This window comes from Devosia sp. J2-20 (genome assembly GCF_055808475.1).
In genome coordinates, this window is record NZ_CM147870.1 from 3450046 (window position 1) to 3505127 (window position 55082).

Annotated in this window: 57 protein-coding genes, 2 tRNA genes and 3 pseudogenes (1 of these 62 running past the window's edge); 29 read left to right on the forward strand and 33 right to left on the reverse strand. The window is 61.3% G+C overall.

The annotated features are described in order from the left end of the window. Positions 1-44 precede the first annotated feature (44 nt). Positions 45-3251, reverse strand: coding sequence for an alpha-mannosidase (locus AC0L37_RS17080; RefSeq protein WP_282222527.1), 3207 nt, complete (start codon positions 3249-3251; stop codon positions 45-47). A gap of 174 nt (positions 3252-3425) precedes the next feature. Between AC0L37_RS17080 and AC0L37_RS17085 the strand changes: the two genes are divergently transcribed. From AC0L37_RS17085 to AC0L37_RS17095, 3 genes are all read left to right on the forward strand, one after another. Beyond that, complete coding sequence (locus tag AC0L37_RS17085; protein WP_282222526.1) at positions 3426-4460, forward strand: LacI family transcriptional regulator; 1035 nt, start codon at positions 3426-3428, stop codon at positions 4458-4460. Between the two features lie 193 nt (positions 4461-4653). Beyond that, positions 4654-5001, forward strand: coding sequence for a YciI family protein (locus AC0L37_RS17090; RefSeq protein ID WP_212659293.1), 348 nt, complete (start codon positions 4654-4656; stop codon positions 4999-5001). Continuing rightward, on the forward strand, positions 4998-6242 hold the full coding sequence (locus AC0L37_RS17095) for an RNA polymerase sigma factor (RefSeq protein WP_282222525.1): 1245 nt from the start codon (positions 4998-5000) through the stop codon (positions 6240-6242). Before AC0L37_RS17090 ends, AC0L37_RS17095 begins: the two co-directional genes overlap by 4 nt. Here the strand turns inward: AC0L37_RS17095 and AC0L37_RS17100 are convergent. From AC0L37_RS17100 to AC0L37_RS17110, 3 genes are read right to left on the reverse strand one after another with little or no spacing between them, the layout of a single operon-like run. After that, a complete protein-coding gene (locus AC0L37_RS17100; RefSeq protein ID WP_212659291.1) occupies positions 6239-7540 on the reverse strand; it encodes a TRAP transporter large permease in 1302 nt (433 codons plus the stop codon). The two genes, AC0L37_RS17095 and AC0L37_RS17100, sit on opposite strands and share 4 nt — an antisense overlap. 13 nt (positions 7541-7553) lie before the next feature. Continuing rightward, positions 7554-8057 (reverse strand): TRAP transporter small permease, encoded by a 504-nt coding sequence (locus AC0L37_RS17105; protein WP_212659290.1) that lies wholly within the window; start codon positions 8055-8057, stop codon positions 7554-7556. An 8-nt stretch (positions 8058-8065) separates the two neighbouring features. Next, positions 8066-9070 (reverse strand): sialic acid TRAP transporter substrate-binding protein SiaP, encoded by a 1005-nt coding sequence (locus tag AC0L37_RS17110; protein ID WP_269371981.1) that lies wholly within the window; start codon positions 9068-9070, stop codon positions 8066-8068. A gap of 193 nt (positions 9071-9263) precedes the next feature. On the opposite strand from AC0L37_RS17110, the gene AC0L37_RS17115 reads away from it, so the two are divergent. Genes AC0L37_RS17115 through AC0L37_RS17130 form a run of 4 tightly spaced genes read left to right on the forward strand, consistent with a single transcriptional unit; the run spans position 9264 to position 16044 of the window. Beyond that, positions 9264-10178, forward strand: coding sequence for a dihydrodipicolinate synthase family protein (locus AC0L37_RS17115; RefSeq protein WP_282222524.1), 915 nt, complete (start codon positions 9264-9266; stop codon positions 10176-10178). A gap of 38 nt (positions 10179-10216) precedes the next feature. After that, complete coding sequence (locus AC0L37_RS17120) at positions 10217-10900, forward strand: GntR family transcriptional regulator (RefSeq protein WP_212659287.1); 684 nt, start codon at positions 10217-10219, stop codon at positions 10898-10900. A gap of 6 nt (positions 10901-10906) precedes the next feature. Continuing rightward, positions 10907-13639, forward strand: coding sequence for an alpha-L-rhamnosidase (locus AC0L37_RS17125; protein ID WP_282222523.1), 2733 nt, complete (start codon positions 10907-10909; stop codon positions 13637-13639). After that, positions 13636-16044: a glycoside hydrolase family 38 N-terminal domain-containing protein gene (locus tag AC0L37_RS17130; protein ID WP_282222522.1), complete on the forward strand. Its 2409-nt coding sequence runs from the start codon at positions 13636-13638 to the stop codon at positions 16042-16044. The genes AC0L37_RS17125 and AC0L37_RS17130 overlap by 4 nt, the downstream gene beginning before the upstream one ends. 75 nt (positions 16045-16119) lie before the next feature. Here AC0L37_RS17130 and AC0L37_RS17135 read toward each other — a convergent pair. Continuing rightward, positions 16120-16209: transfer RNA gene (locus AC0L37_RS17135), tRNA-Ser, on the reverse strand. A gap of 244 nt (positions 16210-16453) precedes the next feature. On the opposite strand from AC0L37_RS17135, the gene AC0L37_RS17140 reads away from it, so the two are divergent. The 3 genes from AC0L37_RS17140 to AC0L37_RS17150 all read left to right on the forward strand — a co-directional run bounded on the left by AC0L37_RS17140 (position 16454) and on the right by AC0L37_RS17150 (position 17967). Beyond that, on the forward strand, positions 16454-16777 hold the full coding sequence (locus AC0L37_RS17140; protein ID WP_282222521.1) for a hypothetical protein: 324 nt from the start codon (positions 16454-16456) through the stop codon (positions 16775-16777). A 53-nt stretch (positions 16778-16830) separates the two neighbouring features. Next, the gene (gene msrA, locus AC0L37_RS17145; RefSeq protein ID WP_282222520.1) at positions 16831-17487 is read left to right on the forward strand and encodes a peptide-methionine (S)-S-oxide reductase MsrA; all 657 of its coding nucleotides are present in this window, start codon (positions 16831-16833) and stop codon (positions 17485-17487) included. A 69-nt stretch (positions 17488-17556) separates the two neighbouring features. Beyond that, entirely contained in the window at positions 17557-17967 is a 411-nt protein-coding gene (locus AC0L37_RS17150; RefSeq protein ID WP_282222519.1) for an MmcQ/YjbR family DNA-binding protein, read from the forward strand. On the opposite strand, the gene AC0L37_RS17155 is transcribed toward AC0L37_RS17150, so the two are convergent. Next, positions 17939-19726, reverse strand: a complete 1788-nt coding sequence (locus AC0L37_RS17155) for a hypothetical protein (protein ID WP_282222518.1) — start codon at positions 19724-19726, stop codon at positions 17939-17941. The genes AC0L37_RS17150 and AC0L37_RS17155 overlap by 29 nt on opposite strands. A 143-nt stretch (positions 19727-19869) precedes the next feature. Between AC0L37_RS17155 and AC0L37_RS17160 the strand changes: the two genes are divergently transcribed. Next, positions 19870-21297 (forward strand): MFS transporter, encoded by a 1428-nt coding sequence (locus AC0L37_RS17160; protein ID WP_282222517.1) that lies wholly within the window; start codon positions 19870-19872, stop codon positions 21295-21297. Positions 21298-21574: 277 nt separating this feature from the next. Then, complete coding sequence (locus AC0L37_RS17165; protein ID WP_212659280.1) at positions 21575-22066, forward strand: chemotaxis protein CheW; 492 nt, start codon at positions 21575-21577, stop codon at positions 22064-22066. Positions 22067-22114: 48 nt separating this feature from the next. Here the strand turns inward: AC0L37_RS17165 and AC0L37_RS17170 are convergent, their stop codons facing one another. The 13 genes and pseudogenes from AC0L37_RS17170 to AC0L37_RS17230 form a co-directional block, all read right to left on the reverse strand. After that, positions 22115-22237: a hypothetical protein gene (locus AC0L37_RS17170; protein ID WP_473313509.1), complete on the reverse strand. Its 123-nt coding sequence runs from the start codon at positions 22235-22237 to the stop codon at positions 22115-22117. Positions 22238-22287: 50 nt separating this feature from the next. Then, on the reverse strand, positions 22288-22602 hold the full coding sequence (locus AC0L37_RS17175; RefSeq protein WP_282222515.1) for a hypothetical protein: 315 nt from the start codon (positions 22600-22602) through the stop codon (positions 22288-22290). A gap of 99 nt (positions 22603-22701) precedes the next feature. Then, positions 22702-23850 (reverse strand): GGDEF domain-containing protein, encoded by a 1149-nt coding sequence (locus tag AC0L37_RS17180; RefSeq protein WP_212659278.1) that lies wholly within the window; start codon positions 23848-23850, stop codon positions 22702-22704. Positions 23851-24009: 159 nt separating this feature from the next. After that, positions 24010-24645, reverse strand: coding sequence for a peroxiredoxin (locus AC0L37_RS17185; protein ID WP_212659277.1), 636 nt, complete (start codon positions 24643-24645; stop codon positions 24010-24012). Between the two features lie 172 nt (positions 24646-24817). Then, positions 24818-25324: a CreA family protein gene (locus AC0L37_RS17190; protein ID WP_212659276.1), complete on the reverse strand. Its 507-nt coding sequence runs from the start codon at positions 25322-25324 to the stop codon at positions 24818-24820. Positions 25325-25382: 58 nt separating this feature from the next. After that, the gene (locus tag AC0L37_RS17195) at positions 25383-26183 is read right to left on the reverse strand and encodes an amino acid ABC transporter permease (protein WP_282222963.1); all 801 of its coding nucleotides are present in this window, start codon (positions 26181-26183) and stop codon (positions 25383-25385) included. A 166-nt stretch (positions 26184-26349) separates the two neighbouring features. Continuing rightward, positions 26350-27150: a transporter substrate-binding domain-containing protein gene (locus AC0L37_RS17200; protein WP_212659274.1), complete on the reverse strand. Its 801-nt coding sequence runs from the start codon at positions 27148-27150 to the stop codon at positions 26350-26352. A 70-nt stretch (positions 27151-27220) separates the two neighbouring features. Beyond that, positions 27221-27421, reverse strand: coding sequence for a YegP family protein (locus tag AC0L37_RS17205; RefSeq protein WP_249327886.1), 201 nt, complete (start codon positions 27419-27421; stop codon positions 27221-27223). A 60-nt stretch (positions 27422-27481) separates the two neighbouring features. Then, positions 27482-27589: pseudogene (locus AC0L37_RS17210) on the reverse strand (YegP family protein); the annotation flags it as partial. Between the two features lie 55 nt (positions 27590-27644). Beyond that, the gene (locus AC0L37_RS17215; protein WP_282222514.1) at positions 27645-27992 is read right to left on the reverse strand and encodes an Rdx family protein; all 348 of its coding nucleotides are present in this window, start codon (positions 27990-27992) and stop codon (positions 27645-27647) included. Between the two features lie 27 nt (positions 27993-28019). Further along, entirely contained in the window at positions 28020-28499 is a 480-nt protein-coding gene (locus tag AC0L37_RS17220; protein ID WP_212659271.1) for a glutathione peroxidase, read from the reverse strand. Positions 28500-28569: 70 nt separating this feature from the next. After that, on the reverse strand, positions 28570-28779 hold the full coding sequence (locus AC0L37_RS17225) for a hypothetical protein (RefSeq protein ID WP_212659270.1): 210 nt from the start codon (positions 28777-28779) through the stop codon (positions 28570-28572). Between the two features lie 62 nt (positions 28780-28841). After that, positions 28842-29051 carry a cold-shock protein gene (locus AC0L37_RS17230; protein ID WP_212659269.1) on the reverse strand — a complete coding sequence of 70 codons (210 nt, stop codon included), beginning with the start codon at positions 29049-29051 and terminating at the stop codon, positions 28842-28844. Between the two features lie 388 nt (positions 29052-29439). Here AC0L37_RS17230 and AC0L37_RS17235 point away from each other — a divergent pair, with 388 nt between their 5' ends. Next, a complete protein-coding gene (locus tag AC0L37_RS17235; protein WP_282222513.1) occupies positions 29440-30381 on the forward strand; it encodes a FecR domain-containing protein in 942 nt (313 codons plus the stop codon). Positions 30382-30962: 581 nt separating this feature from the next. Here AC0L37_RS17235 and lepA read toward each other — a convergent pair. Further along, complete coding sequence (lepA, locus tag AC0L37_RS17240) at positions 30963-32768, reverse strand: translation elongation factor 4 (RefSeq protein ID WP_212659267.1); 1806 nt, start codon at positions 32766-32768, stop codon at positions 30963-30965. Positions 32769-32870: 102 nt separating this feature from the next. On the opposite strand from lepA, the gene AC0L37_RS17245 reads away from it, so the two are divergent. Beyond that, positions 32871-33755, forward strand: a complete 885-nt coding sequence (locus AC0L37_RS17245) for an extensin-like domain-containing protein (protein ID WP_282222512.1) — start codon at positions 32871-32873, stop codon at positions 33753-33755. 2 nt (positions 33756-33757) lie between these two features. Here the strand turns inward: AC0L37_RS17245 and AC0L37_RS17250 are convergent, their stop codons facing one another. The 3 genes from AC0L37_RS17250 to AC0L37_RS17260 form a co-directional block, all read right to left on the reverse strand. Then, on the reverse strand, positions 33758-34195 hold the full coding sequence (locus AC0L37_RS17250; RefSeq protein WP_282222511.1) for a GFA family protein: 438 nt from the start codon (positions 34193-34195) through the stop codon (positions 33758-33760). A gap of 87 nt (positions 34196-34282) precedes the next feature. After that, positions 34283-34741, reverse strand: a complete 459-nt coding sequence (locus AC0L37_RS17255; protein WP_212659264.1) for a hypothetical protein — start codon at positions 34739-34741, stop codon at positions 34283-34285. Positions 34742-34792: 51 nt separating this feature from the next. Further along, positions 34793-34939, reverse strand: a complete 147-nt coding sequence (locus tag AC0L37_RS17260) for a hypothetical protein (RefSeq protein WP_282222510.1) — start codon at positions 34937-34939, stop codon at positions 34793-34795. Between the two features lie 104 nt (positions 34940-35043). Between AC0L37_RS17260 and AC0L37_RS17265 the strand changes: the two genes are divergently transcribed. Together AC0L37_RS17265 and AC0L37_RS17270 are read left to right on the forward strand one after the other, a co-directional pair. Then, a complete protein-coding gene (locus AC0L37_RS17265) occupies positions 35044-35964 on the forward strand; it encodes a LysR substrate-binding domain-containing protein (RefSeq protein ID WP_212659262.1) in 921 nt (306 codons plus the stop codon). Then, positions 35954-36244 carry a hypothetical protein gene (locus AC0L37_RS17270; protein ID WP_212659261.1) on the forward strand — a complete coding sequence of 97 codons (291 nt, stop codon included), beginning with the start codon at positions 35954-35956 and terminating at the stop codon, positions 36242-36244. The genes AC0L37_RS17265 and AC0L37_RS17270 overlap by 11 nt, the downstream gene beginning before the upstream one ends. A 172-nt stretch (positions 36245-36416) precedes the next feature. Here the strand turns inward: AC0L37_RS17270 and AC0L37_RS17275 are convergent, their stop codons facing one another. The 4 genes and pseudogenes from AC0L37_RS17275 to AC0L37_RS17290 form a co-directional block, all read right to left on the reverse strand. Next, entirely contained in the window at positions 36417-37250 is an 834-nt protein-coding gene (locus AC0L37_RS17275; RefSeq protein ID WP_282222509.1) for a restriction endonuclease, read from the reverse strand. A gap of 834 nt (positions 37251-38084) precedes the next feature. Next, a complete protein-coding gene (locus AC0L37_RS17280; RefSeq protein ID WP_282222508.1) occupies positions 38085-38450 on the reverse strand; it encodes a YciI family protein in 366 nt (121 codons plus the stop codon). 306 nt (positions 38451-38756) lie between these two features. Continuing rightward, entirely contained in the window at positions 38757-39638 is an 882-nt protein-coding gene (locus AC0L37_RS17285; RefSeq protein WP_282222507.1) for an alpha/beta hydrolase family protein, read from the reverse strand. A 5-nt stretch (positions 39639-39643) separates the two neighbouring features. Then, a pseudogene (locus AC0L37_RS17290) lies at positions 39644-40680 on the reverse strand (aldo/keto reductase). An 82-nt stretch (positions 40681-40762) separates the two neighbouring features. On the opposite strand from AC0L37_RS17290, the gene trhO reads away from it, so the two are divergent. From trhO to AC0L37_RS17315, 5 genes are all read left to right on the forward strand, one after another. Then, a complete protein-coding gene (gene trhO, locus AC0L37_RS17295; protein ID WP_282222506.1) occupies positions 40763-41803 on the forward strand; it encodes an oxygen-dependent tRNA uridine(34) hydroxylase TrhO in 1041 nt (346 codons plus the stop codon). Further along, positions 41800-42414 carry a tRNA (adenosine(37)-N6)-threonylcarbamoyltransferase complex dimerization subunit type 1 TsaB gene (tsaB, locus tag AC0L37_RS17300; protein ID WP_269371933.1) on the forward strand — a complete coding sequence of 205 codons (615 nt, stop codon included), beginning with the start codon at positions 41800-41802 and terminating at the stop codon, positions 42412-42414. Before trhO ends, tsaB begins: the two co-directional genes overlap by 4 nt. Continuing rightward, a complete protein-coding gene (rimI, locus tag AC0L37_RS17305; protein ID WP_282222505.1) occupies positions 42411-42890 on the forward strand; it encodes a ribosomal protein S18-alanine N-acetyltransferase in 480 nt (159 codons plus the stop codon). The genes tsaB and rimI overlap by 4 nt, the downstream gene beginning before the upstream one ends. 90 nt (positions 42891-42980) lie before the next feature. After that, complete coding sequence (locus AC0L37_RS17310) at positions 42981-43370, forward strand: Fur family transcriptional regulator (protein ID WP_427857112.1); 390 nt, start codon at positions 42981-42983, stop codon at positions 43368-43370. A 132-nt stretch (positions 43371-43502) separates the two neighbouring features. Next, a complete protein-coding gene (locus AC0L37_RS17315; protein WP_282222503.1) occupies positions 43503-43754 on the forward strand; it encodes a hypothetical protein in 252 nt (83 codons plus the stop codon). Here the strand turns inward: AC0L37_RS17315 and AC0L37_RS17320 are convergent. Together AC0L37_RS17320 and pncB are read right to left on the reverse strand one after the other, a co-directional pair. Next, positions 43751-44005 carry a hypothetical protein gene (locus AC0L37_RS17320; RefSeq protein ID WP_212659251.1) on the reverse strand — a complete coding sequence of 85 codons (255 nt, stop codon included), beginning with the start codon at positions 44003-44005 and terminating at the stop codon, positions 43751-43753. The genes AC0L37_RS17315 and AC0L37_RS17320 overlap by 4 nt on opposite strands. Before the next feature lie 117 nt (positions 44006-44122). Further along, the gene (pncB, locus tag AC0L37_RS17325) at positions 44123-45433 is read right to left on the reverse strand and encodes a nicotinate phosphoribosyltransferase (protein ID WP_282222502.1); all 1311 of its coding nucleotides are present in this window, start codon (positions 45431-45433) and stop codon (positions 44123-44125) included. A 203-nt stretch (positions 45434-45636) separates the two neighbouring features. Here pncB and AC0L37_RS17330 point away from each other — a divergent pair, with 203 nt between their 5' ends. Both AC0L37_RS17330 and AC0L37_RS17335 read left to right on the forward strand, forming a co-directional pair. Continuing rightward, positions 45637-46170, forward strand: coding sequence for a hypothetical protein (locus AC0L37_RS17330; protein WP_282222501.1), 534 nt, complete (start codon positions 45637-45639; stop codon positions 46168-46170). A gap of 1 nt (position 46171) precedes the next feature. After that, positions 46172-46501: a hypothetical protein gene (locus AC0L37_RS17335; protein ID WP_212659248.1), complete on the forward strand. Its 330-nt coding sequence runs from the start codon at positions 46172-46174 to the stop codon at positions 46499-46501. 6 nt (positions 46502-46507) lie between these two features. Here AC0L37_RS17335 and AC0L37_RS17340 read toward each other — a convergent pair. The 4 genes and pseudogenes from AC0L37_RS17340 to AC0L37_RS17355 all read right to left on the reverse strand — a co-directional run bounded on the left by AC0L37_RS17340 (position 46508) and on the right by AC0L37_RS17355 (position 49173). Next, positions 46508-47661 (reverse strand): annotated as a pseudogene (locus AC0L37_RS17340) (winged helix-turn-helix domain-containing protein). A 119-nt stretch (positions 47662-47780) separates the two neighbouring features. Further along, positions 47781-48377, reverse strand: coding sequence for a nitroreductase family protein (locus AC0L37_RS17345; protein WP_212659246.1), 597 nt, complete (start codon positions 48375-48377; stop codon positions 47781-47783). 181 nt (positions 48378-48558) lie between these two features. Then, a tRNA-Ala gene (locus AC0L37_RS17350) sits at positions 48559-48634 on the reverse strand. 140 nt (positions 48635-48774) lie between these two features. Next, positions 48775-49173: a TIGR02300 family protein gene (locus AC0L37_RS17355; RefSeq protein WP_473313528.1), complete on the reverse strand. Its 399-nt coding sequence runs from the start codon at positions 49171-49173 to the stop codon at positions 48775-48777. Between the two features lie 167 nt (positions 49174-49340). On the opposite strand from AC0L37_RS17355, the gene AC0L37_RS17360 reads away from it, so the two are divergent. The 6 genes from AC0L37_RS17360 to AC0L37_RS17385 form a co-directional block, all read left to right on the forward strand. Continuing rightward, positions 49341-50690: a 3-phosphoshikimate 1-carboxyvinyltransferase gene (locus AC0L37_RS17360; protein WP_282222500.1), complete on the forward strand. Its 1350-nt coding sequence runs from the start codon at positions 49341-49343 to the stop codon at positions 50688-50690. Positions 50691-50693: 3 nt separating this feature from the next. Beyond that, a complete protein-coding gene (locus tag AC0L37_RS17365; protein ID WP_269371915.1) occupies positions 50694-51332 on the forward strand; it encodes a (d)CMP kinase in 639 nt (212 codons plus the stop codon). Positions 51333-51561: 229 nt separating this feature from the next. Then, complete coding sequence (gene rpsA, locus AC0L37_RS17370) at positions 51562-53220, forward strand: 30S ribosomal protein S1 (RefSeq protein ID WP_473313531.1); 1659 nt, start codon at positions 51562-51564, stop codon at positions 53218-53220. Between the two features lie 49 nt (positions 53221-53269). After that, positions 53270-53800 (forward strand): GNAT family N-acetyltransferase, encoded by a 531-nt coding sequence (locus AC0L37_RS17375; protein WP_282222499.1) that lies wholly within the window; start codon positions 53270-53272, stop codon positions 53798-53800. Positions 53801-53879: 79 nt separating this feature from the next. Further along, positions 53880-54836 carry a signal peptide peptidase SppA gene (gene sppA, locus AC0L37_RS17380; protein WP_212659240.1) on the forward strand — a complete coding sequence of 319 codons (957 nt, stop codon included), beginning with the start codon at positions 53880-53882 and terminating at the stop codon, positions 54834-54836. 36 nt (positions 54837-54872) lie between these two features. Then, a protein-coding gene (locus AC0L37_RS17385) for an integration host factor subunit beta (protein WP_146291309.1) crosses the window boundary here: on the forward strand, positions 54873-55082 show its 5' portion. Its footprint extends 72 nt past the window's final position; only the first 210 of its 282 coding nucleotides appear in the window; its start codon is at positions 54873-54875; its stop codon lies beyond the right edge, outside the window.

Sequence of the window (55082 nt, forward strand, 5' to 3'; positions counted from 1 at the left end):
AGGTCATGCAGCATTGGCGCCAGCCCCTGGTGAGTTGAGGTGATTTAGCTCTCCTGCGGCTCAATCAACAGGGTCGCAATCTCAAATGGGCGCAACTTGAGCGTGACGCTATTGGCGGTCAGCGGCAGCGGCTCGCTTGCCCCCTCCTCCATCAGATTGACTGTGCGAACAGACTTGACCGGCAGACCAAAGCTGATGGTGGCGTCAGCGCGGATATTGGCGTGTTCAAACAGACGCAGAACCAGATCGTTGGAGTGCTCGGCCTTCTTGAGAGTTTCCAGAGTGACATTGGCGCAGTCGACACTGGCAAAGCTGAAGCTGGCGAATTCGGCTGCCGGTTCTGCGGCGCAGCTACGCGAGCCGATGACAGCAATCGGGTTGTTGAAGCGTTCGGCGGCGCGGTGAACCTGTTCGAGATCACTGACCCCGTCATGAACCATCATGGCGTAGCGCAAGCGATGCTCGCCCAGATCTGCGTGGGGGTCGGGGTAGACCGAGCCCCGCACCAGCGTCAGCCGGATCGACTGCTCGAGGCAGTCATAGCCATATTTGCAGTCATTGATCAGCGCGACGCCGAAATCGGTTTCGCTGAGGTCGACCCAACGATGCATCGATGCCTCGTAGCGCGCCTTGTCCCAGCTGGTATTGCGATGGGTAGGCCGTTTGACGTGGCCGAACTGGATCTCGGAGCGAATTTCGGAGGTATTCAGATCAAAGGGGAACTGCGCCTTGATCACGGTCTGGCGTTCCTGCCAGTTGATGAAGGTGTCAAACTCGACCTGCCGCGCACCCGACGCCAGTGAGATGACCTGCACGATGTCCGATTTTTGATAGCGGCGCGCAATGCGGATAGCAGCGCGATGCGGGCCGGTCTCAACGACAGATATGTCTGCGTCAGCATCGGCCAAGGGCCAGCATTGCTCTTCAAAATATGCGTCGATGTCCCAGGCGTCGTAGTTCATCGGCTTGTCTTCATAGGCGATAAGCCGGTTGGCGCGTTCGCCCGCGGTCAGGGTCTCGCGTTGCCGCGACTTGTCGAAGATGGAGGTAATTTCGCCCAAAGCATCGATGGTGATCCGAAGCTGGTCGTTTTCGAGATGGGTGGTCGACACCGAGAGCGACGAGTGCTCAGCCGTTGTGCCGGGAACGATCTGGCCACCGGTCCAGCCGAGCGCGCCGATATTGCCCAGATTAGTACCGAAAGCGGCGCTGCCGTCAGCACGGACAATCTTTTGTAGCGGACGCACACCTTCTGCAGTCGCCAGCGCCTGACCTTCCAGTTCGGCCCCGCCGCCGATTTGGACAAATTCAGCACGGGTCTGGCTGGTGAAATTGAGCAGCCGTAACTGATCTGCACCCGGCTTGGCGAATGCCTGTGCAGCGGCGTGCCAAGGACCGTTCTGCGCGGCCAGGTTGGAAAAGATGCGGTCATATTCCGCATCACTATCGACATAGACTTCGGCGATGGAGGTCCCCGGCAGGATGTCGTGGAACTGGTTGATCAGCACAAGCTCCCAAAATTCGGCCAGCGCCTGAGCCGGATAGTCCGCACCAGCCTGCGTCAGCGCCATGGCCCCGAGGAACTCAAGCTCGCGCAGCATGCGCTCGGCATTGCGATTGTTGGCCTTGTTCTTGGCCACCGAGGTCAGCGTGCCGCGGTGATATTGCAGGTAGAGTTCGCCATTCCAGGTGGGGAATTTTGCAGCGGGCGCATCCATTGCGGCGCCGAGCCGGTCAAGGAATGGCACAATACCTTCAAGCTTGACCTTGGGCGCGCCGGGAATGCCGCGTTCAAGGCGAATACCGCGCTCGATCATGGCACGGGTCGGCCCACCGCCACCATCGCCATAACCATAGCTCATCACCACCTGGTCGTGGGCTGCCTTGGGCTCGTAGCGCTTCCAGGCCCCCATGGTTTCAGACACCGACAGGTCGCCGTTATAGGTGGTGAAAATCTCTTCGCTCTCATAGCGCTGGGCCGTGATCAGCTGGGCCTTGGTGACGGTGCCGTCGATGCCGCGCCAATGAAAACTGTCATAGGGGAAACGATCAGTGTCGTTCCAGCTCAACTTGGAGGTGACAAAGTACTTCAGGCCCGACTTGTCCATGATCTGCGGCAGGTTGGCCGAATAGCCAAATGTGTCCGGCAGCCAGACAGTCTGGGGATCAACGCCAAAATTCTCGCGGTGAAAGCGCCGCCCGCGCATGATCTGGCGAACCAAAGACTCCCCGGAGATGATGTTGACGTCAGGCTCCACCCACATGGCCCCTTCGATCTCGAACTGGCCCGCCTTGACGCGCTCCAATAGCCGCGTCCAAAGCTCGGGATAATCCTGTCTGAGGAAATCGAACAGCACCGACTGGTTATACATGAAGGTGAACTCGGGATACTCCTCCATCAGGTTGAGAACCGTGGCGAAGGAACGCGCCGTCTTGTCGCGCGTGTGCGCGACGCGCCAGAGCCAGCCGACGTCAAGATGGGTGGAACCGACTGCAGTAATTTGCGGCTGGTTCTCGGTATCAACGAGATCATGGACTTCGGCCGCGATCCTTTCAGCCTCATCCAGCGAGGCGACGAAGGCATCGGTGTGACCATCACGGCGATCCAGAGCGAACAGGGCGCGTTCGACAATGTCCAGAATGGCATGCCGGCGTGCGTCCTGCTGGTGCAGGCGGATGGCGACCTCAAAGGGAGTCTGCAGGTCGAAATAGAGCTTTTCGGCGCGCGTATTGCGCACGAAGAAATCCACCTTGAAACCGACCAGTGGCCGATCGAAAAAGGTGAAGGCGTTGACCAGCAGCGTGTGCGTCTGCCCGCGCTGGGCATTGCGTGCAATCACCAGTTCGGTGTGGTTGCCATCAAGTGCCTGTGCAATCCTGCCATCAATATAGGCCAGACATTGCGGATCTGTCGTACCGGGACGGTCCTGCCACTGGCTGGTAAATTTGAGCACGAGTGTCTCGCCGACCGCGGCTTCGGGCACTTCCACCTCGGCAGCAAACCAAGTGTGTCCCTGCTTTTTGGCCCATACTGAATGGCTGCCAAACTGCTCCCAATTGCGCCAGTCATCAGCCAGTGCGGCGTCGGCGCTGACATCATCCCGCTGCACATGCCACTGGAACCGGGCATCAGCTATCGGGGTCAGTATCTTGCTGGCGAGGTCAGCACACAGCCGCTCCAGCTTACCTTCGCGCTTGATATCATCATCGCGCAGGGCGAGTTTTGACGCGAGAGGATTTGAATAGGGCATTTCGGCTCCGGATGTCGGCTTCAGGTGTTGCACAAGGGTCGATTTTCGCACAGGTATGCACAGTATTTGCAACGTTGCAAATGTCATTGAGGCCTGCCGTTGGGCGGGCGCTGTTGGCAAGGGGCTCCGGGCATGCAAAACAGGGAAATCTGGAGTAGCGGGGCGCAGGCACAGGTGAGTTCGCAGAAACCATTAGCAGGCGGTCGCGTCACCTTGCGCACCATTGCGGAACTGACCGGGCTGAGCCTGTCGACAGTTTCGCTCTCGCTGCGCGGTGGCACCACGCTCAAACCCGAGACGCGTGCCAAGGTCGCCGCTGCTGCAGAGCAATTGGGCTATGTTCCTGATCGCGCCGGGGTGCGCCTGCGAACCGGCAAGACCAATGTGATTGCGCTGGTGCTGGATGGTGCCGAGGATTCCATCGACTTCGCGCGTCAAATGATTCAGGGCATTGGTCAGGCCATCAAGGGTACGCGCTACCATCTCACTGTCATTCCCGAGTTTGAACGTGGCGACGCTGTCGACACTGTCAGCTATGTGCTGGAGAACCGCACCGCGGATGGCGTGATCATCACCCACACCAGGCCTCGTGACCCGCGTGTGCAATTGATGATCGATGCCGGTTTCCCTTTCGTCACGCATGGACGCACCGGTTTTGATACGCCGCATCCGTTTCATGACTTTCATGCAGAGGCTTTTGTCGCCACTGCTGTTGAGCGTTTGGCGCGCAAGGGCTGCCATCACGTCATGCTGGTGGTCGGCGATGACAGCACCACCAACCACCACAACCTGACGGGGGCCTTTGAGCGCGCCACCGCCAGTGCCGGGATTGGCGCGCGGGTGATGAAGGGGACGCAGGGGATGCCGCTCGCAGAAATGCGCCGCATGGCGTTTGAGCTGGCGCAGGAAGCCGGCCGTCCAGACGGTATCCTGTGCGACAGCGAAATGCGCACCATCGCCTTGGCAAGTGGCTTGCAGGAAGCCGGATTGCAACTCGGCAAGGACATTGAGCTGATCTACAAACAGACCTCGGGCATCCTGCCGACACTGTTTCCAGCGCTGGACAGCATTCGTGAAGATGTCTTTGCTGCGGGTGGGGAGCTAACCCGCCTCCTGTTGCAGCGCATCGAGGGCGCCGATGCGTCGCACCTACAAACACTGGGCGAACCGCAGCCGCAGTGGCGAAGCGAGCGCAAACCGGTGAGCTGACATCGTCGGCCGAGCGGAGTGGCAGTCTATTTGAGTGCGTTAAGCTGTGCCTGCCGGCCATCATGTGCGAGGCTGGATGCACACCCAAATTCTGGCGCGAAAAGAAATCTGCACCATGGGTCCAAAAATGGCGCGCCGAGGCGTCATTGCTGTGTTGGCACCAAGTCGACGCCGTCAACGGAAGGACAAAATAATGGCTCAACAGAACTTTCTCTTCATCCGTCGCAGCGAGCCCGGTCAGGCCGCGCAGGGCCCCAAACCATCGCCAGCCCAGATGGAAGAGATGTACGCCAAGTTCAACGCCTGGAAAGACAAGTTCAGCGACAGCATCGTGGATATGGGCGCGCCACTGGGCGGCGGCAGGGTGGTGACCCCACAAGGCCATAGCGACGGCCCGTTCATTGAGGCCAAGGAAGTCATCGGCGGCTACATGGTGCTCTCAGCGGACAGCCTGGAAGCGGCTGAGGCGATGGTGCGTGAAATGCCCGGCGTTGTAGCGCCCGGTGCCAGCGTCGAGATTCGGGAAATCAAGACGCCTTGAGTCAAACGTCCGGGCTGGTTGAGCATTTCTTCCGGCATGAATACGGGCGTGTGGTGGCCGTCCTCGTCCGCCGTTTTGGCACCCAGCATATCGAGACGATCGAGGATGCGGTCCAATTGGCGCTGAGCAAAGCGCTCACTAGCTGGATGGCCGGTGGATTGCCCGACAATCCATCGGCCTGGCTGTTCAGCGTCGCGCGCAATCAATTGCTCAGCGAGTTTCGCCAGAAAGCCGGCAGAGGGCGCCTGCTGGCCGCTTTCCCACATGAATTCGACGTTCCGGAGGCCGAGAGACCGGATGTCTTGATGGCCAACGAGGTGCAGGACGACCTGCTGAGGATGCTGTTTGCCTGCTGCGACGACGCCATCGCAACCGAGGCGCAATTGGTGCTGGCGCTGAAGGTGCTGTGCGGGTTCGACATTGGCGAAATCGCAGCGCGCCTCTTCATCACTGAAGCCAGTGCCTACAAGCGGCTGACACGCGCCCGTGCGCGACTAAAGCAAGCCGGGTTCAGCAGTGCCAGCGTAGCGGCAAACGACTACGAAGCGCGATTACCGGCCGTGCACGCGATCATCTATCTGATATTTACCGAGGGCTATCTGTCGTCGCACGCTGAACGCGCTATCCGCAAAGAGTTGTGCGCCGAGGCTATTCGGCTCGCGAGCCTGCTCGTCGCGCACCCGGCGGGTCAGCAGCCTGAAACCTTTGCTTTGCTGGCGCTGATGCACCTGCATGCTGCGCGCATGATCGCGCGTGAGGATGCAGCAGGCGGCTTGCTGCTGCTTGAGGAGCAGGATCGCGCGCTTTGGGATCAGCACCAGATCGGCATTGGTCTGGATTGGCTCGCCAAGGCCGCTCAGGGCTCGCACTTCTCCCGCTACCATGCCGAGGCTGGCGTTGCGGCAGCGCATTGCCTGGCGCCTTCATTTGCCGAAACGCGTTGGGAGCGGGTGGCAGAGTGCTATGGCTTGCTCGAACAGATGGCGCCTTCGGCACTGCACCGACTGAACCGGGCCGTGGCGGTCGCCGAGTGGCGCGGACCGGCCGAAGGTCTCGGGGTGCTGAAAGGGTTTGAGCCGCCGGCCTGGCTGGTCGGCAGCTATATGTGGGCCGCCGTGCTGGCGGACCTGCACGCTCGCTGCAGGCATGTCGATCAGGCCACGCATTACCGCGCGCAGGCGCTGGAATTTGCGCCGAGCGACGCGGTCAGAGCGACGTTGGCGCGACGGCTGGGCGGTTAGCCCAGCAGCCCGGCAAAACGCGGCAGCCAGAGGGAGAGATCGGGGAAGTAGGTGATCACCATCAACAGAGCGATCAGCACTCCAACGAACAGCCAGATCTCGCGGATCATCTCACCCAGTGGAATGCCGTTGAGCGCCTTGATGATGAACAGCAATATCCCATAGGGCGGGGTGATCAGCCCGATCATCATGTTGAACACCACGACAATACCAAAATGGTGCAAGTCGATCCCGAGCGCCGCCGCTGTTGGGATGAACAGCGGGGTGATGACCAGCATGATGGTCGACACATCCAGAAAGCACCCCAACACCAGATAGAGGATGTTGATCATCAGGAAGAACATCGCCGCATTCAGCTCGAACTGATCGAAGAAGGCGAAGACGCCCATTGGAATGCGTTCAACGGTAACGACGTAGTTGAAGATAAAGGCGCCACACAGAACCAGCGTGACGACAGCAGTGGTTCTGACCGTGGACACCACGACGTCCCAGAACTCTTTCAGCCCCAGACTGCGATAGGCAAACACCGCCAGCAGCAATGCATAGAACGCTGATACGGCAGCGGCTTCGGTTGGTGTGAAGGCACCGGTGTAAATACCACCGAGCAGGATAACGGGCATCATCAGGGGCGGGATGGCACTCAGGATGATGGCTGGGAAGGCGCGGAAGGGGATGGCTTCTTCGACCGGAAAACCACGCAGCTTGGCCAGAACGCCGACGACAATCGCCAGTACCACCACAATCATCAGTGCGGGCACGACGCCGCCAAGGAACAGTGCACCCACCGAGGTCGACGATATCAGCGCATAGAATACCATGGGGATCGAAGGCGGAAAGATCGGGCCCACCACCGAGGAGGTGGCGGTGATCGCACCGGCGAAACCACGCGGATAGCGGTTGTCCTTGATCATCATATTGGTCAGCACCTTGCCGACCCCGGCCACATCGGACACGGCGCTGCCGCTCATGCCCGAAAAGATCAGACTGGTCAGGATATTGACCTGGGCCAGACCGCCGGGGAGGCGCCCGACCATTGCCAGCGCAAATTTGAGCAGGCGATCGGATATCTGACCGGCGTTCATGACGTTGGCGGCAAAGATGAACAGGGGCACGGCCAGAGCGACAAAATTGCCAAAGACGCCGTTGAGTACCTGCTCAGCTGCCAGCCCCACATCACGACCTGCCATCAGCAGATAGAAGATGGATGAGACGATCATGGCGATGCCCATGGGCATGCCGGCCACGGTGGCGGCAATGAGCAAAACCAGCATGATCGGCAGAGCGAGACCAACTAGCATGAAGAACTCCCAGTCAGATTTGGTCGCGCCAATTTGGTCGCAGCAGATTGTAGATACGGAAGGCGCCCTGGGTGGCAAAGGCGACAATGAACAGCAGGTAGCAGCCGTAGATCCAGGTCTTGGGGATGCGCAGAACGTCTGACTTCTTGCGCATCAGAAACTGCAGATAGTCCAGCGTGTACGGCACGAGAATAAGAAAGGCGACGACCACCAGCGCCATGGTGCAGATGGAGAAAAAGCGCCGGACATGCTCTGGCGCGATGTCATAGACGACGTCGAACGTGACGTGTTCGCGCACCGGCACCATGAAGGCAGCTGCCCAGAATACGGTCCAGATAAAGGCAATCATCGTCGCCTCTTCCGTCCATGCCAGCGGCTGGTTAAGCACATAGCGGAAGAATATCTGGACGATGAAGCCCGTGAATGCGGTGAGAAACAGCAGGACGCCGACGGTGTCGGCGCCCCGCTTGAGCCATAACAGTCCAGTGCGGACCCTATGATCAGTCTTGGTGGACATTGGTGCCCTTAGTCTGCCAGTGCGTTGATGCGATCAACCCAGCCTTCAGGCCAAAGCTTGGCGCGCTCGGAGCTGAGATAGAATTCCTGCACGTGGCTGCGGAATGCGTCAACGTCAGGCGTGGTCACCTTGAGGCCTTCGGATTCAAAGAAAGCGACGAGGCGATCTTCTTCGGCATAACGCTTTTCGTTGTTCCAGTCGCAGGCGGCCATGGCGGCATCAACCATGTGACCCTTTTGAGCATCATTGAGCTGCTCCCAGGTCTGGTTGTTGACAGCGATTGGCAGACCGTCAACCAGGTGATCTGTCAGCACGATCTGCTCGGTGACTTCGTAGAACTTTGCCGCGTCCACGGTTGGCAGCGGGTTGTCCTGGGCGTCGACGGTACCGGTCTGCAGGCCGAGATAGACTTCGGAGAATGGCAGCGGGGTCGGGTTGGCACCAAGTGCTTCACCCAGGAACAGCCAGGCATCCGAACCAGGCATGCGCAGCTTGACGCCTTCAAGGTCGGCTGGCGTCTGAACGTCGCGATAGCGACGCAGGTTCAGCTCGCGGGTGCCGAGATAGCAGACGTCGAGCAGCTGGATGCCCATTTCGTCCGACACGGTCTGCTTGAACTCGCCACCGAGATCGGAATTCATCACCGAACGATAGTGGTCTGCGTTCTGAAACAGATAGCCTGCCGTAAACAGACCGAACTGGGGGATGGCATCGGCGATCAGCTGGAACGACACATAGGCCATTTCGGCATTGCCGCGCTGCAGGGCGTCCAGATCACCGCTCTGGGAAAACAGGGAACCTGAATCATAGAGCTGAATGTCGAACAGACCCGGCTCAGACTCATTGAGCGTATCGGCGAAAACCTTCATCGCCTGGGTATGCAGATCGGTTGGCACGGAGACCGTGGTGAATTTCAGCTCAATGGGATCCTGAGCCTGAACGGCGCCAATCGCCATGGCAGCAAAGGACACCGCTGAAAGTGCGATAAGTGCACTGCGCTTAAGAGTTTTCATATTCCTCCCTCTCAGAGCTTGTTCGGCTGCCCCTCGGTTTCCAATTGCAGCGTTGCACTGCGACTGGCCCTGACAGCTCAATTTGACAAACAGACTTTGCAACAACCGGCGACTGATGTAAACACTGATATGACACCTGATCGCATAACTGATTGTATCAGTTTTGTAAGTTACTGATTTATTGGAGGAATACGTGTCGAATTCAGATCTGAGCGGGATTATTTCGGCCGTAACCACCCCGGTTACAGAGACCTTTGACATTGATGGTGGCCGCCTGGCTCAGCATTGCGAGCGCCTGCTCAATAGCGGATGCAGCTTCGTGTCGACCTTCGGTACTACCGGCGAGGGTGCGTCGCTTTCGAGCGCCCAGAAGATTCCGGCGATGCGCGCGCTCAGGGCTGCGGGCGCCGACATGTCCAGGCATATTCCATCGGTGATGACGCCAACGGCCGACGAGGCCGGGGCGATGATTGCAGCGGCAGCCGAGCTGGGTTGCCGCGGCGTGCTGGTGCTGCCGCCGTTCTACTATGACTTTGCGAGCAACGATGGCATTGTGGCCTTTATCGATGAGGCAATGCGCCGGGCGGGTCGCCCTGACATCGACATCCTGCTCTACAATATCCCGCGATTCAGCCGCTTTACCTATACTCCTGAGCTGATCGACATGCTGGTGGCCAAGTTTGGCAGCGCCATTGTCGGGCTCAAGGACTCCACCGGTGTGGCCGAGAACGGCAAGATGCTGGCGCAGCGCTATCCGGACCTGTCGATCTTTACCGGCGATGACCGGGTAATGCCCTCGCTGGTGCAGGCCGGTGGCGCCGGCATGATCGGCGGCATGCCCAATGTATTCTCGGCCGATTTGCGCAAGATCTATGAAGCACCCGGCGCCGCCGAGACCGAAGATCTGCGCAAGCGCGCCGGGCAGCGGATTGTAACGGTGGATGGCAATGGCAGCATGCTTGCGCTCAAGGCAACGCTTGCCGCAGTCTATGACGACCCATCCTGGGCCCGCGCCGTACCACCACTGCTCGGGTTGAACGCGGCACAGACCGCGACCGTCCTCTCGGAATTCGCCGAAACAGGGTTTGTGCCGACCAAAGCTGCCTAGGCAGTCCGCAGAGCAACGCGGCAAAGGAGGAGTTGCCCATGGCGTATGCCCGCGCTCGAGAAACAGACGCCCGTCGTTCGCTCCCTTCAGTCAAGAAGGCGGCATACGACACGTTTCAGCAGGCGCTGTTGCAGGGCAAGCTGCGCCCCGGGCAGGTTCTGTCACAGAAGGACCTGGTAGTCCTTCTGGATCTGTCGATCGGTGCCCTGCGCGAATTGCTGCCGCGGCTGGAAGCCGAAGGGCTGCTGCACGTCATGCCCCAGCGCGGCATCCAGATCACGGTAATTGATCTGCCGATGATCAGGGACGCGTTTCAGGTGCGTCTGGCGTTCGAACGCGAAGCGGTGCTGGCGGCGGTCAAGAACATGCCAGAAGCTCCGCTACGCGAGCAGCGCGACCTTCATGCGGGCATTGTCGAACGTCTCAAGGCTGGACCGAGCGCGGCCCTGCTTGATGAGGGGCAGGATGTGGACACCCACTTCCATGACCTGCTGATCTCGGCGACGGAAAACGAACTGCTGATCCAAGCCTATCACGTCAATTCCATCCGAATCCGGCTGATCAAGCTTGATCGCATCCGATTGAGCGAGACGACCCTGCCCGCAGCCTTTGGTGACCATCTGGCTGTGATCGATGCCATGCTGGAGCGAGACCGTCAGAAGGCCGCCGACGCCATGGAAGCCCATATTCGCAACGCCCGTGAGCGGGCAATCGCCCTTTAGGCCGTTATGACCAATCTCAAGCCAATCGATCTGCGCTGCGAACTGCTCGCCGCGCCCAAAGGACTGAACACGCCTTACCCCCGTTTTGGCTGGGGACTGAGCGCTGAAGGCAATGGTGCACGACAGAGCGCTTATGAAATCTGCGTTGGCGATGAAGAGGCAGACGTTGCCAGGGGGATCGGCAATTATTGGCAGAGTGGTCAGACCGCTTCGAGCGAAACGCTGTTCATTACCTATGCCGGCAACCCGCTGCAGTCTGATCTGACACTCTACTGGTCGGTGCGCGTCTGGGATGAAACCAGCGAACCTTCAGCCTGGAGTGCGCCCCTTAGTTTGATGACCGGACTGATGGCCCGCAGCGACTGGGACGCAGAATGGATCGCGCGCTATTTCGTGCTGCCAGCCGGCCGCGAGGCACCTGCAGACGATCTCTATGACAATCCCTGGCAAGCACGGCCCGCGGACTATTTGCGGCGCGAGTTTGACGCCCGGGGACCGGTGGTGCGGGCCACGGCCTATGTCACGGCACTCGGACTCTATGAGCTCTATCTCAATGGTACGCGCGTGGGCGACGAGGTGATGGCACCGGGCTGGACCGATTACCATCAACGCGTCATTTACCAGGCCCATGACGTTACCGATCTAATCGGAGCGGGCCAGAATGCCATTGGCGCCATAATCGGTGAGGGCTGGTATTCAGGCCGGGTCGGGCACAATCAGCGCCGCGCCGGCAATCACTATGGCGGCCGGCCAGCGCTCCTGTGTCAATTGCACCTGACCTATGCCGATGGCAGCGTAGAGCGCGTCGTTACCGATCCATCCTGGCGGACCAGCCGCGGGCCCGTCTGCTATTCCGATTTCCTGATGGGCGAACATTATGACGCCCGACTGGACATGCCCGGCTGGGCCATTGCCGGATTTGACGACACGCGCTGGCAGCCGGTCGAAGCCTTTTCCCCCGAGCCCCGCGAGCCCGCACTGAGCGCCGCCAAGAGCCAGCCCGTCAGGGAAGTGGCGCGTCTGGACGGGCGCTATTTGCACCGCGCCAAGTCTGGCGCTGCAATCTTTGATTTTGGGCAGAATTTTGCCGGCTATGTCGAACTCACGGCTCAGGCCCGACGCAACGATCGCTTCACGCTGCGCCATGCGGAAATCCTTGATGGCGACGGCGAACTCTACATGGCCAATCTGCGCCATGCCGTGTGCGTTGATCACTTTACGGCAGCAGGCACGGGCAGTGAGCGTTTCAAGCCGCGCTTCACCTTTCACGGCTTCCGCTACCTCGAATTGACACTGCCCGAGGGGGTGGTGCTGGACGACTTCACTGTGACGGGTATCGCCATTCAATCCGACACGCCTCAAAGCGGCCAGCTGGAAACGGGCAACGCACTGGTCAATCAGTTAATCTCCAATATCGAATGGAGCCAACGCGGCAATTTCCTTTCGGTGCCAACCGACTGTCCCCAGCGTGATGAGCGGCTGGGCTGGAGCGCCGATGCGCAGGTATTCTGGCGTACGGCCGGCTACAACATGGACGTGGCGGGTTTTTTGGCCAAGTGGTTCGACGACATCACCGACGCGCAATTGCCCGATGGTGCCTTTACCGACATTGCGCCATCGCGCCCGCTCAACCCCTATAAGCAATCGGCACAACCGGGTGCGCCCGGCTGGGGCGACGGGCCGATCATAATGGCGTGGCAGCACTATCTGCGCTATGGCGACGCCGGATTGCTGAGCGCGGTCTATCCGGCGCTGCAACGCTGGATGACTCATATTGGCGGGGCCAATCCCGACTTCATCCGCACCCAGAATGTGTACAATAATTACGGCGACTGGCTGAGTGTCGGCCCGGCTTCAGACCGAACCATGGTGGCCACCGCCTATTGGGTTCTGGTTGCCGATCTGATGGCCAAGATCGCAACGGTGCTGGGCAAAGACAGCGATCACGCAGACTATTCGGGTCTGGCGCAGGATGTGCGGCGCGCCTTTCGTACGGCCTTCGTGGCCGAGGATGGCCGCATCAGCGGCGACACGCAAACAGCCTACCTGCTGGCGCTTGATTTCGATCTGCTGCCGGCAACGCAACGCGCAAGCGCTGCGGCACGCCTGATCGACAAGCTCGACGCAGCCAATGGACATCTGCAAACCGGGTTCCTGGGGGTCAAACATCTGTGCCCGGTTCTGACCAATATCGGGCGGGCTGATTACGCCTATCGACTGCTTTTGAACGAGAGCTACCCCAGTTGGGGCTTCTCGATCCAGCAGGGCGCCACCACGATCTGGGAACGCTGGGATGGCTGGACGCCAGAGCGCGGTTTCCAGAGCGCCAATATGAATTCATTCAATCACTACGCCTATGGCGCAGTGGGCGAATGGCTCTATGCCCGCATGGCCGGTATCGACTGGGAAGCATCGGCGCCCGGTTTCCGTACCATCCGCATGCGCCCGCTATTTGAGCGCGAGATCGGCTGGGTCAAAGCCGCCTACCGTGCCGCTACGGGCGTGGTGGAGAGCGCCTGGCGTTATGATGGCGATACGATCATCTGGAGCATTGCCGTGCCGCCCAATTGCCGGGCCGAAATCGAGCTTGCCGATGGGCCCGACAACATCGCCATCGATGGTTTGCCGCTGGCCATCAGCACTTCCGAACACCTTTTCGACCAGCAGACCACACGTTTTGCCCTCGATAGCGGGCGCTTCACTATTTCCATTTCCCTACCGCAAGGTATCGCAGCATGACCTCTTCCGCCGATGGCAATCAGCCTCTTCTCCACCTGATCGGCAATGCCCATCTGGATCCGGTCTGGTTGTGGCGATGGCAGGAAGGGTGCGCCGAAGCTATCGGCACCTGCTGGGCGGCCATCGACAGGCTGGAAGAGGGTGACGGCTTTGTCTTCACCAAGGGCGAAGCGCATATCTACGCCTGGATCGAGGAACTTGACCCTGCGCTGTTCGCGCGCATTCAGCACTTTGTCGCCGAAAAGCGCTGGGTGGTGGTCAATGGCTGGTGGATCCAGCCGGACTGCAACATCCCATCGGGTGAATCGGTGATCCGACAGGCTCTGTACGGCAAGCGGTATTTTGCCGAGAAATTTGGTGTCACCGTTCCCACTGGCTACAATGTCGACAGCTTCGGACACCCCAGCACCTTCCCCATGCTGCTCCAACATACCGGCTCGACCAGCTACAGCTTCATGCGCCCGGGCCCCCATGAAATGGACCTGCCTGCCGAGCTGTTCACCTGGGCTTCGCCGGACGGCTCCGAAGTCACCGCCTTTCGCATTCAGGGGGCCTACAACACCTCCAAGCGCGAAATGCCGCTGCCCCAAAAGATCGATCTGCATCAGGGCGAAATCGCCGAGAGCGGCCATGCCTTCATGTGCTTTTATGGCGTGGGCAATCATGGCGGCGCGCCAACAATCGAGAACATTGAAGAGATCGAACGCCGTCTGGTCGCCGGCGAGAACCTCAAGTTCTCCGACCCGGAGACTTTCTTTGACGAAGTGCCCAAGACCGGCCTGCCGGTAGTGGCGAGCGCGCTGCAGTTTCATGCCATTGGCTGCTACGCGGTGGCATCCTCGCTCAAGACGCTCAATCGCAAGGCTGAAAGCCTGCTCGAACAGGCCGAGGCCGCCGCCGCGCTGGCGAGCCGCGAATGCAGCGTGGCCTATCCTCGACAGGATTTCGAAATGCTGTGGCGGCGCCTGCTGTTCAATCAGTTTCACGACACGCTGGGCGGCACGAGCCTTGAAAGTGCGTGCGTGGATTCCGAGCGCGAGCTGAACTGGGTGATTGCCGGCGCCGAGGACCTGCTCAACGGCGCTGTCCGCCGGCTGGGCAACATCATTGCTCGCCCCGTAGATCCGACCGACTCAACCTTTTTGGTGATGAACTTCAACGGCAGCCCGGCTCGCGGTCTGGTCGAAGCCGAGCCGTGGGTGGACAAGGACAATGTTTCGCGCCGTGTGCTGCTGGACGAGACGGGCGCGTCGATCCCGTTCCAGTATAGTGACCCTCATGGCAAGACGACGGCGCTGCAACGCATCACCTTCCCGATCGACCTGCCGGCCTATGGCTATCGGGTGCTCCGTTTCCGCGTTGATGCCGACAAGGGTATCTCAGCGCCGGGCGTCAGCTTTGGCGTACGCAGCCAGACACTGAGCTTCGACACCAATGGCTACGGGCTGACAATTGACCCGGAAAGTGGCGCTATTTCGCGGCTGGTGAACAAGGCCAATGGCGTCGCGCTATTTGCCGAGGCTGGACATCAGGCAATTATCGTCGAGGACGCGACCGACACCTGGAGCCACGGCACGGATCGCTTTGGTTTTGCTGGCGCGGCGATGCAATTGCAGTCGGTTTCCACTATCGAGGCGGGACCGGTCCGCACGGTGGTCAAGGTGGTCAGCACCTGCAAGGACAGCACGCTGAGCACGATCATCGTGCTCCCTGAGGATGGCGCCCTGCCCGTGCAATTGCGCGTGCATCTCGATTGGCGCCACAAGCGCCATCTGCTTCGCCTGGCCTATCCGCTGGCGGCGACACGCTTTGAATATGAAGTGGCCGCCGGCTGGGAAGACAATGCTGATGACGGGCGCGAAATTGCCGGCCAACGCTGGGTACGCGCCAGCGCTAAAGGGCACGACATCGCCATCGTCAACGACGCCAAATACTCCTACGCGGCGCAGGATGGCACGCTCTACATCACAGCGGTGCGGGCGCCGGTCTTTGCCCACCACGACCCGGTCGAACTCGAACCCGACGCCCATTACCGCTTTATGGATCAGGGCGAGCAGGCCTTCACCATTGAACTGTTCGGCGCGCCCAGGATCAGCCGTCAGCAGGCGGCAACCATGGCTGACCTCCTGAACAAGCCCGTGATCACTACGCCGCACGTTGCGCGCACGGGTACACGGGCGCATGCCGGGCAATGGCTGGCGGTCGACAGCCAATCAAGCGCCGTGGGCACCTTGAAGCTGGCCGAAGACAGCGACGATTTGATTATCCGGGCGGTCGAACTGAATGGTCAGGCCGACACGCTGGCCGTCGCCGGCCAGACAACAGCGATATCCCCACGAGGCATCACCACCGCCCGCCTGAGCGCCACCGGCCTACAGCGCGCAACGGGTCTGGAAGAAATCTAACCCCGACACACTGCGTCGAGCTCACGTGCCGCGGCGCAGCCGACGGCGACCTAAACTTCTGAATAAACAGGGAAATGGCGGAGAGAAAGGGATTCGAACCCTTGAGACGGTTCCCCGCCTACACACTTTCCAGGCGTGCGCCTTCGACCACTCGGCCACCTCTCCGCATCGCCTTTAACCCCGGTCTGGAAACACCGGAGGAGCCGGCTGGTTGGCCGACGCGAGCGAGGCGCAATATACTTATCAACGGGCTGGGCGCAAGGGATCACGACGCAGCGATGACAATTGTTTTTGTCGCAGGAGCTTCCCATCTTGTGAGATGTCCTGCGGACATGGCACAAAGAGGCCGTGCGCGGGGTGGAAACAGGCAGGCCAGCCTTAACTTGTCCCGCCGGCACAGGGAAAGTGAATGCGGCTTATATTGAGATTTGCGGGCACCTGGCTGATCGCCCTGGCGCTTGTCCTGCTGGTTATCGACGGCACCAAGTCACTGGGAGCAAATGCTCTGATCCTGACCAGTCTGGCTGATCTGTGGACGCAATTGCATCCCGATAGTCTGGTGGGCGTGCAGGCGTTTTTTGATAGTCGGTTCTTTGAAGACCTGCTCGATGCGACGCTGGCGACGCTGCTGGGCTACCCCGCCTTTGCGGTGATTGGCGTTCCGGGAATAATCCTGGCGCTGCTGGGCCGCAAGCCGCGTCGCGAGCGCTTCCTGCGGCAGGACCAGATCTGAGTGATGTAACTGTTTCCGGCAATGGGCCGAATAGTGCCGTGAAAGGAAAAGACATGTTCTTCAAATCCAAGCCGACCAGTATCCCGTCCGCTGCCGAGGCTCTACCCGGCCGCGACACCCAAATGCCTGTTGCCGCTACGCATTTCGTCAATGGCGAAGCGCTCAAGGGCCCCTATCCCGAAGGTGCCGAAACCATCTATGTGGCTTTGGGCTGTTTCTGGGGCGCCGAGCGGTTGTTCTGGGAGATCCCGGGGGTCATCGTGACGGCGGTGGGCTATCAGGGCGGCTCCACGCCCAATCCGAGCTATGATGAGACCTGCTCGGGGAAAACCGGGCATACCGAGGCAGTTAAGGTGGTGTTCGACCCCGCCAAGGTGAGCCTGGACAGCCTGCTCAAGACATTCTGGGAAGAGCACGACCCGACCCAGGGGATGCGGCAGGGCAATGATGTGGGCACGCAGTATCGTTCGGCGATCTATACGACCACCGATGCCCAGGCCAAAATAGTGGACCAGAGCCGCGCTGCCTACCAAAAAGCCCTGAGCGCCAAAGGTTTGGGGGCGATCACCACCGAGATCAGGCCTGCGCCCGAATTCTACTATGCCGAAACCTATCACCAGCAATATCTGGCCAAAAACCCGGCTGGTTATTGCGGGTTGCAGGGGACCGGAGTGAGTTGCCCGATCGGGCTGGGCGTTTCTGCTGCCTAGGCAAGCGGGAACAAATCTGGCTGACCAAGCGCTTGCCAGAGGGCCCTATTGGCTAACAGACTGTGCACGATGACTGTCACCGATAGCGCATTGATGGACCGGACGGGCTTTGAAGCATTTGTGCTGAGCCTGCCCGGCGTAACGCTGGTGCATCAATGGGGCAATGCCAGCGTCGCCAAGGTCGGGGACAAGATATTTGCGCTGCTATCGGGCTGGGCCACCGATGGCGATCTGGGGTTGAGCTTCAAGTGCTCCCCGATGAGCTATGACCTGCTGCCCGAACTCGAACAGGTTCGCCCTGCCCCTTATCTGGCACGTGCCAAATGGGTGCAGGTTTTGCCGGGGGCACCACTGAGCAGCGATGAACTGCAAGCCTATGTGCGCGAGGCGCATCGGCTGGTCGCCGCAAAGCTGACGCGCAAGCGTCAGGCCGAACTGGGTCTGGAAGCGCTTATTGCGGCAGGACCGCAAAAGTCCTGAGCACAGCATCGGTCGGGCTGACATCGACCAGCCATGCCGGCAGGTTGCCGGCAGCGTAGAGCGCGGCGAAGCTGTCATCGGCGCGGTCGGCCAGACCGCGGACCTCGGACATGGCCGGACAGATCACGACCAGACCAATGCCGCGCTGCTCAATGATGGCGCGCGCGTCGTCAATGGGATCGTTGAAAAAGCGGAAGGCATCGCGCACGCCCAGCTGGTTGCGATGGTAGGGAGCGGCGACGACCTCGTGCGGGGTGTAGAGCATGATGTGGGCGCCCAGATCGATGGGCGACATGATGCGCTCGGGCGGCAAGGCGGCGAGATCGGCAAAGGCCGCGGGCACCAGACAGGGCTCCTTGCTGGCGCGGGCCTGCGCCACGTCCTGCGCGCGACCGGGCGCCAGATTGACCATCAGCGTGACGACCAGCGCCAGCACCACGCCGGAAAAGGCGAGCCAACTGCCGGCCAGCCCCAGGATTGTACCCAGCCTGGGCTGGGCGAGATAGCGCTGGCGCGCCGCCACGATGAGCCAGGCCGCGGCCGGCATGGCCGGCATGACAGTCAGTCGGGCGCCGCGTATCTGGGCCAGCATGATCAGCGCGGTGCACAGCACAAAGGCCAGCAAGACGGTCCATTCGGCGCGCCCCTGCTGCACCCGCCAGAGGCGATAGAGCACGACCAGCGTACCGAGCAGCGCGGGAATGCCCACAGCAATGGCATAGGCGGGCAATTCAAAGACGCTGGCGGCCCATGGCTTGGCCTCGACGATGCCGGCGATCCAGTTGGCCTGTAGCCACGGGTCAAGCTCGCCATAGGGCCCGTGCAGGCATTGGGGGAACGCCAGAGCGACCAGCCCCATACCCAGACCACCCAGCACCGCCAGTGCGCCGAAACGCTGCCAGCGCCCCTGTACGGGCATCAGGCTGGCCAGCGTGAAGGTGGCCGCTACCGCCAGCGCCACGCTGAGGTAGACCGGCGAAAGCACATCGCAGGCCGCCTCAAACCAGCGATTGGGCAGGCGGAAGATTGCCAGGTGAACGGCGCAACCTGCCGCAAAGGCCAGGCCGAAATTGCGCATGGTGGCGGCTTTGGTGACAGCAAAGACCCATAGCAGGCCTGCGGCCAGAATGGCGGCGGCGATGACCGGCAGGGATTCGGTGGCAATGGCCAGCGCCGTGGCGGCAAGCAGGCCACAGACAATGGCAAAGCGGGGCCGCCGCACAGATTCGACCGCAGCCCAGGCGGTGGCCAGAGTCAGAATGATGACGACGTTGTGGTGATCAACCCGCCCCGGCGTGAACTCGGCGGTGATGGCCGGATTGAGCACGGGCAGGACCAAGGCGGGCAGCACGCCTTCTGGCCCCACCAGGCGATTGGCCAGCAGCGCACTGAACCAGAGCAGCACGCCCAGCAAAGCCATGGGCCAGACATAACCGGCGGCGATCATGGCCGTATCAGGCCCCAGAAGTGGGGTGAAGATCATGACCAGAATGGCAATGGGCATATCGACCAGGCGCGACCAGTGCAGTTCGGCGCCGAAGGGGGTATTGAGACGATGTGCCGTCAGATCGTACCAAGGCTGGCCGTGCAGAAAGTCGCGGACCATGACCATGCGCATGGCATCATCGGTATCGGCGAAAAACGGCATGCCAGCGCGGCCAATCACGGCGCGAATGACCAGAATGGCGATGGCAGCCGCCAGCACCAGCAGAACCAGGCGCCAGTCGGGTGTGGCACGATGAGGGGCAGAATTGGTCACGGCAGGGTCCTGGATCGGGGTGAGGCCAATGTGGACCGAGACGCGTTAAGATGAGGTTTGACGACCCAGCAATTAAACAAGCTATTGCTTTTTTAATTTACCGGTATATCAAGGCATGGCTTGGAAAATGATGAGGGTACGCCATGACTGACCAGAGCGAGAGCACGGGGCGCTGGGCCGAAGTGTTCGGACCACGCTACGCGACCGTGACGCTGATCCTGTGTCTGGGCGTGGCGCTGCTGGCGTTTAATGTCTTCCTGACCTCGACTGCGCTGCCGACTGCCGTTCAGGAGCTGAATGGGGTGGCGCTGATCAGTTGGGCGCTGACACTGTTTCTGGTGTTTGCCATTATGGGGGGCGCCGGAGCCGCCCTGTTCAAGCAATTGCTGGGCGCCCGAGTTGCGCTGCTGAGCGCGGCAGCAGTTTTCATGGCGGGATCGCTGGTCTGCGCCGGGGCCTCCAATATGGAGACCGTGCTGATCGGACGCATTCTGCAGGGGCTGGGCGAAGGCGTGGTCGCCGCGATCTGCTTTGCGCTTATACCCGAACTGTTCCCCTCCCGGCTGGTGCCCAAGGTGTTTGGCATGCAGGCCGTGGTCTGGGCAGTTGCCGCTTTTGGCGGGCCGTTGGGCGCGGGCATTCTGACCGAGTTCATTTCATGGCGGGCTGCGTTTTTGGTAAGCGTGCCGCTGGCGATCATTTTTGCCGCCATGGTTTGGCGCGTGGTGCCCAACAGCAAAGGAGCACCACAGGACAATGCTGACTTCCCCGGCGTTCGCCTGTTGATGGTGGGCAGCGGTATCATGCTGGTGGCACTGGCCAGCCTGAGTCTGCCCTTGCAGGCGGCTGGGCTACTGGTGGGTGCGATGGCCCTGCTCTCAGGCATGGTCGTGCTGGACCGGCGTGCCCGCACCCGATTGATGCCGCCCGATGCGTTCTGGCCGGGCTCAGTAGTGGGGAGCGGGCTGTGGGTGGTATTGCTGATGCCCGTGGCTGGCGCCATGTCGGCGGTTTACCTGGTACTGTTGCTGCAGCAATTGTGGGGCTACGGGCCAACGCTGGCCGGCGCGACAGCGGCCGTGCTGTCGGTGGCATGGAGCCTGTCGGCCATTGCGGTGGCTAATGTGCGCCGGATCGAAACGCGGCGCGCGCTGATCATCAGCGGACCGATGCTGCTGGGCGTGGGTTTGCTGGCGGTGCTGGCGGGCCTGCTCAACGATCAGGTGGCGCTGGTTGTCGCCGGACAACTGTCCGTCGGGGCCGGGTTTGGGATGGCCAATGGCTATCTCAGCCTCACATTGATGGAAGCCGCGCGCAGCGGCGAACGCGACCGTGTGTCCGCCATGGTACCGACCACCCAGTCGGCGGGTAATGCCATTGGCGCGGCGCTGGCGGGGGTAGCGGCCAATCTGGCTGGCTATGCCCAGGCGGTGAGCGTTACGGCAATCGAACAGGCGATCATTCCGGTGTTCGTGCTGGCCGCCAGCATGGCAGCGTTGGGCTTTGTGGCCGCGGTGCGCATGACCCGGCTGATGGGCGCTTCACCCCAGTCGGCGGCGGTAACGCCCTAGCGTTTGCCGCGATTCACCGGGAAATGCTGCGGCGACAGGCGCGCCCGTACAAATACTGTTTTTCCGAATTTTCTGGCGCGCTCGAAAAACGGAAAAGATACCAGATACTTAGTCGCTTCAGCGCAGACAAATGTCGTGACGATTAATGGTAGATGCGGAATTTATTCAATGGTTTCGAAATCATTTCCATCAACAATGGGTTGGCCAGATGAGGCGTGACGCGCGCTTTGTCGACGATGTGAGATGGCGCTAACGAGCAGCGGAAGCGGAGTTTTTGATGAGCACAGCAATGGAATTTGAGGTCGCCGAGGGCGGACAGGACAGCGTTCTCGCCGGTCCCGCCAACCAGTTCGTGACCTTTTCGGCTGGCGACAAGGGCTATGGCGTGGACATTATGGCGGTGCGCGAAATTCGCAGCTGGTCGCCGACCACCGAACTGCCTGATGGATCCTATTCGGCCTGTGGCGTGCTCGACATTCGCGGCACCGTGGTTGAAGTGCACGACCTTTCGGCCATGCTGGGCGGACAGCGCCTGCAGCCAGAACCCGGGCATGTGGTGCTTGTGGTATCGCTGGGCGAAACCAATGTCGGCATTCTGGTGGATTCGGTTTCCGACATTATCTTTGCCAAGGACGATGAATTCCGCGCCGCCCCAAACAGCGGCGGTGATCCCGACAGCGCCAAGGTTTCGCGCCTGGTGCGCCAGGAAGACCGGCTGATCGCGATTTTGAACCTGCAGGCGCTCTTCCCCTACGCCAGCATGCACTGATGAGACGGGGCGGCTGATGCCGCCCGCCACCATGCGCCAGCGGACCGGCTATAGGCCGGGCTGCATCTTGTCGGCGCAGGCCGTGATTGCGGCGGTAAAGTCCGGCCCATTGATCTGCGCCTCGGTGAAGATGCAGGTGTGCTGCGGTGGCAGCCGAGACAAAATCATCATCTCCTCAATCGCCCGGCCGGGCGGGTATTTCGGACTGGTACCCGATGCCGTCACGAACATTGCCAGGCGGGCATAGTGACCTCCATCGCGCCGCAGATAGCTGCGTATGGGCGGCGCAGGCCGCGCCCCCAGACCGGGGAACCGAGCACGATCATATCCCAGACCTGATCGGCCATTTCCGGAATCTCGACAGGCGGATTGCGCCCTGCCAGCACATCATAAGCCTTGCGGAACGGGCCCCAGAAGCCTTTTGCATAGGCGCTACAGGTAATCTCGCACAGCTCGGCCCCCAACGCGCCCGCCAATGCCGTGGCAGCCTTACGGGTATTGCCGGTCGCCGAATAGAACAGCACAAGCGTAGCCATGGGCGTCTCCAGAATGCCCCGACAGGCTAGCGCATTGCGGCGCGACCGCGTTGATGCGGATCAAGCCGGTGGCCCGTCTGGACAGGCCTGAAGGCGTCGCTAGACAGCGGCGTGGACGCCCGGCTCGGGCTTGCTGGCGCGCTTGTTCACATAAAGGGCCTGATCGGCCTGGTTGAACAGTTCCTCGGCCGTGCGCGCGCCTGTGGGGAAACGGGCACAACCAATCGAGCACCCGACCGAGAGCCGGTCGGCACAGACCTGCACCGGCGTGGTGACAGCGGCGTGGGCGCGTTGCACGCACTGGTCGGTGGAAAGGCCATCAAGCCGGATCAGCATGCCGAACTCGTCACCGCCCAGGCGCGAGACCACCACATCGGCGCTGCACAACTTGTTGAGGCGATCACCAATGCCGGCCAGCAGGCGATCGCCGGCGGGGTGGCCGTAATTGTCGTTGATAGGTTTGAACTGATCGAAGTCGAGCAGGACCAGGGTGAACCGGGCACCATCATCGGCAATCCAGCGGCGCAGTTCAGCAAAGAAATGGCGGCGATTGGTCAGCCCGGTCAGCGCATCGGTATTGGCAAGACGCTCGTTCTCCGCGTTGAGCTTTTCCACCTCATCGTGGCGCGCGGTGATCTCGGTGCGCGCGCGGATCATGGTGGTAAAGGTATCAAAGGCGCGGAACAGCACCTTCATCATCACCAGCACCACCAGCACCACATTGAGCGAGATGGCAAAGAATACCTGATCGACCCCGACATAGGCGTAGTAGCCGACATAAACCGGGGTCACCACGAGCACGACCATGGTAGCCGCCTGGGGCAGATGCATCAGGCAGAACATGCTGCAGATGACGGTGGTGGCAATAAAAATAGCGGAATAGGCATGCTCATGGGCGGTGCCATAGCCGTCGAGCAGCATGGCCCAGCCGATGAACAACACAGCCATTACGCCCGAAAGCCAGATGGTGCGGCGCAGATGGCGCAGCACATCGTTCTCCGATATTTCGAGCGCGCGCAGGCGTATCCAGAAGGGAATGCGCGACAGGCAGACTGCGGCGACGAAGGCCAGCGTACCCAGGGTCATCCAGAGCGGCGCGAAATCGAAATAGGTCCAGGCCAGCAGCGCGGCACTTGAGATCAGCAGGCTATAGAGCAGGGGCAGATGGTTCTGAAGCTCCTGCAATTGTGCCCGGGCAATGGTCATATCTGCGTCGGCAAATGTGAGCCAAGTGATCAGTCTGCGCATGCCATGTCTTCTCCCAAGCCCGATTGTGCGCGGCAGCGATTAAGACGAGCTTACAGCGGGGCTGCAAAACCATGGCAAGGCCGGTTTGCGCACAAAAAAAGGGCGGTAGCCAATGCCACCGCCCAGTATCGTCAGGGAGAAAACTGTGCGCCGTCGCGATCAATCGCGGGGCTGAGGAACAATGCGCAGATAGGGCTTGAGTTCCTTCCAGCCCTCGGGGAATTTCGCCTTGGCCGCATCATTGCTGACGGCAGGGACGATGATGACGTCGTCGCCGTTCTCCCAGTTCACCGGGGTGGCGACCTGATGCTTGGCGGTCAACTGCAGGCTGTCGATGACGCGCAGGACTTCATTGAAGTTGCGGCCCGTCGATGCCGGATACTCGATCTTGAGCTTGACCTTCTTGTCGGGCCCGATGACGAAGACCGAGCGCACGGTCAGCGAGTTGTCGGCATTGGGGTGGATCATGTCGTACTTGCGCGCAACCGATCCATCGGTGTCAGCCAGAAGCGGGAAATTGAGCGCGGTGCCCTGGGTTTCCTCGATGTCCTTGGCCCAGCCGGCATGATCTTCGAGCTTGTCGACCGAAAGGCCGAGAACCTTGACGCCACGCTTGTCGAATTCAGGCTTGAGCTTGGCGGTGAAGCCCAGTTCCGTGGTGCAAACCGGGGTGAAATTCTTGGGATGGCTGAACAGCACAGCCCAGGAGCCTTCAATGTAATCGTGGAAATGGATCGGGCCTTCGCTGGAATCAGCGGTGAAATCGGGGGCGGTGTCGCCAATCAAAATGGACATGTTGCTCTTCCTTGCGGGGCCGTTGCCGACCCAGGTTTGCGTGACTGCAAGATAGGATTTCGCCGCGCCGCTTAGAAGCGGCACGAAGCGGAATGTTTTTATGTTGTAGCGCGCTTAAACGCCAAGCCGTTCCAAGGGCTTGGCTCAAGGCAGCATAGGGGCGATAACCACGCTACTGGGCGGCCGGACGGGCGGGTGCGCCATTGGTCCAGACGACCTGCTCGGTGGCGAGTGGAATGACCGACAGGCTCATCTTGCCACTGCCCTGCTGGATTTCGCGGGCATGGGCGAGATAGATCAGCGAATTGTTGGCCGCATCATAGACGCGGGTGACGCGCAGCGACTTCCAGACCAGCGAACGGCCTTCCTTGAAGATCTCCTCGCCGCCGCTCTTGGTGGCAATATCGCCGATGGTGATGGGGCCGGTGACCGAGCAATCGAGCGCGGAATAGGAGGGATCCTCGAACCAGTTACCCTGGCTGACACGATCAATGAAAGAGCGGTTGAAATAGGCCAGATGGCAGACAACGCCCTCGACCTCGGGATCGGCCAGCGCGTCGATGGCAATGTCATTGCCGGTCCAGTCGACCCCGACGCTGCCAACCTCGCGGCTATCGCCACAGGCGGCAAGTGTGACGGCAAGCGTGGCGGTAAGAGCGATGGCGGCAAGACGGTTCATGAGCAGGCTCCCCAGTAGGTGGTGCACAGATGGTCCGCGGAAACGGTCCGCGCAAGGGTCAGTTCCGCTTTTGGCGCAGATGGCGCTCAAGAAGGCGGACCAGCAACGACAGCGAAATGGTCAGCGTGAGATAGAGCAGTGCCACCACGTTATAGGTCTCGAAGAACTTGAAGGTTCCCGATGAGTAAACCTTGCCCAGCTGGGTGATGTCCTGCACGCCCAGGGCCGAGACCAGCGCGCTGTCCTTGATCATGGAGACGAAGTCATTGGCCAGCGGCGGCAGAATAGTGCGCAGGGCCTGGGGCGCGGTGATCAGGCGAAAGCACTTCCAGCGGCTCAGACCGAGCGAACGGGCCGCCTCAAGCTGGCCGCGATCAACGGATTCGATGCCGGCGCGAAATATCTCGGCGATGAAGGCGGAATAGCAGACACTCAGCGCCACAATGGCGCGCCAGGCGAAGTCGAACTGGCGGATGGTGATGGCGGCATCGAAGGGCTGCAGCAGCCAGTTGAGCGCGGCGACCATGCCGGGGGCGCCGACAAAGGCGACATAAAACAGGAAGACCAGCACGGGAATGCCGCGAATGATCTCGACATAGAAGCTGGCCAGTTCGCGCAGGATGCGATTGTCGGAGATGCGGCCCAGCGCCACCAGCAGACCAAGCAGTGTGGCGGCGGTAAAGGCAACGCCGGTGACCCAGAGGGTGGTCACCAGACCACCCGAGACGGCGTTGAAGATCTGGGCATAGCCGGCATCGTTGGCGATGCCCCAATAACCCAGCACGAAGAGCAACAGGATGGCCATGAGCCACCATGGCGTGCGGGCAAAGATCGACGGCTTGCGCGGGATATAGGTCATGAACGCCGTTGGTTCGGGTAGAAATTGCGTCTGGCCATCACCCGTTGCCACCTCTCCCATCAAGGGGGAGGTACCGTTTGGGGGGCTGAATCGGTCAGGCGAGGCGAGCGCAGGCCCCCTTGCTCTGCCCAGGGCGCCGCCCTCTCCCGAGGGCGAGGCGAGAGAGCTATTGCGCAGAATTATATTCGAAGAACCATTTCTGCTTCAGGGCGTCGATGGTGCCATCAGCCTTGATCTGGGCCAGAGCGGCATTGATGGGCTCAACCAGATCGGAACCCGGTGTCAGGATAAAGCCGAAATCCTCGGTGCCCAGCGGGGTGCCGACGACTTTGAAGGCCCCGGGATTGGCGCCGATATAACCATTGGCCGAGGTCTGATCCATCAGCACGGTGTCAACATCGCCCGCCTGCAGTGCCTGCACGGATGCCCCGAAAGTCTCGAACAGCTTGATGCGTGGATTGGCTTCGTCGCCATCAAGGACATTATAGACCGCGACATAGAAATTGGTGGTGCCTGCCTGGGCGCCAACCAGGAAATCGGCATTTGCGGCAAAGCTCTCAGCGCCCTCAAAGCGGGTTTCGTCAGCACGCACCAGCATGAGCTGCTGGCTGGTCAGATAGCTGTCGGAGAAATCGATCTGTTCCTTGCGCTCGTCATTGATAGTGATGCCATCCATGCCCACTTCGAACTGGCCATCGCGCACGGCCTGGATCATCACGTCCCAGCTGGCGAGTTCCCAGGTCACCTTGGCATTGAGGCGGCTGGCAATCTCGTTGAACAGGTCATATTCAAAGCCAATACCTTCGCCGGTTGCCGGATCAGCGAAATTGAGCGGCACATAGGCGTTTTCGGTGACAGCGACGATCTCGCGACCGTCCAGATCGGGCAGGTCCTGGGCTGCGGCAGCGCTCAGGCCCAATGTGAGGGTCGCCGCGGCGGCGGCAAGAAGCTTGGTGAAGGATGGCATGAGGCGGCAGTCTCCCGAAATTGGCTTTGCCGGGAGACTAAACCAGCCCATCACGGATTGGAAATGGGCTTTATGCCTCGTCGAGAACTTCGGCGCCCGGGCCGTTCTTCTTGACTGACTCAATGGCGTTCACGGCACTGGCCCTGGCCTTGTAGGTTTCCGAACGGACCATGGTTTCGCCATTGGAGGCGACGAAGCGGACAAAGAACTGGCCATCCTTGGAGCCGGCGATCTCGAAGCGATAGCCCGAACCGGTTTCGTCCTTGGTCAGATCGACCGTGGCGGCGTCGGGGGCGTTTTTCTTGAGCGATTCAATAGCGGACTTGGCGCTGGCCTTGGCCTTGTAGTTCTCGGACCACACAATGGACTCGGCATTGTAGACAAATGCGAACTTGAACTGTTCGTTGGCAGCTGGGGTGATCTTGAATTTGTGCGCCATGACGCTGGGCCTCCACTCTAGCAACGACCGGCAGTGGCCGCTTTGTTCGCCAAGACTAGCCAGACTCCGAAGAATTGGAAGTGCTTAGTTTGGTGCCGTCGATATGGCCGAGATCACGATCGGGGTCGATGCGGTCGCGCACCATCTGCTTGAGCGTCTTGACGTCGGGGAAGCCACCATCGCGCTTGCGCTCCCAGAGCAGCTCACCATCAAGCCTGATCTCGAAGACGCCGCCCGTGCCGGGGACCAGGGTAACCGCGCCCATTTCGAGGCTGAAGGTGGACAGCACTTCCTGGGCCATCCAGGCCGAACGCAGCAACCAGTTGCACTGGGTGCAGTAGGTAATGGACAGATGCGGGCTGACGGGCGTGCCGGGAGCGACCGGTGCTGGGGAGGCTGACATGACCATCCTGAGTAAAACGGCGCTGCGCTAGAGGCGGCGCTCAATGGCGTGGATCAGAACATCTGGCGTGGTATCGGGCACGGCCCGCTGGGCCACAAGGCCATCGCGCCCAATCAGGAACTTGGCGAAGTTCCATTCGATATCGCCGGGATGATCTGCCTTTAGCCAGGTATAGAACGGGCTTTCATTCGGGCCGTTGACATCAATCTTGGCGAACATGGGAAAGGTCACCGCGTAATTGATGGCGCAGAAGGCAGCTATCTCGGTAGCGCTGCCCGGTTCCTGACCGCCGAACTGATTGGATGGAAAGCCCAGAATGACCAGACCGCGCGCGCCATAGGTGCGATAGAGCGCCTCGAGCCCCTCAAACTGGGGGGTGAGGCCGCAGCGCGAGGCGGTATTGACCACCAGTACCAGCTTGCCGGCATAGGCCGACAGGGGCTGGGGCGAGCCATCAAGCCTGGGCAGGGTGAAATCAGACAGCGTCGTGGCGGAAGTGTTGCTCATGACACCGATGATAGCTGATCACCAGCGGCGTGGTGGTAACATTTTTCAGCAGGCGCCCAGAGGGTTGGGCCTACTGCTCGGAAACCGCGTCGGCAGGGACGCGCAGGTCGGCTTCGCTGACAATGCGCTGAAAGGCTTCAAGCTGGGACTGCACCTTGTACTGCACCATGTGCCCCTCATAGGGGAGCAGGGCAACGATCTCGCAGGCGGCGGCCTTGCGGGCGCTGCTGCCGTGCAGGGGAAGCAATTCAAGGGTCTGGCCGACGGAGTATTTGTGCATGAAATCAGTTCCGCAAAGAGATTACGGGCCGCCGTATCAGAACGGCGACCCGCAAGACTGGTTTAGAGAACGGCGATATTGGTTGCGCTAGCGCGACCGTCGCGGCCCTTTTCGATCTCGAACGAGACCTTCTGGCCTTCATTGAGGCTGGACAGGCCAGCGCGTTCAACTGCCGAGATGTGAACGAAAGTGTCTTCGCCGCCTTCGTCAGGCTGGATGAAACCAAAACCCTTGGTGGCGTTGAAGAATTTGACTGTGCCGTTGGTGGCCATGAGCGTGAGATCCGAATTCGCCCGTGCTTCAGAGAACGGGCATTTCCCCGTAGCAACATGCATGCGGGGGCAGAAACGTTGACAAGGTTCTGGGGATCACCAGCGCCCCGGGAACACCGGTAGCTTGGGCAAGCCTTGAAAGGCTGAAAACGTGGGATGTGCTTTAGCACTGCGGGGGTGGAGAGGCAAGGAAAGCTGGGGCATGGGGGCGACAGACGCCGGACGATGAGTGCGATGGGTAATTGAGTGCGCGACAAGCCTGGATTGTATCAAATCGATTCAGCCCGTGTTCACCCTTGGCGCAGGCAATCCGCCAGAATCGATGCGTTGTAAGGAGTTGGCAAGGCCGGACACCCATGGTCGCGGCACTAACTCCGGGGGAACCGCCATGCGTTTTGTTGTTGTACTGCTCGCCTTGCTGTTGAGTACGCCCGTCTGGGCGGCAGACTGGACCGTACAGCGTGTGCGCGGCGAGGTGACCCAGAAGATCGGGATGAGCTGGGTGGCGGTGTCGCGCGGCGACGTGATTGCCGATAACCGCTATCTCAAGACCGGCAGCGACGGCCGGGCCGGACTGGCCCGTGGCCGCGAAACCATTGAGCTTGAGGGCAATACCCAGATCCGCATTAAGGATGCAGGGGCCGAACTGATGACCACGGTGCTGCAGGATTTCGGCACGGTGTCGATCGAGGCCGAGCGGCGCAATGTGCAGCACTTCTCGGTGCAGACGAAATATCTGGCCGCGGTGGTCAAGGGTACGCGCTTTACTGTGCGCGCCGATGCCCAAAGCGCCAGCGTGACCGTGTCGCGCGGCGTGGTTCAGGTGCAGGATTCCAAGCGCGATCTGGTCACCGATATCCTCCCCGGCCAGAGCGCCAGTGTGACCAGTTCGGTGCCGCTGATCGTTGAGGGCCCCGGCGCCAGCAATGTGTTCACCTTCAAGGGTGTTGAAGTCGAGCCGGGCACAACAACCCCTAAGGCCCAAGCCGCTGCCGCCCAGAGCAAACAGAGCGGCCGCGCCTTTAGTGAAGCCGTTTCGGCTGCCGCCAAGAGCGGCTCAGCTGCCGCATCCTCGGCGGCCAATAGCGCCGCTAGCAGTGCCGGCAGTGTCGGCGCCGCCACCAGTTCCGCGGCCCAGGGCGCGGCAGACGCGGCCAAGGCCAGTGGCGCCAATGTGGGTCAGGCCGTCTCAAGCGCGGTCAAGCAGACTGTGTCGAACACCCGCGAGACCGCCAAGGGCGTCAGCGAAACCGTGACCGAAACGGTCAAGGATACCGTGTCGGCAACCTCTGGCGCAGTCGGCAAGACGCTGGGTGGCCTGTTGCGCTAGGCAAAAACACGCGGACAGTCCATTCGCATTTGATCCAATGGGATGCTGCAGGATGCGTTGTCGCGCGCGGCAGGTCTACGTTTGATGAAGCGGAAACGGCCGCATCCGGCGTTTTTGAGCTGGCACCGCGAGAACTGTTTTAAGGCGTAGGCGCCCCTCACCCGGCGCTGTGCGCCGGCCTCTCCCCGGAGGGACGAGGTTGTGGCCGTTCCACGATCCTATGTGTGAAACATCTCAGGATGGATCCCGACTCTAAGCCGGGATGACATCGGGGGTGGGGCGAGATTGGGGAACAGCCCCGCCGGAGCCCCCACCTAGCCTCCCCCTGACGGGGGAGGGATGGCCATGTGGGTGGGGCACGGTAGTGCCAGAATTGCCGGACTGCGCCTCCCCCTGTCAGGGGGAGGTTGGGCGGGGGCATTTTTGGACGTAGTAGATCCGTATCGCCACCCTCGGGTTTAACCCAAGGGGTCTTTACTTAATGGCAGTTTCGGCCAGCACAGTGCCCTCGGCTCAAGGCCGAGGGTGACGAACGATGGGTGTGGCAGCGCGGTGCACCATTCTGAGCCGTTTGCCGCAGCCTATTCGTCGCCCATCTTGAGCGCCTTGATGAAGGCTTCCTGCGGGATTTCGACATTGCCGTATTGGCGCATCTTGGCTTTGCCCTTTTTCTGCTTTTCGAGCAGCTTGCGCTTGCGCGTGGCGTCGCCGCCATAGCATTTTGCCGTCACGTCCTTGCGCATGGCGCGGACGGTTTCGCGGGCGATGATCTTGCCGCCAATGGCCGCCTGGATCGGAATGACGAACAGGTGCGGCGGGATCAGCTCCTTGAGCTTTTCGCACATGATGCGACCGCGGGTTTCGGCCACCGAACGGTGCACCAGCATGCTGAGCGCATCGACCGGCTCGGCATTGACCAGCACGGACAGCTTGACCAGATCGCCGGCGCGATGATCGGCCAGGGTGTAATCGAAGCTGGCATAGCCCTTGGAAATCGACTTCAACCGATCATAGAAATCGAACACGACTTCGTTGAGCGGCAGATCATATTCGACCAGCGCGCGGCTGCCGACATAGCTGAGATTGCGCTGAATGCCGCGGCGATCCTGGCACAGTTTGAGGATGGAGCCGAGATACTCGTCCGGGGTCAGAATGGTCGCCTTGATCCAGGGCTCGCGGATCTCCTCGATCTTCATCACATCGGGCAGATCGGCCGGATTGTGCAGATGGATGGTTGAGCCATCGGTCATGGCGATCTCGTAGACCACCGACGGGGCCGTCGCGATCAGATCGAGATTGAACTCGCGGCTGAGGCGCTCCTGGATGATTTCGAGATGCAGCAGGCCCAGAAAGCCGCAGCGGAAGCCAAAGCCCAGCGCGGCTGAGGTTTCCATTTCATAGGAGAAGCTGGCGTCGTTGAGCCGCAGCTTGCCCATGGCGGCGCGCAGCTCGTCAAAATCGGAGGCATCGACCGGAAACAGGCCGCAGAACACCACGGGCTGGGCCGGACGGAAATCGGGCAGCGCCTTGGCGGTGGGCTTCTTGTCGTCGGTAATGGTGTCGCCGACATTGGTATCGGCCACTTCCTTGATCGAGGCGGTGAAAAAGCCTAGCTCGCCGGGGCCCAGCGAGGGCACTTCGACCAGCTTGGGGGTGAACACGCCGACGCGATCAAGCTCATAGGTGGCCTTGGAGGCCATCATGCGGATCTTCTGGCCCTTCTTGACCGTGCCATCGATGACGCGGATCAACACGACCACGCCCAGATAGGTATCGTACCAGCTATCGACCAGCAGCGCCTTGAGCGGGGCATCGGCCTCGCCCTTGGGGGCGGGCAGACGATGCACGATGGCTTCGAGCACGGTATCGATGCCGATGCCGGTCTTGGCCGAAATTTCCAGCGCTTCGGAGGCATCGATGCCGATGACGTCCTCGATCTGCTGCTTGACGCGCGGAATATCGGCGGCGGGCAGATCGACCTTGTTGAGGACGGGCACGATCTCATGATTGGCATCGAGCGCGTGATAGACATTGGCCAGGGTCTGCGCCTCAACGCCCTGGGAGGCGTCAACCACCAGCAGGCTGCCTTCGACGGCGGCCATGGAGCGGGAAACCTCATAGGCGAAGTCGACATGGCCGGGGGTGTCGATCAGGTTGAGGATATAATCCTCGCCATTGAGCGCGGTGTATTTCAGGCGCACGGTCTGCGCCTTGATGGTGATGCCGCGTTCACGCTCGATATCCATCGAGTCGAGCACCTGCGCCTTCATCTCGCGCAGGTCCAATCCCCCCGTGAGCTGAATCAGCCGATCGGCCAGGGTGGATTTGCCATGGTCGATATGGGCGACGATGGAGAAATTGCGAATGTGGGAAAGCGGCGTTGTCATGGCAGCGCTGATAGCAGATGCCAAAGGGCGCGCAAAGATGGTTTAACGCAGGTTAACCGCCCGTTTTGAGCAACGATGGGGTGGTTTGGGGCGTTGGGCGGGATGGATGTGATCAAAAGCCTGTTTGTTGTGCTGTTGCTGAGCGTGGCCACACCTGCCCTGGGGCAGGACTGGCTGGATGGGTTGCAGGAGCTGGCCAATGAGCTGACAGCGCCGGCGCAGGATTCGCGCTCGCCACCACCGGCAGGGCCCAAACCGCCGGATCGGCCAGTGGTTGAGAGGCCGAAGGTGGCGCCGGTGTTGCCGCCTGTGCCCCTGCCCCGGCCTGATTTTGATGGGGCGACGGACGCTGAGGCTGAAACGCCGCCGGCAGATGATGCAGAGCCCATGAGCGAAGAGGTGGCAGCACCGGAGTCGGAACCGGCGCGGGTCTACCAGGGGGCGTGCCCGGCGGTGTTGCAGGGTTTTGTCGACGCAACGATGGGCGGTCCGATCGAAGAGGGCGCCTGCGGCATCCAATCGCCGCTGGTGGTGACGGCGGTGCTCAGCCGGGGGCGGATGGTGCCGTTATCGAGCCCGGTGACGACCAGTTGCGCCATGGCCAGCGCCCTGCCCAGCTGGGTGGCGCAGGTGGATGGCTATGCCAGCGCGATGCTGGACAGCGCACTGGCGCAGATCAACACCGGGCCGGGCTATATGTGCCGGCTGCGCAATAATGGCGAGACCGGATTTGTGTCCGAGCATGGCTTTGCCAATGCGCTTGATATCAGTGGCTTCACGCTGGCGGATGGGCGGATCATTGCCGTCAAGACTGATTGGCTACCCGGCAATGCGCCGCAAGGGCGGATGCTGCGGCTGGCCCATGATGCGGCGTGCGGGGCGTTCACCACCGTGCTGGGGCCGGAGGCGAATGCGGATCATGATGACCATCTGCATCTTGATCTTGGATGCCACGGCCATAGCTGCACGGCGCTGATCTGCGAATAGGCTCAGGCGCCGGGCAGGCCGTCAAATTGCGGCAGGTCATCGAGAATATCGTACCAGGGCGCCTTGGAGCCGACGCAGATATGCATTTGCGGGCGCATGGTGGGCGTGTCGTGCAGCGTGCCCATGGGCAGGTGGATGCGGCTATTGTCCGGCTCGGCAATCCACGAATAGAGCAGGCTGCCGCAGGCGACGCAGTGCACATCATGGGTGCTGTCGGGATCACCATCGATAAAGACGGCGTCGGCGCCCTGGGTGAGGCGAAAATCCTGGGGCAGCAAGGCCGCTATGGCGCGAAAGGCGCTACCGCTGGCGGCGCGGCAGCGCGAACAGTGGCAATTGAGGGCGTAGAGAAAACTGTCGCGCGCCTGGTAGCGCACGGCGCCGCAGCGACAGCCGCCGTGCAGAAGCCTTGCCTGGGTATGTGGATCAGACTGCGCCATCGATGCCCCTTCCCTCAAAGCGGACGATAGGCAGGGCGCTGCGCGGCGGCAAGAGTTGGCATGCCCGCCGCGCCGCTGGGATGCTGTCTATTGGGCGGGCGCTGCGGCGGCCGAAGCCTGGGCATAGATAGCGGTAACCGCGTCAACGCTGGCGCGATCAGCGCTGCCTTCGGCGCAATCGGGATCGGTGGACTGCACTTCGGCCAGGACCTTGGCATAGGCTTCGCCCGCCTTGACGGCATCGAGCCCCACGCTGGCTTCAAGCCGGGTGCGATCGCCAGCCATGCCCGATTTGATATCATCGGGGATGGGTAGCGCGCAGATCTCGATCACGGCCAGGGTTGCGTAAAAGCCGGTGAGCAGATTGGTTTGTTTGGAAGCGTTGGGGAAAGTGGCAGCCGGATCGACCACAATTGTCTGAGCGGCAGGGGCGGCATCAGATGTGGTCGGCGCGGCAGCTTCAGGCACTGCCGGGGCGGCGTCCTGCGCAATGGCGGGTTGGAGGCCAAGGGCAAGGACGGTTAGCACGGCGAGAGTTTTATACATCGGGGCACCTCGGAGGAGTTATTGTCCCCCTTGAACGTCCCGAATGTGGCTTCAGAACGACGTATGGTCCGAACGTGGGTGATGAACGGGCAGATCCGCCCAATCGCGCAGCGACAGATTGTCCATATCCCGGCTGGACCGGGGTGTGGGGCTGGTGCGCGCGACGAGGCGGCGCACAAACTTGGATAGTGTAGACATTTTGTGACCTCCTTTGGGTCTTGCGTTACTAGTGATGCAGCATATGGGCCCTATGACGGCGCGTTACAATGGACAAGGTCGCAATGCTGGTATAGAAAAACTATATGCAAAACCCCTTCCCCATCCCGCTTAACGCCTTGCGGGCTATCGAAATTGTGGCCCGCCGCGGCGCACTGGCGCCAGCGGCCGAGGAACTTGGAGTAACCATTGGGGCTGTGAGCCAGCATCTGCGCCGGGCCGAAGAACGTCTGGGCATGGAATTGTTCGAGCGCACGCCGAGCGGGCTGAAACCCCTGCCGCTGCTCAAGGCGGCGCTGCCGCAACTGACCGCAGGCTTTATCGAGCTGGCCGACGGGTTGGCGAGCCTGAAAGGAAGCGACGAAAGCGTGCTCAACCTGACAGTGGGGAGCGTGTTTGCCTCGCGCTGGCTGATCTGGCGGATCACCAAATTCAGCCAGACCCATCCCGATATCGAACTGCGACTGAATGTGACGAGCAATATGGTGGATCTGAGCCGACCTGACGTCGATTGCGGCATTCGTTTCGGGCATGGGCGCTGGCCGGGGGTGAGCGCAGAACTGGTGGGCGGCACCGCCTATCAGCCCGTGTGTGCGCCGCCGGTGGCCGAACGGCTGAGCGGGCTGGGTGATCTGGCGCGCGTGCCGGTCATTCAGGACCAGACGACGCAGCTGAGCTGGGACGCCTGGCGCAATGCGGTGGGGCTGGACCCCAAAATCAAATTGACCGGACCGACCTATTCGGACGCCTCGCTGGCGTTTGATGCGGCGATTTCCGAACAGGGTGTGCTGATGGCTGCGGATATGATGAGCGCCGATGCGGTGAGCGACGGGCGGCTGGTGCGCCCGTTCAACCAGACGGTGGAAGGCCCGCAAGGCTATTGGCTGGTGGTGGCCAAGGGACGGCGCGAAAGCCGCAAGCTGCGCGCCCTGCGCAGCTGGCTGGCGACCGAAGTGCCAGCCAGCGTGAATGGCTATCTCAATCAGGGGGCTGCCCATGGCCGATAGTTACCGGGCCTGGCTGCGCGGCGTGATCAAATGGCAGGAGATTGCGGTGATCGATCTGCGCGACGATGACGGCACCGGCAAGAAGCTGCAAAGCTGCGGGCTGAAAACACTGGGCGAAATCGACAAGATGGAAGGCCCCAAACTGCTTGAGATCGAGGGCATGGGCATTGGCGTGATCAAGCGGGTGCGCGCCATCATCAAGCGCTGCAAGGCGACCGAGCGGCGGCGGCGGCCGACGAGTGTGAGCTATGTCAGAACGGAGCGGGAGTTTCCGGAGTAGCTGGGGGACTGTGACCGACGCCTTTGGGATGGGAAGGCGACTGGCAGGTTTTGGATCAGCCAGCCCGGAAGCTGGACGTTCAGCGTGGGCGTGTAGCAATGACAGATCTGGATTTGGCTGAGCCATCGGCAAGCTCGCGTTAGAGTTGCTGTATCATTGTGATGCTCAATCTTTAGGCGGAAAACAGGTCTGTCACCTTGGCGAAAGGTTGCCGGTACTCAGAGTGGTGCCGCACCTTACGCCGGATCACCTCGCCCAGATCGAGCCGCCGGTTGACTGCATGATAGATGTCGGTGCCCTCCATCATAATTAGCCGTTTGGCAGTGAAGGCATCGAAGCTCTGGTCCGAATATCCGCCGTAGCTGACAAAGAGGCCACGCGTCCAGTCTGCCCGTTCCTGCAACTTGCCTTGGAAGGCGTGCAGCATAGCACCGTTTGTCGGCTTGGTTTGCCACTTTGCCTCGACGAGGTAGGTGGTGTTGTCATGATGAAAGCTGCCGTCGATCTGTTCGCTCTTAGTCGAGAATGCCGCGTGCGGGTCAAGGTCCCAAGCATCGAACCACTTTTTCAGGAAATGTTCGAACCCAAGGCCGCGCGCGAATGGTTGGTCGTCCATGGCAACGAGCGACAAGAATTCCTGCTCCAACGCCAGTAGCACGCTCCCGTTTGGACGCGAAGATGGCATCGGCGCTGTAGTTTGCAGTGGCTCGTCTTCGTTGCTGGCGATGGGCCTGCCGCCAAGCCGCACGATCAATTCGCTAAGACGTTCGCGAGCCTGAGGGACGCTATCGGCCTCATTCGGAAAGGACGTCGCCCGATACAGCACGCGCCATTGCCAGAGCCCGTGCAATGCCTTCACGATTGCGGCCTTTTGCCCGCGCTGCAGAAACGTCCGCAAGCGCTTGCCCTTCGAGTTGCCATCCTCGACAAGATACGCGTCGTCGTAAATATCGATACCGACATCATCGCGGAAGAAATCGGCGTAGGTCCGGTTCGTGAAATCCATGACATATCCGGTTCCGAATAGATCGCCAACGAGCTTCAGATCTAGTCCCTTAATTTCGTCTGCCAACGTCTCGCCTCGTCAATCCTTGAGCCCTCGATTTTGGGCCGATAATCTACTGCTATGCAATTGGGCACGCAGGAGTCTCGTCTCTTTCGAACCTTTCCCCCACACCGCCCTTTTTTCCTCCAAAGAGCAGTCGGAGACTTTCTATCCCAGCTCGGTCTTTGCCAACTCAAGGCGGGATGGCAGCTTTATGAAAACGTCGAAGCGACTTGAACGACAGAAACTGGGCGTAAAGCTGCCAGTGGCAAATTCCTGATAATGGCCGCTTTCGAGACTGAACGCTTCGACCCCCAACGTCCAAAATGGGGTCGATTGCTGCTGGCGCAAACCTGCCCGAATGCCCGATCTGGCGGCTGTTCAACAATCTCAGGATGGATTCCGGCCTGCGCCGGAATGGCCCGGTGGGTGGGGTGCGGGTTTGAAGGCTGTGGGGCAGCCGGTGATGGCGGGTCTCCCCCTCCCCTCCCGGCTTGCCATTCGAGCGCTTTTCACATGGCGTTCTTACCTGAAGCCGCTCCACTGGAGCTATAACACCCCCTCCCGGCCTTGCTATCAAGGGGAGTGGGGGCGTTGTGGGTTTGGCGGGTTTTGTGCCGCAGTCTTCCAGTCGTCACCCTCTCGCTTGACCCGAGGAGGTTGAACTCAACTCAGTTTCAGCAAGTACAGAGCCCTCGGGTCAGGCCCGAGGGTGACGCGCTGTGGTTGGGGAGATGGTCCAAGCCCGCATGCGCGCTAGAGATGCCGGGCCGGCGACGAAACGGTGGGCCGCGCTTAGTAGTTGGCGCCGCCGGCGATTTCGCGCAGCTCCAGCACAATGTCGGTCAGGCCGTGATCGAGGTGCAACTGCAGGAACGTTTTGGCCAGTGTCGTGGCACCGGCCATGTCGGCGGCCTCGAAAACGGCATAGCCGCCAATGACTTCCTTGGCTTCGGCGAACGGGCCGTCGGTGACGGCGATCTCGCCGGTATGGCCCTTTAGACGCCTGCCCTGCTCTGCGGGCGTAAGGCCGCCAGTGGAGACCAGGGCGCCGCTGGCGAGGTTCTGCTCCATCCATGGGCCCATGGCGTCCATCAGTGACTGCGGAACGTCTTCGGGCTTGAGGTCGGCGGGCGGGATGATGCTCAAAAAGTAACGCATGCAAAATTCTCCATTTGGCGGGCTGAAACAAGGTCTCGCACCCCCACGACGATCAAGTCTGCGCCAATTCGACAAGGGATGCGGATATTTCTGGCAAGGCCCTCTCGGCAGAGGCAGGTCGCCCCACCTAGCCTCCCCCTGAAGGGGGAGGAACAGCGCGGTGGATGGGGCGGGATTCAAGCGGCGCGGCGGCGCTGGCGAATGCGGGTGGAGCCCCATACGATCTAACCTGAAGCGGCACAGGCATCTCAGGATGCCCCCGGGTCAAGCCCGGGGTAACACCGTGTTTGGGGGCATCGCCTAGCGCTAGAGGTGATTTGCGAAGAAGGCCAGCATGGCGGCGCGGGAGGTTGGGGTTTCGCGGTGGCCGATGCCGGGTTCGCTGAGCAGCTGCAGATTGTCGGGGGCGGCGGCATAGGCGGGTTCGAGGTCGGCCCAGGCGCGGGCGACAGCCAGCGGCGGCGTGAGGTGATCGGCCTGTCCGATGCAGACCAGTTGCGGGCGCGGGGCGATCAGCGCGGCGATAGGGCCAGCGTCGGTTTCGGCGAGCAGGCCGGGGATCATCATATAGATGCCGTGGCCATCATGGGCACCCAGCTCGATCATGGTGGCCTGATCGGCAAAGCAGCACAGATGGGCCACCGCCTTGAGGCGGGGATCCATGGCGGCGAGCCAATAGCTCAGGGTTGAGCCCATGGAGATACCGAAGGCGCCGATGCGGTCAGGGTCAACGTCATTGCGGCCCGCGAGATAGGTCAGCGCAGCGGCGTGATCGCTCAGCATCTGGCCGAACAGGGATTTACCCATCCAGAGCAGTGCCTTGGCAGCAGCGGATTCGCTGACATCAGAGCGCTCGCCAAACACGGGCATGTCGATGGCCAGGGTGACATAGCCGGCGCGGGCAAAGACCGGGCCGAGGGGATCGACCAGATAGTCGCGGCCGTCGAGCAGTTCGGCTGCACCAATGGCGTAGCCACCGCCATGGGAGTGGCCATAGAGAATGGCCGGCAGGGGGCCAGCGGGATTGAGCGGCCGGGTCAGCAGGCCGCGCACCTCGGTGTCGCCGAGGCGCAGCACCAGGGTTTCAACGGCGTAATCGGCATGGGTGGTGGTGGCGGCGGAGACAAGCTCCACCGCCGGTTCATCCAGACCGATCAACTCGATCAGGCGGGTCCTGCTGACAGCCATGGGGTTTAGCGCAGCCAGCCGGAGGGACGGGGATGGAGTTCCATCTGGCCGTCTTTGGTGGCGTCGTCGATGGCGGCGATTTCGTCATCCGACAGGCTCAGATTGTTGAGCACGCCCAGATTGTCCTTGAGCTGATCGAGATTGCGCACACCGATCAGGGCCGAGGTCATTTCGGGGCGGCGCAGCACCCAAGAGAGCGCCAGCTGCACCATGGTCTGGCCACGGGATTTGGCGATCTCGCCGAGCTTGTCGACAGCGGCCAGAACGCGCGGTTCGATATGGCTGGCGCGCAGGCTGCCATTGGGGTTTTCGCCACGGGTGCCGGACTTGTCGCCCTTATTGTACTTGCCCGAGAGCACGCCCTGCGCCAGCGGCGAGAAGGCGATGATGCCAATGCCCAGATCACCACAGGCGTCGATGGTGCGATCGTTTTCGATCCAGCGATTGATCATGGAATAGGAAGGCTGGTGGATGGTGGTGGCCACGCCCATTTCCTTGAGGATGCGATAGGCTTCGCGGGTCTCGGCTTCGGGATAGCTCGAAATGCCGACATAGAGCGCCTTGCCGCTGCGCACGGCATGGGCCAGCGCGCCCATGGTCTCTTCGAGCGGGGTGTTGGGATCGTAGCGGTGCGAATAGAAGATATCGACGTAATCGAGACCCATGCGCTTGAGCGACTGATCCAGGCTGGCGAGCAGGTATTTGCGGCTGCCGAATTCGCCATAGGGGCCGGGCCACATGCCGTAGCCGGCCTTGGTGGAGACAATCATCTCATCGCGATAGGGACGGAAATCGCGGGCCATGACCTGACCGAACAGCTCCTCGGAGGAGCCGGGAGGGGGCCGTAATTATTGGCGAGATCGAAATGGGTGATGCCCGCATCAAAGGCGTGACCGAGGATTTCCATGGCAGAGGGGTAGTCGCGCGTGCCACCGAAATTCTGCCACAGGCCCAGGCTGATCACCGGCAGCTGCAGGCCCGAGCGGCCCGAGTGGCGGTATTGCATGGTGTCATAGCGTGCCGTATCGGCCCGATAGGTCATGGTAAGCTCCGTGTCATGTTCTGATTTGGCCGCGCGCGCGGGCAATGGTATGAGCGGGCAAAGCAACCCGCCGAAAAGTCATATGACCTCTAATCTGCCCCAAGACGATCTGCCATACAAGGTGATGGCGATCTATAAATTTGCCGATCTGCCCGACGTCGAAGCCATCCAGCCGGCGCTGGCGCAATTGTGTGCCGGTGGCGAGATCAAGGGGACGCTGATCCTGGCGCCCGAGGGAATCAATGGCACGGTGGCGGGCACACCGGCGGCAATCGATGCGCTGGCCGAATGGCTGTTTGAAACCGGCGCGTTCGGGGACCGGCTGGCGGGCGCCGAAGTGAAATATTCGGCCGCCAGCGAGATGCCGTTCTTGCGCATGAAAGTGCGGCTGAAGCCCGAAATCGTGACGCTGCGGGCGCCCGAGGCCAATCCGGCCAAGACGGTGGGTACCTATGTCGAGCCCGCAGACTGGAACGGGCTGATCGAGCGCAATGATGTGGTGCTGGTCGATACGCGCAATGATTATGAGGTGGGGCTGGGCACGTTCAGCCGGGCGCTGGACCCCAAGACCCAGACCTTTACCGAGTTCAAGGACTATGTCGAAACCCATCTGGACCCGGCCCGGGACAAGAAGGTGGCGATGTTCTGCACCGGGGGCATCCGCTGCGAAAAGGCCTCGAGCTATCTGCTGAGCCGCGGCTTTGAAGAGGTGTTTCACCTCAAGGGCGGGATTTTGAAATATCTCGAAGTGGTACCCGAGGCCGAGAGCCGGTTTGCCGGCGAGTGCTTCGTGTTCGACGAGCGGGTGGCGGTGGGCCATGGGCTGGTCGAGGGCGATGCTACGCTGTGCCGGGCCTGCCGGCATCCGCTGACCGCGACCGACCGGGCCGACCCGGCCTATCATGAAGGGGTCAGCTGCCCTTATTGCGCGCATGACGAGGCCAAGCACGCGGCGGCGCAGGAGCGGCAAAAGCAGATGGAACTGGCCGAAAAGCGCGGCGGGGCTCATCTGGGTGACGGCGCGGCGGTGGCCGCAGCCGATGCACGGGCGCGCAAGCGGGCCGAAGCTGAAGCGTCGCGGGCCCGCAATGCAGCAGCGGCGGCCAAGGCGGCGAAACGATGAGCCCGACGCACGGTATCGTGCTGGCCATTGATACGGCAGCACCGCGGCTGCAACTGGCTCTGTTGCTGGCCGATGGATCGGTGGATGTGTCGGTCGATGAAATGGCGACCGGACAGGCCGAGGCGATCTTTGGCCGCATTGCCCAATTGCTGGGCCGCAACGGGGTGGGCTATGCCGATCTGAGCCGGGTAGTGACCACGACCGGACCGGGCTCGTTTACCGGGCTGCGGATCGGGCTGAGCGCGGCGCGGGGGATCGGGCTGGCCCGCACTATTCCGGTGATTGGGGTGCCGAGCCTGTTGGCGCTGTCGCTGAGCGTGGCAGGGCCATCGACAGTGCTGCTCGATGCGCGGCGCGGTGAGGCGTATTTCCAGATTTTTGCCGGGGCAGGCGTGGCGCTGACGCCGCCCGATCTGGTGGCCATGGTGCTGGCGCAGGCGGCCATTCCGCCCGATACCACGCTGATCAGTTCGCCGTTTGTCGATATCGGCTTGCTGGCGCAATATGGGGCTCAGGCTGACCCGGCGACCCATATGCCCGAGGCCAGCTATGTGCGCGATGCCGATGCCAAGCCGCAGACAGCGGGGCGTGTGGAAAGGCTGAATGTGTGATCAAGCTGTGGATGGCCCCTGCCGGGCTGCATATTGAACCGGGACAGACCAAGGATGCCGATGAATTGGCGCGCATCCACGCCAAGGGCTTTTATCGCGGCTGGCCCAGTGCCGAGTTTGCCAGTTTTCTGAGCGAGCGCGATACCCCGGTCTATGTGGTGTGTGACGCCAAGCGGCGGATTGCCGGGTTTGCGCTGGTGCGGATTGCCGCAGACGAAGCCGAATTGCTGACCATTGCGGTGGACCCCAAATGGCGCGGCAAGGGGCTGGGGCTGGCGCTGATGAAGGCGGCGTTCGCCGACCTGCTGATGAGTCCGGCCAAGCGGATGTTCCTTGAGGTCAGCGAAGAGAACACGGCCGCGATCAAGCTCTATGAGCGGCTGGGATTTGCCAGGATCTCGAGCCGCAAGGGCTATTACCCCAAGCCCGAAGGATCAGCGGCCACCGCGCTTGTCATGGCCACCGATCTTGGGTAACCCGGAGACATGACAAACCCGGTTGGGAGCCAGGGCGTGAGCAAAACCCAGACCGACCCAACGCTGGAAGAAGCCTGCGTTGCCAAAGGCATGCGCATGACGGACCAGCGTCGCGTGATTGCCCGGGTGATCGAATCCGCCGATGACCACCCTGATGTGGAAGAGCTGTATCGCCGGGCCTCGGCGATCGACGACCGCATTTCGCTCTCGACTGTTTACCGCACGGTGAACCTGTTCGAAGAGGCCGGGCTGGTCACCAAGCATGATTTCAAGGATGGGCGGGCACGGTTCGAGCTGATCCCGGACGAGCACCACGACCATCTTATCGATATCCGCAGCGGCACGGTGATCGAGTTTCGCAATGAGGAAATCGAGGCGATCCAGGAAGTGATTGCCAAGCGGCTGGGCTACCGGCTGGTGGACCACCGGCTCGAGCTCTATGCGGTGCCGGTCGATAGTTCAGGAAAGACAAAGGGCTAGCGGCCCATCGGGCCGCAGCGCCCGGCCCACCGGTCATTCAATACAATTTTACATGGTAATGCTAACGCCGGGTTCCGCTTGGGCGTTAAGGATTGATTAGCTATGACTGCCCCGAAGTTGATGGAGGCAGATATGGCTTGGCAGATTCTGGCAATGTGGGCCGTTGTGATGGCGGCGATCGTCTGGTTCGTGCGCGATGAGCGCCGACTGCTCGCCAATGCCGCCATGGCGCAGGCCGCCTATTATTATTCGCGCGCACCGCAATACCGCTATCAGTCGAGCGAGCCCGAGACTCCCCCGGCGCCATCCAAGCCCGTCAACCGCACGGGCGGGCTGACCCCGACACAGCGCGAGTTTCTGCAGGCGTTCGCCCAGACCTACTAGGCTGGCGGCCCGACGCTGGCCTTCATGCGTTTGACGATCTGCGCAGCCTTGAGCATGAGCGCCATATCGACATCGTCTGGAGCGGTCTGCTCGGCGACGTCGGCCCATACCGATATCGAAAGCTCATGAATATGCTCGCGACCGTCCAGTTCCTCCTTGAGGACGGCGCGCACATGGCCGGTTACACGACCGGCGAGCCGTGGGTGGGACTGCTTGTCCTTAACGGCGATATCAATGAGTTCTAAAGTCATACAGGCCCCGAGGGACCTCCCCGGCACTGCTGTGCGTGGATAATCCCGAGCTCACAACGCATGGAGCCGCATAAAGTTCTGCAGCGGCGGTGCTTTATTGGAGAAGACGCGCCTAGATCACACCTTGACCGCGTGTTCAACCCGACCGGCGCCACCAAATAGGCGCAGGTAGCGCTCGATTTCCTCGGGCGTCCCGGTGGCCTTGGCGGGATTGTCGGAGAGTTTTACCGCAGGGCGGCCATTGGCCTCGCTGACCTTGGCGACGATGGAAATCGGTTCCAGACCGGGATTGGGACCATCGGGTTCGCAGCCCGCGAAGTCATTGGTGAGGTTGGTGCCCCAGCCAAAGGCCATGCGCACCCTGCCGTCGAAATGCAGATAGGCCTCCTCGATCATGTCGACGTCGAGCCCATCGGAAAAGATCAGCAATTTGTCGCGCGGGTCGCGGCCGCGGCTCTTCCACCACTCGATAATGCGCTCTCCACCGGCAATGGCGGGGGCGCTATCGGGGCGGAAGCCGGTCCAGTCGGCGACCCAGTCCGGCGCGTTCCTGAGAAAGGAATCGGTGCCGAAGGCATCGGGAAGCACGATCTTGAGATTGCCGCCATAATAGCTCTCCCAATCCTGCAGCACCTGATAGGGCGAGGCCATCAGCGCCTTGTCATCGGGCGCAAGCGCGGCCAGGACCATGGGCAGCTCATGGGCATTGGTGCCGAGCGCTTCGAGATCGGTATCCATGGCCAGCTTGACGTTGGAGGTACCGGTGAAATTGTCGCCAATGCCTTCCTTGAGCGCATCGACGCACCAACGCTGCCAGAGGAATGAATGGCGCCGGCGGGTGCCGAAATCGGAGATACGCAGATCGGGGAGCTTTTGCAGGCGCTCGACCTTTTCCCACATCTTTGCCTTGGCCCGGGCATAGAGCACGTCGAGCGTGAAGGGGCCATAATGCTTGAGCGCGGCGCGGCTGCGCAGCTCGTTGATGATGGCGAGCGCGGGGATTTCCCACATCGAGGTCTCGACCCACAGGCCGGGAAATTCGAGCACGAACTGGCCATCGCGGCGCTCCAGGCTGTATTCGGGCAGGCGAAAATCCTCGAGCCATTTGAGAAAGGCCGGGGTGAATATCTGCTTGGAGCCGTAAAAGCTGTTACCGGCCAGCCAGATCATTTCTTTTTTGGTGAAGCGCAGCTCACGCACGTGATCGAGCTGGGCGCGCAATTCATCGATGTCGATTTCATCGGCCAGGCGCACTGATCTGGTGCGGTTGATCAGCGAGAAGGTCGCGTTGACCTGGGGGTAGAGACCCCAGATCATCTGCAGCATGAGCAGCTTGTAAAAATCGGTATCAAGCAGGCTGCGCACGATCGGATCGAGCTTCCAGGTGTGGTTGTACACCCGGCGGGCCATATCTGTGTAAGTCGCCATTCTCGTTCCCCGTTGCGGCGAAGCTTGTAGCGCGCAGGGCAAACGATGGAAAGGCGGATGGGTCGGTTATGGTACGGCGCGTCGCCCACGCCCCCTATGCAATCCTACGATCAGTATGTCCGCGAATAGCAGCCAGCGGCGATTTTGCCTCTACTGATCAAACCACCTGCACCGTTTGAACGCCTTCAAAACTGGTAGGTATCATGATCCGGGCTGCCCTTATCCTTGTCGTCGCGCTGGCGCTGTCGGCGTGTTCCGTTTTCCAGATCGGGGAGCGCTACGACAAGTCGATCGATGATGATCTGAACACGTTTCAGACCGAAACCGTCAGCTTCATCACCACTATGCGCATCAATGCCGGCCTGTCGGCAGGTGCCCACACTTCCGACACTGCCAAGGCGTTCTACCCGAAAGCGACGGCGACACTGGCCAATATGATGCTGCGGGCCAGTCTGCTGAGCAGCAGGCAATGCCCGATAAGCAGGACTGCGCCGCTACCGCCGATCGTGTCGGACGCCGAAGCTGCCGCAATCATCGGCGCACCGATCACTGAAGATGAAGTGCGGGGAAATTGCGTTGTGGTGATGCTGGATGCCGTGCAGGCGGCCTTCGTGCGGGTCGAGGCCAGGCACAAGAGCCAAGGACAGATTGGCGAAACGGCGGCGAAACTTGGAACAACTGCGATCAACAACTCGGTGCTCATCGCACTGGGAGGGATCAGGTCAAAGGACTACTGATATGCCAAGCTCTGAAGAAATTTTTGCGGACATGATTGCCAGCGCACGTCAGGCTGCCGGCGACTTCTGGGCTGATGTCCGGGCGTCCACTATAAGCGCCTGCAGATCGATGGCAGAGCAACTGGCACTGATTGCCAAGGGCTTTGCACTGGGAGAGTTCACCGAGCAGGACGTAAAGGCCGACATCGAGGCGGTGCGCAAGCAACTGATCGCTTCTTTGGCAGCGACGATCATGAAGATTGAAGGCCTGGCCGCCAGAATCATCAATAGTGCACTGACCGCGGTACGCGATGCGATCAACAACGCCCTGGGTTTCGAGCTGATTGCCTGAACAGGCTCAGGCACCGAGCTGGAAGCGCTCGAAACGGGTCAGTGCTGCCTCGATGGCGGCGCGTCCCTGAGCGCCGGTATCGACCAGATTGACCCAGTTCTGCACCAGCAACTTGCCGGCTGCACGGTCGGTCTTGAGATCAAGCGCGGCCACGATGGTGCCGCCCATCAGCACAGGCAGGGCGAAATAGCCCAGCTTGCGCCTGGCGGCGAGGCAGATAGGCCTCGAACAGGTGGTCGTAGTCAAAGAACAGCTTGAGCCGCTTGCGCTGGATGATCAGAGGATCAAAAGGCGACAGGATATGGACCAGATCCGGGGGCGCCAGCGGGCATTTCAAGCGTCTTCGGTTCGGCCCAGTGGATGAGCTTGTCATTGTCGCCAATGGTCAATGGTACCAGCTGTTTGCGGCGAACGCGGCTGTCGATCAATTCGCGTATCGCGGCCTTGGCCGGCGCATTGAGATGGCAGATGGAGTCAAGGCTGACAATGGCCTGGCTGCGCAGGGCGCGATCGAGCAGATAGGCAGTAATCTGGCGCGGCGTGGCGGGCCTGGGTGCGGCTGACCAGTCAAAATGGCGGGCCATCAGGTCATAGGTCTTAAGCATGCCCTGGCGCGCCGAGACGGTGACGTGGCCCTGATAGAACAGCGCTTCGAGTACGCGCTTTGAGGGTTTGCGGCTGGCCCAGAGATGGGTTTTGTCGACCCGTTCGTCATCAGCGAAATCGCGCATGGAGAGCGGACCATCGCGGCGCAGGCGCGCCAGCATGGCTTTGGATTCCGCAGGGGTGATCGAACCGAACCAACGGCTGAGACCGGTGCGCTGGGCTTTCATGGCGGGCAGAAAATAGGGCAGATCGGCGCTGGGCACGTAGCTGAGCGCATGGGTCCAGTATTCAAACACCGACTTGTCGATTGACTGGACGTGGCCGAGATCGCTGCGCTGATAATCGGGGATGCGCGCTGCCAGAATGTGATGATGGCAGCGTTCGATGACATTGATGGTGTCGATCTGCACATAGCCCAGATGGGCAATCGCTGCTCGCGTGGCCTCGGGCCCGGCACCAAAGGGCGCCGGGTTATCAAGGCGTTGGGCGGCAATCCAGAGATGGCGCGCGCGCACGGGATCGAGAACGATGGGGGCTTTGGCCAAGACGCGCATCCGATTCTGGTGGATGGCGAGCATGGGCGGCGCGCGGCGGTATGGTCAATGCATCGCGTGGCCATGACAAAGGGGGCAGAGCCAGCCGGCCCTGCCCCTTGATTGTGATCGGAAGGCTATCAGGCCGAGAAGCGGCCTTCGGAAATGACCGAGGCGAGCGGCTTGCGGGGGCTTGGCGCCTCGCGGGCCTGCAGCGCTTCAGGCAGGCTGGCGACATCGCCCTGGCGACCCAGCGCCACGCCAATCTCGATGCGCCAGTCCTGGGGCAGGTCCAGCTCTGCCGAGGCGCGCTCGAAATCAACGCCGCCCATGCCATGGGCATGCCAGCCCAGCTTGGTGGCCTGCAGCGCCAGAAGGCTCCAGGCGGCGCCGGCGTCGAAGGCGTGCCAGCGATTGGGGGTGGCTTCGGTGGCGCCGGGGGCGGTGCCAACGGTGCGCGAGGCAATAAAGACCAGCGCGGCGGCGTGCTGTGCCCAGCCCTGATTGAACGGGGCCAGCAGATCGAGCAGGCGCTTGAAGTGCTCGGAATCGCGGCGGGCATAGACGAAGTGCCAAGGCTGGCCATTAAAGGCGGACGGGGCCCAGCGGGCAGCCTCAAGAATGGTCAGCAGATCATTCTGGGGAATCGCCTCATCAGAGAAGGCGCGGGGCGACCAGCGCGCCAGCATGTCGGGATCGATGCGGTGTTCAGTGCTGCGCGGGGAATGGGCGGTCATGGCGGGAATTCCGATACTCATAGTGCGATTTGAAGCGCTCAAATAGGCATCGGGGTAGGCCAGGACAATTTGCCCATAACTGACTGCACTGTTCATCAAAGCGCACGCAATACGCGTAAACGCGCATGGCTTTTGCCCCACGCGGGCAGCGGCAGCAGGCTGGATGATGTGGAGAAGGAAATGGTGGAGCCTAGCGGGATCGAACCGCTGACCTCTTGCATGCCATGCAAGCGCTCTCCCAGCTGAGCTAAGGCCCCATTCCATGGGTCTTCGAAGGATATTTCCCGTCCGAAGCGAGGCGGAACCTATTGGATGATCCCGGCCCTTGCAAGTGCCTAAATGACACTTTTTTATTCGACCGGCTGAACGGCTCAGCCGGTCGAAATATCACGTAAAATCAGGTCTCTTCGTCGTCGTTGACGTCAAAGCCGATATCGTCGTCATCATCTTCATCGTCTTCGAGGAAGGTGTCGGCATCGTCTTCGCCGAGTTCTTCGTCGACTTCGACGTCATCGGTATCTGGAATATCCTCGTCACCCGATTCCTCGGCATCAGCCTCTTCGAGCGAGACGATGACGGGTGCAGCGACGTCCTCGACCTCATCCTCTTCTTCTTCAGCCACAACGGGCTTGGCCTTGACCGGTGCCGCCTTGGCGGTCACGGGTGCCTGCTCGAAGAAGGAGCGCGGGTAGCTCTTGCCCGTATAGGGCGAAGCGATCGGATCGAGATTGAGATCGTAGAATTTCTTGCCCGTTTCAGGGTCGGTCCGCTTGGTGCCGCGGTCGGAACTGGCCATCGATGTTCCTCGTGGATGGGGTTTGTGGGCGTTTATTTGCCCCGGGTTTGGTCAGTCCGGTTATGGGCAAAGCAGGTCCCTGTCAAACCGAAAATGTGGAGAGCAGCTTCCAAGGCCTATGGGGTGATGGCAATACCACATATGACCGTGTTAAGTCCGGAGCGCCCATGACCGATGCAAACACCACGCCCGCCACGCTCACCGTCCAAGGTGCCGACCCGCTCAGCGGACGGTTTGCGACGCCCGGCGACATCGCCATTTCACAGCGCGCCCTGCTACTGGCCGCGTTGACGGTCGGGGTCAGCTCGATCAGTGGTTTGCGCGCCTCAAGTGCGGTGCTGGCCTGTGTGGCGGCGTTGCGGCAGATGGGCGTCACCATCGAGCAGAATGGCGATGACTGGCGCGTCCACGGGCTGGGGGTTGCAGGCCTGCTGGAGCCCGAAGACGCCCTTGCGGCGGGGCAATCGGCCCATAGCGCCGCCCTGCTGATGGGCTTGATGGCCCCCTATGGCTTTACCACCCAGTTCGGCAAGGTTCCCACGCTACGCGGCGATGCAACGGCCATACTCAGTGACAGCCTGAGCGCGATCGGCGCCAGCGTCGAGCGGCGCTCGGACGGGCGGATGAGCCTGCGCGGCGCCTGCCTGCCACTGCCGGTGCGGCAACGCTTTGAGACCCCCGCCCCAACCGCCAAGACCGCGCTGCTGCTGGCGGGGCTGCAGATGGCGGGCGCGCACGAGATTTATGAGAGCGTGGCCACACAGGACCACACCGAAAAACTTATGGCCGCCTTTGGCGCCGACATCACCACCACCCCCGATGAAGGTCATGGTGACGGGGTGACGATTCGGTTTGTCGGTCTGCCTGAGCTCAAACCTCAGGTACTCAGCGTGCCGGGCGACCCGTCTGCGGCGGCCTTTGGCGTGGTGGCGGCGCTGATCGTCAAAGGCTCCGACCTGGTTATCGAAAACGTGCTGATCAATCCGCTGCGCACCGGGCTGATCGATACGCTGCTCGAGATGGGCGGCGATATCCAGTTCATCAATCAGCGCGAGATTGCGGGCGAGCATATCGCCGATCTGCGCGTGCGCTCGAGCTGGCTCAAGGGGGTGCGGGTGGACCCGCGCCATGCCGGCGCCATGCTCGACGATATTGCGCCCCTGGCGATTGCCGCGGCCTATGCGCAGGGCGAGACGGTGATCGAGGGCCTGCAGGATCTTAGCGGTCCCGATGATGACCGACTGGCGGCCATTGCAGCCGGTCTGAGTGCCAACAAGGTGAGCGTGACCCGCAATGCGGACAGCCTGATCATTGCCGGCGAAGGCAAGGTGGGTGGCGGTGGCCGTGTGCGCAGTGGCGGCGATGCCGCGATTGCCATGAGCTTTGCGGTGCTGGGGCTGGCCAGCCGACACCGGGTAAGCATTGAAGATGCCGAAGCGATCACCGCCAGCTTCCCCGATTTCGTGGCTACCATGACACAAGTAGGCGGGCACTTTCCGCCAAGCAAGGGACGCTAAAGCATGATCATTGCCGTGGATGGACCGGCCGCATCGGGCAAGGGCACGCTGGCCGCGGGACTGGCACAACATTATCAATTGCCGTGCCTGGACACCGGATTGCTGTATCGCGCTGTCGGCCGCGCGGTCAGCGGGCTTGAGGATGCGCCGGACTTCGAAGCGCGCGCCATCGCCGCGGCGCAGAACCTGAAGCAGGATGATATCGACCCCGAAGCGTTGGTTTCGGCGGGGGTTGGCGTGCTGGCCAGCAAGGTGGCGGTGATTGCCGGGGTGCGTCAGGCGCTGTTTGATTATCAGCGCGACTTTGCGGCGCAGCCGGGTGGCGCGGTGCTTGATGGTCGCGATATTGGCACGGTGATCGCCCCGCATGCCGATGTGAAGCTGTTTATCCGCACCGACAGCAAGGTGCGCATGGAGCGCCGGGCGCGCCAGCTTGAAAAGCGCGGCGAGGCGGTTGATCGCTATGCGCTCTATCACCAGATTGAAGAACGCGACGCGCGCGACATGGCCAATCCGCACGGCGGATTTTACAAAGCCGAGGACGCGCACTTGCTCGATACGACGCTTCTCGATATAGAGGCGTCACTCCGCGCAGCCATCGCGATTGTCGATGGGACCATGGCGCGCAAGGCAGGGCTGTAAGGCTCAAATCCAACCTTGTGCGTTCGGCCCCGGCAATCAGCCTCAGCGATGCCAAGCGGACTTATACCCAATCCATCGCCGTTTTCGAACGGAGCCCGTGTGCCGGCTGCTGACAAGATCAGCGGGCGGGTCCCGTTTCTGGCGATGCTCAACCCCCAACCACCGGTGCAAACGGAGAAGATATTTGGCACAGCAAACTGTGACGAAAGAAGATTTTGAATCGCTGTTGATGGACTCGTTCGTTGATAACGAGCCGCTTGAAGGCGCCGTTGTCAAAGGCACCGTCGTTGCGATCGAAAAAGACCTGGCGATCATCGACGTCGGTCTGAAGACCGAAGGTCGTATTCCGCTCAAGGAATTTGGTGCTGCTGGCCGTGATGGCCTGATCGTTGTTGGCTCGATCGTCGAGGTCTATGTTGACCGCGTCGAAAACGCCGCTGGCGAAGCCGTTCTGAGCCGTGAAAAGGCCCGTCGTGAAGAGAGCTGGGTCAAGCTCGAAGTCATGTACACCAACAATGAGCGCGTTGAAGGCACCATCTTCAACCAGGTCAAGGGCGGTTTCACCGTCGACCTCGAAGGCGCCGTTGCGTTCCTGCCCCGTTCGCAGGTCGATATTCGCCCCATCCGCGATATCGCTCCCCTGATGAACGTGCCACAGCCATTCCAGATCCTGAAGATGGACAAGCGTCGCGGCAATATCGTCGTGTCGCGTCGTGCCATCCTCGAAGAGTCGCGCGCCGAACAGCGTTCGGAAATCGTGCAGCAGCTCGAAGAGGGCCAGGTTGTCGACGGCGTGGTCAAGAACATCACCGATTACGGTGCGTTTGTTGATCTGGGCGGCATTGACGGCCTGCTCCATGTCACCGACATCGCATGGCGTCGTGTGAACCACCCATCGGAAGTGCTCACGATCGGCGAGACCATCAAGGTCCAGATCGTTCGCATCAACCACGAGAGCCATCGTATCTCGCTGGGCATGAAGCAGCTTCAGGCTGATCCATGGGAAGGCATCGAAGCCAAGTACCCAATCGAGGCCAAGTTCACCGGTCGCGTCACCAACATCACCGACTATGGTGCCTTTGTTGAGCTGGAGCCAGGCATTGAAGGCCTGATCCACGTGTCCGAAATGAGCTGGACCAAGAAGAACGTGCACCCCGGCAAGATCGTTTCGACCTCTCAGGAAGTCGAAGTTGTCGTGCTCGAGGTCGATCCGGACAAGCGCCGCATCTCGCTGGGTCTCAAGCAGACCCTGGCCAATCCTTGGGAAAGCTTCGCCGAGAAGTTCCCCGTGGGTGCTGTCATCGAAGGCGAAGTCAAGAACAAGACCGAATTCGGCCTGTTCATCGGCCTCGACGGCGATGTCGACGGCATGGTCCACCTGTCCGATCTCGATTGGCAGAAGTCGGGCGAAATCGCTCTGGAAGACTACAACCGCGGTGACATGGTTTCGGCCAAGGTCCTCGATGTTGACGTCGAAAAGGAACGCATCTCGCTGGGCATCAAGCAGCTGTCGACCGGCGAAGTCGCCGACACTGCTGGCACCGAAGGCGGCATCCGCAAGGGTTCGATCGTCACCGGTACCGTCACCGAGGTCAACGATGGCGGCATCGAAGTCCGTCTCGCCGACAGCGAAATGACTGCGTTCATCCGCCGTGCCGACCTCAGCCGCGATCGCAACGATCAGCGTCCTGAGCGTTTCAGCAAGGGCGAAAAGGTTGATGCGCGCATCACCCAGTACGATCGCAAGACCCAGCGCATCCAGCTCTCGATCAAGGCGCTCGAAATCGCCGAAGAAAAAGAAGCTGTTGCCAATTACGGTTCGTCCGCTTCGGGCGCATCGCTGGGCGACATCCTGGGCGCTGCCCTCAAGGATCGCGAAAAAGAGTAGGTTTTCTAACCTGCAAAACGATGGGCCCGCGCTTCACAGCGCGGGCCTTTTGCTTTCTAAAGGCGATCATGAGCAACACGATCCACTGGCGGCCTTTGACCCCCCTGATCTACCGGCGGTTGAGGCCATCGCCGAGATCGTGCATCCCGATTTCCCCGAGGATGGCGCGGTGTTTGCAGAGCGCCAGAAACTGTATGGCGAGGGCACGCGACTGCTCGAGCTGGACGGCGTGCCATCGGGCTATGTGCTCAGCCATCCCTGGCGCTTCAAGGAACTGCCCGCGCTCAACGCGCTGCTGGGCGCCGTGCCGGACGACGCCGACACCTATTACATTCATGATCTGGCGCTGCTCAACAAGGCACGCGGCACGGGCGCCGCAGCAATGATCGTGGGCGAAATCCAGCGCCATGCGCGCGGTCGTGGCTTTGCCCATATGAGCCTGGTGGCGGTCAATGGCTCGCTGCCGTTCTGGCACAAGCATGGCTTTCGCGCGCTCAGTCCGAGCGTGCTGGCACCCGAACTGATCGCCAAGCTGGCCAGCTATGAGGCCACGGCGCGCTTCATGGTCAAAAGCTTCTGAGCCGATCTGGGGCAGCCCTTGTGACTTGCCAAACCCGGCCATGCGCCGTACCGCACGGTGACGCTATCGTGAGGCCCCGATGACCGAGAATTTCCAATCGCCGCCCGTTTCCGATCCGCATGAGCAGATTGCCGCCGAGACGTTTCGCAAATCGCGCGGAATCTGGCGGGCGCTGGCGTTCATCGCGCTGGCCATCATCGTCATTGTGGGCGTGGGGCGTTTTGCCCTGCCCAATGGGGCCAAGGGCGATTACGTGGCGCGGCTGGTGGTGGATGGCACGATTGCCACGGATCCGGGCCGCCTGGCTGCCATCAACGCCCTGGCCAAGGATGATGCGGTCAAGGCGGTGATCATTGCGATCAACTCGCCGGGCGGCACCACGGCGGGTGGCGAAGAACTCTATGAGGCGCTGGGGCATTTGCGCGCCGAAAAACCAACCGTGGCAGTGATCAAGGAGCTGGGCGCATCGGCGGCCTATATGACCGCCATTGGTACCGACCGGATCTTTGCGCGACGGCTATCGATCGTGGGCTCGATCGGTGTGCTATATCAGCACGTCAATGCGGGCAAGTTGCTGGACACCATTGGCGTGGATCTCGACAAGGTTGCCTCGGGGCCGCTCAAGGCCGAGCCCGACATCAATGAGCCACTGGCAGGGGCGCCGCGGGCCTCGATTGCCGCCCTGGTCGATGACAGCTTTCAATGGTTTGTCGATATCGTAGCGGAACGACGTGGCCTGAGCCGCCCGCAGACTCTGGCGCTGGCCGATGGCCGCATCCTGACCGGCCGGGTGGCGCTGACCGACGGGTTGATCGACGAAATCGGCGGTGAGCTGGAAGCCAGGGCCTGGCTGGAACGCGAGCACGATGTCGCAGCCGATACCGACATCCACACCGTGTGGCCCCAGCCAGAACAGGGCTTTGACCTGCTCGGAACGCTGCTGGGCGGACAGGCGCGCGCCATGCTCGGATTGCCGCAGGGCCCCATCACGCTTGACGGGCTGGTTTCGCTTTGGCAGGTTGGAAGCGCCTCTTGACGCAAAGAGGCGGCTGCCTGCCAATTGGAGCATCGGATGATCAAGTCGGAACTCGTCGAGAAGCTCGCCGCTGAAAATCCGCATCTGTTTCAGCGCGATATCGAGAACATCGTCAATGCGATCCTGGATGAGATCGGCGACGCGATGGCGCGCGGTGATCGCGTCGAGCTGCGCGGCTTCGGTGCCTTTTCGGTGAAAAACCGTCCCGCACGTATCGGCCGGAACCCGCGCACGGGTGAGCAGGTT

Coding starts and splice junctions, on each gene's coding strand:
- AC0L37_RS17080 (WP_282222527.1), bottom strand. CDS start 3,251: ATGCCCTATTCAAATCCTCTCGCGTCAAAACTCGCCCTGCGCGATGAT.
- AC0L37_RS17090 (WP_212659293.1), top strand. CDS start 4,654: ATGGCTCAACAGAACTTTCTCTTCATCCGTCGCAGCGAGCCCGGTCAG.
- AC0L37_RS17100 (WP_212659291.1), bottom strand. CDS start 7,540: ATGCTAGTTGGTCTCGCTCTGCCGATCATGCTGGTTTTGCTCATTGCC.
- AC0L37_RS17105 (WP_212659290.1), bottom strand. CDS start 8,057: ATGTCCACCAAGACTGATCATAGGGTCCGCACTGGACTGTTATGGCTC.
- AC0L37_RS17110 (WP_269371981.1), bottom strand. CDS start 9,070: ATGAAAACTCTTAAGCGCAGTGCACTTATCGCACTTTCAGCGGTGTCC.
- AC0L37_RS17120 (WP_212659287.1), top strand. CDS start 10,217: ATGGCGTATGCCCGCGCTCGAGAAACAGACGCCCGTCGTTCGCTCCCT.
- AC0L37_RS17125 (WP_282222523.1), top strand. CDS start 10,907: ATGACCAATCTCAAGCCAATCGATCTGCGCTGCGAACTGCTCGCCGCG.
- AC0L37_RS17130 (WP_282222522.1), top strand. CDS start 13,636: ATGACCTCTTCCGCCGATGGCAATCAGCCTCTTCTCCACCTGATCGGC.
- AC0L37_RS17140 (WP_282222521.1), top strand. CDS start 16,454: ATGCGGCTTATATTGAGATTTGCGGGCACCTGGCTGATCGCCCTGGCG.
- msrA (WP_282222520.1), top strand. CDS start 16,831: ATGTTCTTCAAATCCAAGCCGACCAGTATCCCGTCCGCTGCCGAGGCT.
- AC0L37_RS17150 (WP_282222519.1), top strand. CDS start 17,557: ATGACTGTCACCGATAGCGCATTGATGGACCGGACGGGCTTTGAAGCA.
- AC0L37_RS17160 (WP_282222517.1), top strand. CDS start 19,870: ATGACTGACCAGAGCGAGAGCACGGGGCGCTGGGCCGAAGTGTTCGGA.
- AC0L37_RS17165 (WP_212659280.1), top strand. CDS start 21,575: ATGAGCACAGCAATGGAATTTGAGGTCGCCGAGGGCGGACAGGACAGC.
- AC0L37_RS17170 (WP_473313509.1), bottom strand. CDS start 22,237: ATGATGATTTTGTCTCGGCTGCCACCGCAGCACACCTGCATCTTCACC.
- AC0L37_RS17175 (WP_282222515.1), bottom strand. CDS start 22,602: ATGGCTACGCTTGTGCTGTTCTATTCGGCGACCGGCAATACCCGTAAG.
- AC0L37_RS17180 (WP_212659278.1), bottom strand. CDS start 23,850: ATGCGCAGACTGATCACTTGGCTCACATTTGCCGACGCAGATATGACC.
- AC0L37_RS17185 (WP_212659277.1), bottom strand. CDS start 24,645: ATGTCCATTTTGATTGGCGACACCGCCCCCGATTTCACCGCTGATTCC.
- AC0L37_RS17190 (WP_212659276.1), bottom strand. CDS start 25,324: ATGAACCGTCTTGCCGCCATCGCTCTTACCGCCACGCTTGCCGTCACA.
- AC0L37_RS17195 (WP_282222963.1), bottom strand. CDS start 26,183: ATGACCTATATCCCGCGCAAGCCGTCGATCTTTGCCCGCACGCCATGG.
- AC0L37_RS17200 (WP_212659274.1), bottom strand. CDS start 27,150: ATGCCATCCTTCACCAAGCTTCTTGCCGCCGCCGCGGCGACCCTCACA.
- AC0L37_RS17215 (WP_282222514.1), bottom strand. CDS start 27,992: ATGTCAGCCTCCCCAGCACCGGTCGCTCCCGGCACGCCCGTCAGCCCG.
- AC0L37_RS17220 (WP_212659271.1), bottom strand. CDS start 28,499: ATGAGCAACACTTCCGCCACGACGCTGTCTGATTTCACCCTGCCCAGG.
- AC0L37_RS17225 (WP_212659270.1), bottom strand. CDS start 28,779: ATGCACAAATACTCCGTCGGCCAGACCCTTGAATTGCTTCCCCTGCAC.
- AC0L37_RS17230 (WP_212659269.1), bottom strand. CDS start 29,051: ATGGCCACCAACGGCACAGTCAAATTCTTCAACGCCACCAAGGGTTTT.
- AC0L37_RS17235 (WP_282222513.1), top strand. CDS start 29,440: ATGCGTTTTGTTGTTGTACTGCTCGCCTTGCTGTTGAGTACGCCCGTC.
- lepA (WP_212659267.1), bottom strand. CDS start 32,768: ATGACAACGCCGCTTTCCCACATTCGCAATTTCTCCATCGTCGCCCAT.
- AC0L37_RS17245 (WP_282222512.1), top strand. CDS start 32,871: ATGGATGTGATCAAAAGCCTGTTTGTTGTGCTGTTGCTGAGCGTGGCC.
- AC0L37_RS17250 (WP_282222511.1), bottom strand. CDS start 34,195: ATGGCGCAGTCTGATCCACATACCCAGGCAAGGCTTCTGCACGGCGGC.
- AC0L37_RS17255 (WP_212659264.1), bottom strand. CDS start 34,741: ATGTATAAAACTCTCGCCGTGCTAACCGTCCTTGCCCTTGGCCTCCAA.
- AC0L37_RS17260 (WP_282222510.1), bottom strand. CDS start 34,939: ATGTCTACACTATCCAAGTTTGTGCGCCGCCTCGTCGCGCGCACCAGC.
- AC0L37_RS17265 (WP_212659262.1), top strand. CDS start 35,044: ATGCAAAACCCCTTCCCCATCCCGCTTAACGCCTTGCGGGCTATCGAA.
- AC0L37_RS17270 (WP_212659261.1), top strand. CDS start 35,954: ATGGCCGATAGTTACCGGGCCTGGCTGCGCGGCGTGATCAAATGGCAG.
- AC0L37_RS17275 (WP_282222509.1), bottom strand. CDS start 37,250: ATGGATTTCACGAACCGGACCTACGCCGATTTCTTCCGCGATGATGTC.
- AC0L37_RS17280 (WP_282222508.1), bottom strand. CDS start 38,450: ATGCGTTACTTTTTGAGCATCATCCCGCCCGCCGACCTCAAGCCCGAA.
- AC0L37_RS17285 (WP_282222507.1), bottom strand. CDS start 39,638: ATGGCTGTCAGCAGGACCCGCCTGATCGAGTTGATCGGTCTGGATGAA.
- trhO (WP_282222506.1), top strand. CDS start 40,763: ATGACCTCTAATCTGCCCCAAGACGATCTGCCATACAAGGTGATGGCG.
- tsaB (WP_269371933.1), top strand. CDS start 41,800: ATGAGCCCGACGCACGGTATCGTGCTGGCCATTGATACGGCAGCACCG.
- AC0L37_RS17310 (WP_427857112.1), top strand. CDS start 42,981: ATGCGCATGACGGACCAGCGTCGCGTGATTGCCCGGGTGATCGAATCC.
- AC0L37_RS17315 (WP_282222503.1), top strand. CDS start 43,503: ATGGCTTGGCAGATTCTGGCAATGTGGGCCGTTGTGATGGCGGCGATC.
- AC0L37_RS17320 (WP_212659251.1), bottom strand. CDS start 44,005: ATGACTTTAGAACTCATTGATATCGCCGTTAAGGACAAGCAGTCCCAC.
- pncB (WP_282222502.1), bottom strand. CDS start 45,433: ATGGCGACTTACACAGATATGGCCCGCCGGGTGTACAACCACACCTGG.
- AC0L37_RS17330 (WP_282222501.1), top strand. CDS start 45,637: ATGATCCGGGCTGCCCTTATCCTTGTCGTCGCGCTGGCGCTGTCGGCG.
- AC0L37_RS17335 (WP_212659248.1), top strand. CDS start 46,172: ATGCCAAGCTCTGAAGAAATTTTTGCGGACATGATTGCCAGCGCACGT.
- AC0L37_RS17345 (WP_212659246.1), bottom strand. CDS start 48,377: ATGACCGCCCATTCCCCGCGCAGCACTGAACACCGCATCGATCCCGAC.
- AC0L37_RS17355 (WP_473313528.1), bottom strand. CDS start 49,173: ATGGCCAGTTCCGACCGCGGCACCAAGCGGACCGACCCTGAAACGGGC.
- AC0L37_RS17360 (WP_282222500.1), top strand. CDS start 49,341: ATGACCGATGCAAACACCACGCCCGCCACGCTCACCGTCCAAGGTGCC.
- AC0L37_RS17365 (WP_269371915.1), top strand. CDS start 50,694: ATGATCATTGCCGTGGATGGACCGGCCGCATCGGGCAAGGGCACGCTG.
- rpsA (WP_473313531.1), top strand. CDS start 51,562: ATGGACTCGTTCGTTGATAACGAGCCGCTTGAAGGCGCCGTTGTCAAA.
- sppA (WP_212659240.1), top strand. CDS start 53,880: ATGACCGAGAATTTCCAATCGCCGCCCGTTTCCGATCCGCATGAGCAG.